This window comes from Fibrella arboris, from assembly GCF_041321095.1.
In the GTDB taxonomy this organism is placed as follows: domain Bacteria; phylum Bacteroidota; class Bacteroidia; order Cytophagales; family Spirosomataceae; genus Fibrella; species Fibrella arboris.
The window spans coordinates 115,343-173,013 of record NZ_JBGGWE010000003.1; the positions used below are offsets into that span (position 1 = coordinate 115,343).

At 52.5% G+C, this 57,671-nt stretch carries 47 protein-coding genes (1 of these 47 cut by a window edge); 29 read left to right on the forward strand and 18 right to left on the reverse strand.

From position 1 onward, the window contains the following. Positions 1-399: 399 nt before the first annotated feature. Positions 400-1,272 (forward strand): lysophospholipid acyltransferase family protein, encoded by an 873-nt coding sequence (locus tag ACAW75_RS05635; protein ID WP_370727709.1) that lies wholly within the window; start codon positions 400-402, stop codon positions 1,270-1,272. An 87-nt stretch (positions 1,273-1,359) separates the two neighbouring features. Here the strand turns inward: ACAW75_RS05635 and ACAW75_RS05640 are convergent, their stop codons facing one another. After that, positions 1,360-2,106 (reverse strand): SDR family NAD(P)-dependent oxidoreductase, encoded by a 747-nt coding sequence (locus ACAW75_RS05640; protein WP_370727710.1) that lies wholly within the window; start codon positions 2,104-2,106, stop codon positions 1,360-1,362. A gap of 85 nt (positions 2,107-2,191) precedes the next feature. Between ACAW75_RS05640 and ACAW75_RS05645 the strand changes: the two genes are divergently transcribed. Further along, positions 2,192-2,602 carry a GNAT family N-acetyltransferase gene (locus ACAW75_RS05645; protein ID WP_370727711.1) on the forward strand — a complete coding sequence of 137 codons (411 nt, stop codon included), beginning with the start codon at positions 2,192-2,194 and terminating at the stop codon, positions 2,600-2,602. Here ACAW75_RS05645 and pheA read toward each other — a convergent pair. After that, positions 2,584-3,657: a prephenate dehydratase gene (gene pheA / locus ACAW75_RS05650; protein ID WP_370727712.1), complete on the reverse strand. Its 1,074-nt coding sequence runs from the start codon at positions 3,655-3,657 to the stop codon at positions 2,584-2,586. The genes ACAW75_RS05645 and pheA overlap by 19 nt on opposite strands. Before the next feature lie 111 nt (positions 3,658-3,768). Beyond that, a complete protein-coding gene (locus ACAW75_RS05655) occupies positions 3,769-5,661 on the reverse strand; it encodes a DNA topoisomerase IV subunit B (protein WP_370727713.1) in 1,893 nt (630 codons plus the stop codon). 525 nt (positions 5,662-6,186) lie between these two features. Between ACAW75_RS05655 and ACAW75_RS05660 the strand changes: the two genes are divergently transcribed. From ACAW75_RS05660 to ACAW75_RS05750, 19 genes are all read left to right on the forward strand, one after another. Beyond that, positions 6,187-8,619 (forward strand): SLBB domain-containing protein, encoded by a 2,433-nt coding sequence (locus ACAW75_RS05660; RefSeq protein ID WP_370727714.1) that lies wholly within the window; start codon positions 6,187-6,189, stop codon positions 8,617-8,619. A gap of 20 nt (positions 8,620-8,639) precedes the next feature. Next, positions 8,640-9,752: a GumC domain-containing protein gene (locus ACAW75_RS05665; RefSeq protein ID WP_370727715.1), complete on the forward strand. Its 1,113-nt coding sequence runs from the start codon at positions 8,640-8,642 to the stop codon at positions 9,750-9,752. Continuing rightward, entirely contained in the window at positions 9,752-10,582 is an 831-nt protein-coding gene (locus ACAW75_RS05670; RefSeq protein ID WP_370727716.1) for an ABC transporter permease, read from the forward strand. Before ACAW75_RS05665 ends, ACAW75_RS05670 begins: the two co-directional genes overlap by 1 nt. 11 nt (positions 10,583-10,593) lie before the next feature. Continuing rightward, positions 10,594-11,853 (forward strand): ABC transporter ATP-binding protein, encoded by a 1,260-nt coding sequence (locus ACAW75_RS05675; RefSeq protein ID WP_370727717.1) that lies wholly within the window; start codon positions 10,594-10,596, stop codon positions 11,851-11,853. 82 nt (positions 11,854-11,935) lie between these two features. Beyond that, the gene (locus ACAW75_RS05680) at positions 11,936-13,027 is read left to right on the forward strand and encodes a DegT/DnrJ/EryC1/StrS family aminotransferase (RefSeq protein WP_370727718.1); all 1,092 of its coding nucleotides are present in this window, start codon (positions 11,936-11,938) and stop codon (positions 13,025-13,027) included. After that, entirely contained in the window at positions 13,028-15,118 is a 2,091-nt protein-coding gene (locus ACAW75_RS05685) for a protein O-mannosyl-transferase family (RefSeq protein ID WP_370727719.1), read from the forward strand. Between the two features lie 62 nt (positions 15,119-15,180). Further along, positions 15,181-15,921 carry a WbqC family protein gene (locus tag ACAW75_RS05690; protein ID WP_370727720.1) on the forward strand — a complete coding sequence of 247 codons (741 nt, stop codon included), beginning with the start codon at positions 15,181-15,183 and terminating at the stop codon, positions 15,919-15,921. An 80-nt stretch (positions 15,922-16,001) separates the two neighbouring features. Next, the gene (locus ACAW75_RS05695; protein WP_370727721.1) at positions 16,002-16,655 is read left to right on the forward strand and encodes an acetyltransferase; all 654 of its coding nucleotides are present in this window, start codon (positions 16,002-16,004) and stop codon (positions 16,653-16,655) included. A gap of 29 nt (positions 16,656-16,684) precedes the next feature. Continuing rightward, positions 16,685-17,902 (forward strand): glycosyltransferase family 4 protein, encoded by a 1,218-nt coding sequence (locus ACAW75_RS05700; RefSeq protein WP_370727722.1) that lies wholly within the window; start codon positions 16,685-16,687, stop codon positions 17,900-17,902. A 22-nt stretch (positions 17,903-17,924) separates the two neighbouring features. Further along, positions 17,925-18,932: a glycosyl transferase gene (locus tag ACAW75_RS05705; RefSeq protein WP_370727723.1), complete on the forward strand. Its 1,008-nt coding sequence runs from the start codon at positions 17,925-17,927 to the stop codon at positions 18,930-18,932. 54 nt (positions 18,933-18,986) lie between these two features. Next, positions 18,987-19,814: a DUF5672 family protein gene (locus ACAW75_RS05710; RefSeq protein WP_370727724.1), complete on the forward strand. Its 828-nt coding sequence runs from the start codon at positions 18,987-18,989 to the stop codon at positions 19,812-19,814. After that, the gene (locus ACAW75_RS05715) at positions 19,798-20,829 is read left to right on the forward strand and encodes a glycosyltransferase family 2 protein (RefSeq protein WP_370727725.1); all 1,032 of its coding nucleotides are present in this window, start codon (positions 19,798-19,800) and stop codon (positions 20,827-20,829) included. Before ACAW75_RS05710 ends, ACAW75_RS05715 begins: the two co-directional genes overlap by 17 nt. Further along, on the forward strand, positions 20,829-21,830 hold the full coding sequence (locus tag ACAW75_RS05720; protein WP_370727726.1) for a hypothetical protein: 1,002 nt from the start codon (positions 20,829-20,831) through the stop codon (positions 21,828-21,830). The genes ACAW75_RS05715 and ACAW75_RS05720 overlap by 1 nt, the downstream gene beginning before the upstream one ends. Positions 21,831-21,950: 120 nt before the next feature. Then, the gene (locus tag ACAW75_RS05725) at positions 21,951-23,051 is read left to right on the forward strand and encodes a glycosyltransferase family 4 protein (protein ID WP_370727727.1); all 1,101 of its coding nucleotides are present in this window, start codon (positions 21,951-21,953) and stop codon (positions 23,049-23,051) included. 38 nt (positions 23,052-23,089) lie between these two features. Continuing rightward, the gene (locus ACAW75_RS05730; RefSeq protein WP_370727728.1) at positions 23,090-24,004 is read left to right on the forward strand and encodes a glycosyltransferase family 2 protein; all 915 of its coding nucleotides are present in this window, start codon (positions 23,090-23,092) and stop codon (positions 24,002-24,004) included. Beyond that, on the forward strand, positions 23,997-25,364 hold the full coding sequence (locus ACAW75_RS05735) for an O-antigen ligase family protein (protein WP_370727729.1): 1,368 nt from the start codon (positions 23,997-23,999) through the stop codon (positions 25,362-25,364). The genes ACAW75_RS05730 and ACAW75_RS05735 overlap by 8 nt, the downstream gene beginning before the upstream one ends. An 8-nt stretch (positions 25,365-25,372) precedes the next feature. Continuing rightward, positions 25,373-26,530 (forward strand): glycosyltransferase family 4 protein, encoded by a 1,158-nt coding sequence (locus tag ACAW75_RS05740; RefSeq protein WP_370727730.1) that lies wholly within the window; start codon positions 25,373-25,375, stop codon positions 26,528-26,530. A 24-nt stretch (positions 26,531-26,554) separates the two neighbouring features. Beyond that, complete coding sequence (locus ACAW75_RS05745) at positions 26,555-27,730, forward strand: glycosyltransferase (protein WP_370727731.1); 1,176 nt, start codon at positions 26,555-26,557, stop codon at positions 27,728-27,730. A 60-nt stretch (positions 27,731-27,790) separates the two neighbouring features. Next, complete coding sequence (locus ACAW75_RS05750) at positions 27,791-28,924, forward strand: acyltransferase family protein (RefSeq protein WP_370727732.1); 1,134 nt, start codon at positions 27,791-27,793, stop codon at positions 28,922-28,924. Between the two features lie 41 nt (positions 28,925-28,965). On the opposite strand, the gene ACAW75_RS05755 is transcribed toward ACAW75_RS05750, so the two are convergent. The 7 genes from ACAW75_RS05755 to ACAW75_RS05785 all read right to left on the reverse strand — a co-directional run bounded on the left by ACAW75_RS05755 (position 28,966) and on the right by ACAW75_RS05785 (position 37,229). Beyond that, positions 28,966-29,442: a DUF2628 domain-containing protein gene (locus ACAW75_RS05755; RefSeq protein WP_370727733.1), complete on the reverse strand. Its 477-nt coding sequence runs from the start codon at positions 29,440-29,442 to the stop codon at positions 28,966-28,968. A gap of 30 nt (positions 29,443-29,472) precedes the next feature. Then, positions 29,473-30,453 carry an N-acetyl-gamma-glutamyl-phosphate reductase gene (gene argC / locus ACAW75_RS05760; RefSeq protein WP_370727734.1) on the reverse strand — a complete coding sequence of 327 codons (981 nt, stop codon included), beginning with the start codon at positions 30,451-30,453 and terminating at the stop codon, positions 29,473-29,475. Continuing rightward, positions 30,450-31,709 (reverse strand): glycosyltransferase family 4 protein, encoded by a 1,260-nt coding sequence (locus ACAW75_RS05765; RefSeq protein ID WP_370727735.1) that lies wholly within the window; start codon positions 31,707-31,709, stop codon positions 30,450-30,452. The genes argC and ACAW75_RS05765 overlap by 4 nt, the downstream gene beginning before the upstream one ends. A gap of 117 nt (positions 31,710-31,826) precedes the next feature. Further along, the gene (locus ACAW75_RS05770) at positions 31,827-33,056 is read right to left on the reverse strand and encodes an argininosuccinate synthase (RefSeq protein ID WP_370727736.1); all 1,230 of its coding nucleotides are present in this window, start codon (positions 33,054-33,056) and stop codon (positions 31,827-31,829) included. Positions 33,057-33,313: 257 nt separating this feature from the next. Beyond that, a complete protein-coding gene (locus ACAW75_RS05775) occupies positions 33,314-34,030 on the reverse strand; it encodes a GNAT family N-acetyltransferase (RefSeq protein WP_370727737.1) in 717 nt (238 codons plus the stop codon). Positions 34,031-34,374: 344 nt separating this feature from the next. Further along, positions 34,375-35,754, reverse strand: coding sequence for a sensor histidine kinase (locus tag ACAW75_RS05780; protein ID WP_370727738.1), 1,380 nt, complete (start codon positions 35,752-35,754; stop codon positions 34,375-34,377). A 101-nt stretch (positions 35,755-35,855) separates the two neighbouring features. Then, complete coding sequence (locus tag ACAW75_RS05785) at positions 35,856-37,229, reverse strand: sigma-54-dependent transcriptional regulator (RefSeq protein ID WP_370727739.1); 1,374 nt, start codon at positions 37,227-37,229, stop codon at positions 35,856-35,858. Between the two features lie 132 nt (positions 37,230-37,361). Between ACAW75_RS05785 and ACAW75_RS05790 the strand changes: the two genes are divergently transcribed. Both ACAW75_RS05790 and ACAW75_RS05795 read left to right on the forward strand, forming a co-directional pair. Continuing rightward, positions 37,362-39,068 (forward strand): ArnT family glycosyltransferase, encoded by a 1,707-nt coding sequence (locus tag ACAW75_RS05790; RefSeq protein ID WP_370727740.1) that lies wholly within the window; start codon positions 37,362-37,364, stop codon positions 39,066-39,068. Positions 39,069-39,150: 82 nt separating this feature from the next. After that, positions 39,151-40,659: a peptide MFS transporter gene (locus tag ACAW75_RS05795; protein WP_370727741.1), complete on the forward strand. Its 1,509-nt coding sequence runs from the start codon at positions 39,151-39,153 to the stop codon at positions 40,657-40,659. A gap of 70 nt (positions 40,660-40,729) precedes the next feature. Here the strand turns inward: ACAW75_RS05795 and ACAW75_RS05800 are convergent, their stop codons facing one another. After that, positions 40,730-41,071 (reverse strand): winged helix-turn-helix transcriptional regulator, encoded by a 342-nt coding sequence (locus ACAW75_RS05800; RefSeq protein WP_370727742.1) that lies wholly within the window; start codon positions 41,069-41,071, stop codon positions 40,730-40,732. 345 nt (positions 41,072-41,416) lie between these two features. Between ACAW75_RS05800 and miaA the strand changes: the two genes are divergently transcribed. Further along, positions 41,417-42,325, forward strand: coding sequence for a tRNA (adenosine(37)-N6)-dimethylallyltransferase MiaA (gene miaA, locus ACAW75_RS05805; protein ID WP_370727743.1), 909 nt, complete (start codon positions 41,417-41,419; stop codon positions 42,323-42,325). Between the two features lie 21 nt (positions 42,326-42,346). On the opposite strand, the gene ACAW75_RS05810 is transcribed toward miaA, so the two are convergent. The 6 genes from ACAW75_RS05810 to ACAW75_RS05835 form a co-directional block, all read right to left on the reverse strand. Continuing rightward, entirely contained in the window at positions 42,347-45,697 is a 3,351-nt protein-coding gene (locus ACAW75_RS05810; RefSeq protein WP_370727744.1) for a sialate O-acetylesterase, read from the reverse strand. 284 nt (positions 45,698-45,981) lie between these two features. Then, positions 45,982-46,272, reverse strand: coding sequence for a rhodanese-like domain-containing protein (locus tag ACAW75_RS05815; RefSeq protein WP_370727745.1), 291 nt, complete (start codon positions 46,270-46,272; stop codon positions 45,982-45,984). A gap of 21 nt (positions 46,273-46,293) precedes the next feature. Further along, the gene (locus tag ACAW75_RS05820; protein WP_370727746.1) at positions 46,294-48,051 is read right to left on the reverse strand and encodes a T9SS type A sorting domain-containing protein; all 1,758 of its coding nucleotides are present in this window, start codon (positions 48,049-48,051) and stop codon (positions 46,294-46,296) included. After that, a complete protein-coding gene (locus ACAW75_RS05825) occupies positions 48,038-48,820 on the reverse strand; it encodes a PASTA domain-containing protein (RefSeq protein ID WP_370727747.1) in 783 nt (260 codons plus the stop codon). The genes ACAW75_RS05820 and ACAW75_RS05825 overlap by 14 nt, the downstream gene beginning before the upstream one ends. Before the next feature lie 115 nt (positions 48,821-48,935). Continuing rightward, entirely contained in the window at positions 48,936-49,526 is a 591-nt protein-coding gene (locus ACAW75_RS05830) for a riboflavin synthase (RefSeq protein ID WP_370727748.1), read from the reverse strand. 81 nt (positions 49,527-49,607) lie between these two features. Continuing rightward, positions 49,608-50,699, reverse strand: a complete 1,092-nt coding sequence (locus tag ACAW75_RS05835; protein ID WP_370728086.1) for a DegT/DnrJ/EryC1/StrS family aminotransferase — start codon at positions 50,697-50,699, stop codon at positions 49,608-49,610. 221 nt (positions 50,700-50,920) lie between these two features. Here ACAW75_RS05835 and ACAW75_RS05840 point away from each other — a divergent pair, with 221 nt between their 5' ends. Then, the gene (locus tag ACAW75_RS05840) at positions 50,921-51,562 is read left to right on the forward strand and encodes a DUF1684 domain-containing protein (RefSeq protein WP_370727749.1); all 642 of its coding nucleotides are present in this window, start codon (positions 50,921-50,923) and stop codon (positions 51,560-51,562) included. 139 nt (positions 51,563-51,701) lie between these two features. Here the strand turns inward: ACAW75_RS05840 and ACAW75_RS05845 are convergent, their stop codons facing one another. Further along, on the reverse strand, positions 51,702-53,117 hold the full coding sequence (locus tag ACAW75_RS05845) for an alpha-amylase family glycosyl hydrolase (RefSeq protein ID WP_370727750.1): 1,416 nt from the start codon (positions 53,115-53,117) through the stop codon (positions 51,702-51,704). A 232-nt stretch (positions 53,118-53,349) separates the two neighbouring features. Here ACAW75_RS05845 and pheT point away from each other — a divergent pair, with 232 nt between their 5' ends. The 4 genes from pheT to rny form a co-directional block, all read left to right on the forward strand. Continuing rightward, on the forward strand, positions 53,350-55,794 hold the full coding sequence (pheT, locus tag ACAW75_RS05850) for a phenylalanine--tRNA ligase subunit beta (RefSeq protein ID WP_370727751.1): 2,445 nt from the start codon (positions 53,350-53,352) through the stop codon (positions 55,792-55,794). A 107-nt stretch (positions 55,795-55,901) separates the two neighbouring features. Further along, positions 55,902-56,240 (forward strand): hypothetical protein, encoded by a 339-nt coding sequence (locus tag ACAW75_RS05855; protein WP_370727752.1) that lies wholly within the window; start codon positions 55,902-55,904, stop codon positions 56,238-56,240. Positions 56,241-56,300: 60 nt separating this feature from the next. Beyond that, positions 56,301-56,588 (forward strand): cell division protein ZapA, encoded by a 288-nt coding sequence (locus ACAW75_RS05860; RefSeq protein ID WP_370727753.1) that lies wholly within the window; start codon positions 56,301-56,303, stop codon positions 56,586-56,588. A gap of 87 nt (positions 56,589-56,675) precedes the next feature. Beyond that, positions 56,676-57,671 carry the 5' portion of a ribonuclease Y gene (gene rny, locus ACAW75_RS05865; protein WP_370727754.1) on the forward strand. Its footprint extends 639 nt past the window's final position, so the window shows 996 of its 1,635 coding nt (coding positions 1-996); the start codon lies at positions 56,676-56,678; the stop codon falls past the right edge of the window.

The window sequence follows — 57,671 nt, forward strand, 5'->3', positions numbered from 1 at the left end:
AAAAATTGTTATGCTAACCAATCACTTTTTCAGAACAAATCAAAGTGAAGCAAAAAGTGGTAGAGTTCAAATTCAACCGAGTAAACGGTATGTATGTAGGTCGGTTAGCCACTTTCTTGGTATTACTGGCATGCATTGGTAAAAAAAGCTACTCAGGATACCTGAATAGCTTTCCGACTATATCCACACCATTTAAGGCTGGCTGACTTACACAGCGTGTAAACAGAAGCAACCTCAGCTTTTAAGAAAAGCAAGCAAAAGTATTTTGTACTCATGCAGTACTTGCCCATCAAAAATTAAATTGTAATTAAATTTTTTAATTCTTATCCAATGGCCATCCAAGCTGGAGTCGTCTTCCAGGTCATTCAGTAGCTTCTCTATCAGTTATCTTTGCGGCTTATGATGTTCCTGAATCTGGTAGCCCGCTTGCCATTCTTTTTCCTGTACGGTTTATCCGATCTACTATTCGTTTTGGTAGCTTACGTTATACGTTACCGGCGAGAGGTCGTTTTAGATAATCTCCGCCATGCATTTCCCGACGCATCGGAGGCCTATATACGTCAGCTCGCACGTGGTTTTTATCGGAACTTCTGCGACCTGATCGTAGAGACCATCAAACTCCCCCGAATGACTCCCGAAGAGATGCGGAAACGGGTGACCGTTGTTAATGGCGAACAAGTGCGGCAATACCTCAGCGAAGGCCAAACCTTACTAGGTGCGGCTGGTCACCAGTGCAACTGGGAATGGGTGCCGGCCGCTACGATTGCCAATGGCATTGCGGTTGATAGCGTGTATAAGCCATTACACAATTTGGCGTCTGAACGGGTGATGCAACAGATTCGAAGCACATTCGGAGCACATCTGATCCCGATGAACCGGTTACCCCGCGAGATGGTCAACCGGCGGGCTATGCCAAGAATTATTGCGCTGGTAGCCGATCAGATGCCAAACATTCCTGAAGCGGCCTACTGGACATCCTTTTTTAATCGCGATACGCCCTTTTTTCCCGGAACCGAACGGCTGGCGCGCAGCCAGCAATTGCCTGTATTCTACCTGGACCTGGTTCGGATCCGGCGCGGTTATTATACAGCTACGTTCATCTTGTTGGCAGCGCCGCCCTACACGAATTTACCTTACGGAACGATTCTGGAACGGTACCGCGACAAGCTGACCGACTCTATTTTAAAGCAGCCCTCAAACTGGCTTTGGTCGCATAAACGCTGGAAACATCAGCGGGAAAAATACCCCAAAATTCACACCAGATTCGAGTAAAAAATTAGGTACGTTGCCCGGCAACGTACCTGGAATAGACCCCAGATTCGGCCTGCAGGCAGTTTGCAGGCCACAAGCAACCCTTCTTTATTTCCGGTGAATGGTGGTAGCAGCAGCTTGAGCAGCAGCCAGAATAGTGATGTCGGCGATGGTTACGTGTGCAGGAGCTGATACAGCATAGGCAACCGTATCGGCGATATCAGCCGCCTGCAGGGCGTCGAAACCGGCATATACCTGGGCGGCCCGGGCCTTGTCGCCTTTGAAGCGAACGGTCGAAAAATCAGTTTCTACGGCGCCCGGGGCAATATTTGTCACTTTTATTCCATATTGAGTAAGGTCTAATCGCATACCGGTGCTGATGGCCTCAACTGCAGCTTTGCTGGCGCAATAAACAGCCCCGTTGGCGTACGTCTGCTTACCGGCTATACTGCTCATGTTCACAATATGCCCCCGTTGCCGGGCCACCATACCGGGAATAACTGCCTTTGAAACGTAAAGCAGCCCCTGCACATTTCCGTCAATCATGGCATCCCAATCGGCAGTGTCGCCTTCCTGGAAGGGGGCCATTCCGTAGGCATTACCGGCATTGTTTACCAGCACATCGATGGCCTGCCATGCGTCGGGTAAGAACCCGATGGCAGCCATGACCGACGCCTGGTCACGGACGTCGAACGTTACAGTATACACGTCGGTCTGCGGAGCAAGCTGTGCCGCTAGTTCGTCGAGTTTTTCCTGACGACGGCCACACAGAATGAGCCGGTAGTTAAGTTTGGCAAGTGCTTCGGCAGTGGCCCAGCCAATGCCCGAAGAGGCACCCGTGATCAGTGCAATCATGTTGACGAGTTAGTTTCCTGAAATATGAGCAGGCAAAAATGACCTGCTCGCTTCTATTTGCCTATAAATTTAACGTACCTGACCTATGACTAGCCATATTTGTTCAATTACAGCGGCTGATACGTACCCACTTCGCCATGCTGTGCTCTGGCCAGACAAACCGCTCGATTATGTACGGATCGACGAGGATGAGCGGGGACACCATTATGGCCTATACCTGAACACGGAGCTGGTGGCGGTTATCTCACTCTTCGTTGACGGCTCATCGGCGCGTTTCCGCAAGTTTGCCACCCGGCCCGATCAGCAAAATAAAGGGCTGGGTACGTTGCTGCTCCACCATGTTTTCAGCGAAGCGAAACGGCTGGGGGCGGCTACTATCTGTTGTGATGCCCGACTCAGCGCCGCCGCCTTTTACCAACGTTTCGGGATGCAGCCTACTGGCGCTATTTTCTATAAAGGCGACATTGCCTACCAGCGCTACGCTACCCGAACATAGCTTCCGAGGCATTTGAGGTCGGCGGCGTGGTTGGTCAGAATTTCTTTGAGGGCGGGTTCCTGGGCGTGCCCTTCACATTCCAGCAAAAACCAGTACTGAAAGGTTGCTCCGTTACGCAGTGGTCGGCTTTCGATCTTGGTAATGTTGATGCTACGCTCGTTGAACTCCTGCAAGAAAGTGGCCAGAACACCCGGTTTCATTGTTTCGGGGAGGCGGGCGATAAGCGTTGTCTTATCCTGTCCGCTTGGCTGATTCTGAAAATTTTTGGCCAGGACCAGGAAGCGGGTCCGATTCAGGTCACTGTCTTCGATGTTATCGAATAACACCGGAACACCAAACAGCTTAGCCGCAATGTGCGAGCAGATGGCCGCGGAGTTGGGTTGCTGCGCGGCCAGCTTAGCCGCTTTCGACGTCGACTCGACCGGAACAAATTCTACTTTCAGCCCATCGAAGGTATCCTGCAAAAATTTACTGCACTGCCGGAAAGCAATGTCTTTCGAGTAAATATATTTGAGTTGCGCGAGGTCTTCCGTTTGCGTGGCAAAGGTAAAATGCACCGGAATCTGCGCTTCGGCGGCAATACTGATCTCCCGCTCATTTAATAGGTCGATGGTTTCATTGACCACCCCTTCCTGATTGTTTTCAATAGGTACCACGCCAAACCGTGCCCGACCAGTTTCTACACTTTCGAACACTGACCGAATGGTGGGCAAGGCGGTGTAGGCGCTCAAAGCACCAAACCGGCTCTCGGCGCACTGATGAGTGAAACTTCCTTCAGGGCCCAGATAAGCCACCCGCTCGGGCAACTCCATATTACGGGCTACGGCAAACACTTCCAGAAAAATAGCCTCAATGGCCAGGTCATTCAACGGTCCCCTATTCTGCGTTACCAGCCGATCAATGATCTGCCGTTCGCGTTCAGGCCGGTAGATAATGGAATTCGTAGAGCGTTTTAGTTCACCAACATGCCGCACCAGCTCCATTCGCTGATTCAATAAAGCCAGCACCTGGTCGTCGAGGGCATCAATGTTAGTACGGAGTGATTCGAGGGTCATAAAAAAAGTCGTAAGTCGGCGCGTCGTCAGTCGTAAGGTCAACTACCTACTTGTAACGATTGGCAAACTTACGACTTACGACTGACGACTGATGACTTGTACGCCTAAAACTTAGACCAGCGCTACATCCTCAACGTCTTTCTCAACACGCAGGTTGTCGATTATAAAGCGCTGACGGTCAGGGGTATTCTTACCCATATAATAACTCAATAGCTTGGGCACTGACGCATCTTTTTCCATGATAACCGGCTCTAGCCGCATGTCTTCCCCGATAAAGAGGCCAAACTCGTCAGGAGAGATTTCGCCCAGGCCCTTGAAGCGGGTAATCTCAACTTTCTTTCCTCCTTTCGTCAACTTATTTGTTGCATTCTGCTTTTCTTCTTCCGAGTAGCAGTAAACGGTCTCCTTGTGGTTTTTAGGGTTACGTACCCGGAACAGTGGGGTTTCCAGGATATACAAGTGGCCATTGCGAACCAGATCCGGGAAGAATTGCAGGAAAAAGGTCAGCATGAGCAGGCGAATATGCATACCATCTACGTCGGCATCGGTGGCAATCACGATACGATTATACCGAAGCGTTTCGAGCCCTTCTTCTATATCCAGCGCATGTTGAAGCAGGTTAAACTCCTCGTTCTCATACACTACTTTTTTAGTCAGGCCGAAACAATTGAGTGGTTTACCACGCAGACTAAAGACGGCCTGTGTCTGCACATTTCGGCTTTTGGTAATCGAACCGCTGGCGGAGTCCCCCTCCGTGATAAACAAGGTAGTGTTCAACCGCTCTTCGGCTTTAGGATCAGACATATGTATGCGGCAGTCGCGCAGCTTTTTATTATGCAGACTGGCCTTTTTAGCCCGCTCATTGGCCAGTTTCTTAATGCCCGCCAGTTCTTTCCGCTCCCGTTCCGACTGCTCAATCCGGCGTTTCAGGGCATCCTTTACCCCCGCGTTCATGTGCAGAAAGTTATCCAGCCGTTCTTTCAGGAAATCCATGACAAACGAACGTACCGAAGGGGCACTCTCGTCGGGGGCCATGTTTAAAGACCCGAGCTTTGTTTTCGTTTGTGACTCAAACACCGGTTCCTGCACCCGAACACTTACGGCCGCCACAATACTGGCCCGAATGTCAGACGCGTCATAATCTTTACCAAAGTGGTCACGAATCGTTTTGACAAAGGCCTCTTTCAGGGCATTCTGGTGCGTGCCCCCCTGGGTTGTATACTGTCCGTTCACGAAAGAGTGGTATTCTTCGCCATACTGACTACCGTGACTTAAGGCTACCTCAATATCATTCCCTTTCAAATGAATGATGGGGTACCGAAGATCATCTTCTTTATGCTTGCTCCGGAGCAGATCGAGCAACCCATTCTGCGAAACGAACTTCTGTCCGTTGAAATTCATGATCAGCCCCGCATTCAGGTAGCAGTAATTCCAGAGCATATCAGAGACGAACTGCCCCCGATAGTGGTAGTTTTTGAAAACGGTATCGTCGGGTTCAAAAACAGAAAGCGTTCCGTTTCGCTGATTGGTCTCTTCCTCGCCCTGCCGCACCAGCACGCCCCGCTCAAACTCGGCCCAAACGGTTTTCCCTTCCCGGAATGACTGAATGCGGAAATAACTCGATAGGGCGTTGACGGCTTTCGTTCCTACACCATTCAGGCCAACCGATTTCTGGAAAGCTCCCGAATCGTACTTACCGCCCGTGTTGATTTTCGACACTACCTCAACGACCTTCCCGAGCGGAATACCCCGGCCGTAGTCACGCACTTCAATGCGGTGGTCGGTCACTTTAATGTCAATGACCTTACCGTTTCCCATCACGTGTTCGTCGATGGAATTGTCGATGGTTTCTTTCAAAAGCACATAGATCCCATCGTCGGCGGCGGCTCCGTCGCCTAATTTACCAATGTACATACCCGGACGTAGCCGGATATGTTCCCGCCAATCAAGTGAGCGGATACTGTCTTCGTTGTACTGTACGGTGGACTGAGTTTGTTCTGCCATAAAAGACGAAATCGGGGGTGTGCTGCAAAAAACGGCCTATATACCCAATCAATAGGATCTATAGAAAATTAGAAAAATTATAACCAAACCATAAGCATGGTCTGTACATCCACTTGCTAGAAAACTATTTAGAATCCGGCAAAAGTTCGTTTACTTTGCCCGCTGATTGTGCTGAAATATCATAAAAACAAGAAACGTCGTTAACTAATTACCATCCAGCTAACCCCGTAACGATGGGGTTGACATCTTAAAAATATGCAAAAATTGCCCAAATTCCAACATTCCCGGGTTTCTTTATTTGCCAGCCTTACCGACCAATCTCTTCGTTCTTCAACTCGCACAATCGCACTCCTCGGGTTATTTTTCGGAACGGTCGCCAGCACATCAGCCCAGATTACGCCATCTGCCGGTAGCAGTGCCCCAACTACCACCGGCCGCCCGGGAGCGGCTACGCCCTCCAGCTCACAAGGGACTATCCAGGTACCAGCTGGCGTTCTACCACCTGGCACCACATTGCCAAATGGCATGCGGGTAAATTCGAACGGTCAAATTCAAACAGGTGGCCAAACGCCAGGCCGTACTACCCAGCAGGGACGTACCTCGCAACAGGGAGCTAATGTGAATCCGAACGCTACACCAGGCACGGGCACTACAGGCCGCCAGCAAAACGGGGCTGTACAGAATGGACAAACAGGACAGCCTGGCCAGAATGGGCAGACTGGCCAGAACGGCCAAGCGACCCTTGATGCCAATGGTAACCCGGTTGAAGGCGACGTTCCGCTGAATGCCAACGAACAAGCCAACGAAAGCACTAAAGATCAGTTATCGGATCGGGAAATTACGCGGCGAAAACTGTTTGGCTACGAGATCTTCAATAATCCGGCTTTAGCCACTACGTTTCAGCCGAATCTGAACATTGCCACGCCAGTCAACTATGTGCTTGGTACGGGCGACCAGCTCGACATCAACATTTACGGCTATTCGCAGGACGCCATCAAGCAAACCATCACGCCAGAGGGTAACATTTACCTGCCTTCAGGTATCGGACCGGTTCATGTATCTGGTTTAAGTATTGAATCAGCCAAAGCCCGGATCACCGAGCGGCTGGCTAAGATATACGTAGGGCTGAAAAATAGCAGCTATGGTCCCAAGAACACCTATATCGAAGTGACGCTGGGAAACATCCGCAGCATTCGGGTATCGGTATTAGGGGAAGCTGTTAAACCAGGTACGTATAGCGTCTCGTCGCTCTCATCGGCTATGAACGTAATCTATGCGTCGGGCGGTCCCAGCGACCTTGGTTCGTTCCGTAATGTACAGCTCATCCGCAATAACAAAGTCATTGCTACCATTGACTTGTATGACCTGCTGCTGCTGGGCGTGTTGCGCAACAATGTTCGGCTACAAGACAACGACAACATTCGGATTCCCGGTTTTATATCGCACGTTGAGTTGCAGGGAAATACTCGTCGAAACAACATTTTCGAAATGTTACCTGGCGAGACCATCGACCGTTTGTTATTCTATGCTGGTGGTTTCACGGCCAATGCCTATAAAAGCCGGCTGAAGGTGACCCGGTTAACAAACCGTGAACTGAAAGTAATTGACGTGCTGGCCGATCAATACAAGACGTTTGCCCTGCAAGATGGTGACCTCGTTGCGGCAGAAGCCGTGCTGAACCGATACGAAAATCAGGTGACTATTGCCGGGGCGATCTATCGCCCAGGTATTTATTCACTCGACCAGAACAAAACGCTTAAGGAGCTGATAGCCAGTGCAGACGGCCCCCGTGGTGAAGCCCTGATGGGCCGGGTAAATATTCAACGTACCCGCGAAGACATGACCACCGAGAACATTACGGTAGACCTGACTAAGATTCTGAATGGAACACAGCCAGACCTACCACTACAGCGGGAAGACCTGATCACGTTGCCTTCGAAATTTGAACTGGCCGAGTTTGGCGATATTTTGATCGAAGGCGAGGTGAACCGGCCCGGCTCCATCGGGTACGTGTCTAACATGACGCTTGAAGATGCCCTGGTTAAAGTGGGTGGCCTACGCGAATCAGCAGCATTGGCGCAGGTTGAAGTGATCCGTCGGAAGAAAGACGTTGATCCTAAATCGACTTCGGGTCAGATTGCGGAAGTGCTTAAGTTTAGTGTAGATCGCAGTCTCGAGTTGAGTAACGAGAGTAAATTTTATCTCCAGCCCTACGACCAGGTGGTGGTGCGCCGGTCGCCCAACTATCAGGTACAGACGTATGCCCGGGTAGAAGGTGAAGTGATCATTCCGGGTCTGTATCCAATTCAGACTAAAGACCAGAAACTATCTGATATGGTTGCTTTAGCCGGCGGCCTTACTCCTCAGGCTTACGTAAAAGGCGCTACGCTGGTTCGCCGCGTAAAACTCAGCCCTGAAGAACTGGCTCAGCGCCAGAAGTCAGTAACCGAGCTGTCTGACGATAACCGAAAAACAGATGTTCAGGTCGAAGAAATTGTTTCTGACAAGGAAGAATCGATTGGTATCAACCTGGAGCGGATTATGGAACGCCCCGGCTCGTCGGAAGATATTTTGGTCCAGGAGAATGATGTGCTTCGGATACCAAAGAGGCTGGAGACCGTTCGAATCCAGGGCGAGGTATTGTTACCAACAACCGTGAAGTACCGCAACAACCAAACCTTTCAGGATTATATCTCACAGGCAGGAGGTTTCACGGAACGCTCACAACGTAAACGGGCCTTCGTTGTGTACGCCAATGGCTCCGTTGACCGGACACGCCGCTTTATGTTCTTCAACGTCTATCCTCGCATTGAACCCGGTGCAGAAGTAATTATTCCTGTTCAGAAGACAAACCCATTAACTCCGCAACAGGTGATTGGCACCGTGAGTGGCATTGCCAGTGGCTTGCTCGGCTTAATCTCAACGCTACTCGCTATATCGGTAATCTCAGGTCGGTAAGTAAGCAAACAACCTAACGTATGAACACGCCGAATCAGGTTAATACACCAGTCGTGTCGACTAACCTTCCGCCCGATCAGCTTTCACCCAAAGAAGTGATTGCCCGGGCTAAAAACTTCCAGCATGTAATCAAGCGAAACTGGCTGGTATTGCTTGGCATGATAGCAATCAGTGGCGTTATCGGCTATATTATAGATGCTACATCCAAAAAGAAGACGCTGTATTCTGCCAAGATCGTCTTCAACCTGGGCGGTGGCAACGGGGGTAATCAAATGGCTGACTTAGGAGCCCTGGCCAGTGCTTTCGGCCTTGGTCAGGCTGCACCAGAAGCGAACATTTTCACCGGCGACAACTTCATGCTGTATACGAAGTCGCGGCCTGTACTCGAAAAGACGCTCATGAAGACGGTAGTCATCAATGATACGTCTTTCCTGCTGGTCAACTATTACATGATGCACAGTGGCATTCGAAACACCGAATGGGAAGAGAGTGACGATCTGCACGATTTCACGTTTAAGGAAGCCAAACAGCGGGAGAAGTTTTCCAAACTAGAAATTGCCGCCATGGCTGATATCGAGTCGCGGCTGGCCGATGAGATCTCCATTAAGGGAGTAGACCGTAAGTCGTCGTTTATGTCCTTGATTGCCGAGATGGAAAATCCAGAGTTGGCAAAAGCGTTTGTTGAAAATCACATTGTAACTGTCGAAGATGATTACAAGTCGAAACAAACCAGAAAAACGCGGGACATGCTCACCTTACTGGAGCACCGGGTTGATTCGCTCTACAGAAAGCTAAGTGGCACAGAAGATAAATTAGCCAGTTACTTAAACCAGAACCAGCAGGTCGTTGTTGCCGAGGGACAATTGAAGGAAAGCCGTCTAAACCGGAGTTCAACCTTCCTGACACAACAGTATTACGGAGCTGTGACGAGTCTAGACAACCTGCGCCTCTCCTTAATCCGGGAACAGCCGCTGTTTACCATCATTGAGCCAGTCATGTTACCGCTCTTCAGAACCGTACCTGCCAAAATTGCCATGCAGGCAGGGTTGGCAATCGGATTGGTGCTTGGCATCGTTGTCGTTTTCATTCGGGAAACGCTGCGTAATATGGCGAGGAACAAAGAAGTCAGCTAATGAAGACCCACGAAGTTATTATTCAGGCGGGCCGACCAGAACGTTATTACTGGCGCGACTTGTGGCAAAGCCGGGAGTTGCTATACATTCTGTCGGTCCGCGATATTTCTGTTCGGTACAAACAAACGGCCTTGGGTGCATCGTGGAGCCTGATTCGGCCGTTGGCCACCATGCTGGTGATGGCATTCGTCTTCAGCGTGGTGGCGAAACTCCGCCCAGATCCCGGTGTACCTTATGCCCTGATGGTGCTGGCTGGTATTACTATCTGGACGTTCTTCTCCAATGCGTTTACACAAATCAGTTCGAGCATAACGACCAATGCTAACCTGGTAACCAAGGTTTATTTCCCCCGGTTACTAATGCCATTGAGTGCGGTTGCTGTTAGCCTGGTCGACTTTTTAATTGCGCTGGTTCTGTTTGTCATTATAGCAGTGTGGTACCAGTTTATACCAGACTGGCATATTCTGTTGATGCCACTCTTTGTGGCTTTAGCCCTGCTAGCCGCTTTTGCTTTCGGGCTGTTTTTTGCGGTCATCAATGTACGGTTCCGCGATGTGGCACAGCTAATTCCCTTTTTGGTGCAGGTCGGTTTTTACGCCTGTCCTATTGCCTACAGCAGTGCACAGGTGTCAGGTACGTGGTATGAGAAATATTACATTATGAACCCTATGGTCGGCATTATCGACGGTTTCCGATGGTCGTTGCTGGGGGGTAAAACGCACCTTAATCCGCAGAGTTTAGTATATTCGGTAGTCATTAGCCTAGTCTGCCTCAGTCTGTCGATTGTTTTTTTCCGAAAGCGGGAAAGTAGCTTTGTCGACGACATTTAACTGTCCGCCTCATGTCCGTTATCACGGTAGAAAACATAAGTAAACACTACATCATTGACCACAAGCGCGGCAAGGGTACGAACAGCCTGCGGGATGCCATAACCGGTACAGTAAAAGGCTGGTTTGGTGGACCTGATAATTCCGACGAGGTAACGCACGAAGAGTTTTGGGCCTTACGGGATGTGAATTTTTCCGTTGAGCAAGGCGATCGGGTCGGCATCGTTGGGCATAACGGAGCCGGAAAGTCTACCCTGCTCAAAATTTTAAGTAAAATCATTGAGCCCACCAGCGGTTCGGTTCGTATCAAAGGGCGTGTGGCCAGCCTGCTCGAAGTTGGCACAGGCTTTCACCCAGAACTGACAGGCCGGGAAAACATCTACCTAAACGGCTCGCTGCTGGGTATGCGGCGCGACGAAATCCGCAAAGCGTTTGATGAGATCGTCTCCTTTGCGGGCGTTGAACGTTTCCTGGATACGCCCGTCAAGCGCTATTCGTCTGGTATGTATGTCCGGCTTGGGTTTGCCATTTCGGCGCACCTGAATCCAGAGATCATGATCGTGGATGAAGTGCTGGCCGTTGGTGACGCCGATTTTCAGAAAAAGAGCCTCGGCAAAATGCGCGACAATTCGGCTAGCGGGCGTACCATCCTGTTTGTCAGCCACAACCTGACTGCCGTACAGGCACTATGCAACAAGACACTGTATTTTGAAAAAGGGCAGTTGATCGAGCAGGGCGAAACCAATCAGGTAGTGGCGTCGTACCTGAGCAAGGTGTCACGTACCAGACTCCGCCGGGAATGGGCCACGCCCGATGAAGCCCCGGGCAATGATTTGGTTAGAGTGCGTCGTATGGAACTGCTTCCAGACTATCCGGCAGGAACCACCCACATTGACGTGCGAACGCCAATGCGCGTTCAGTTTGAGTTCTGGACTATGATGGACCGGGCAAATCTGAACTTGAGTCTTCACCTATATTCCTTAACGGGTGAATGTATTTTCAACGTAGGTAGCGAATCGACCACCTACGGAAAAGGCCTGGTCCAGGGAGAATGTATCATTCCGGGTTATTTCCTCAATGATGGTACATACACCATATCGGTTATGATTGTGAAGGATACGGTAACTCCCCTGTACAACATGGAAGAAGGAATCACTTTCGATGTGGAAGACTTCCGTGAAGGGGTGGCCTGGTATGGCAAATGGCCTGGGTACGTTCGTCCTCAGTTCCCATTCCGCGTGCAGGCTCTGGAACCGATCATTGATATACGGTAAGTATTTTCCGCGGATTGCACTGTAATTTTGGCGACGATACAAGGTTGTTTAACGATGACCTGTTCGTAACCGCCCACTGCACATGATCAACGTCACCAAATCATACCTACCTGACCTTGCCGAATATACTCGCTTGCTAGAGGGAGTTTGGGAGCGAGTTCATCTAACAAACAACGGTCCATTGGTACGTCGGTTAGAAGCCGAAATGCAGGCGTATCTGGGTACCCGGCATCTACAGTATTGTACCAACGGAACCATCGTACTTCAGTTGGCCCTGAAAGCGCTGAATATCACGAAGGAGGTAATTACTACACCGTTCTCCTACTGCGCTACTACTAATGTGCTTCTGTGGGAGGGATGCACACCTGTTTTCGCTGACATTCGGGCCGATGATTTCTGCATCGATGCCGACCTGATCGAGCCGCTCATTACCGAAAATACGCAGGCGATTCTGGCCACGCATGTCTATGGAAATGCCTGCCGGATCGAGCAAATTGAGGCGTTGGCCACTAAATACAACCTTAAAGTTATATATGACGGCGCTCATGCGTTCGGTGCCGAGTATAAGGGTCGTGCGGTTCTCGACTATGGTGATGTGAGCACGTGCAGTTTTCACGCGACAAAAGTTTTCCATACCGTTGAAGGCGGCTGCCTGATCACACCAGATGACGAGTTGGCGAAAAAAATGCAGCACTTCGGTACCTTTGGCCATCATGGTGACGACTATTACAGTATGGGCATCAATGCCAAAGCCTCTGAATTTCATGCGGCAATGGGCCTATGTGTGCTGCCTAAAGTAGACGAGTTGATCGGTGCCCGGCAAACCATTTCAGAACAGTATAACAGCCGCCTCGATTTTACCCGAATTAGCCGTCCGGTACTGGCGCCGGGCATGACACGCTACAACTACGCCTATTACCCGGTGGTGCTGGCCTCTGAACAGGTATTGCATCATGTTGTCGACGCGCTGGCCATTGAAGGTATTGTCCCGCGCCGTTATTTCTACCCGTCGCTGAACACGCTTCCCTTCGTGAAACAGGCCCAGTCGTGCCCTGTTTCAGAAGATATTGCCAGCCGGGTACTGAGCCTGCCATTATATCCGGGTTTAGCCGAAGCCGATGTAGACCGCATTTGTCAGGTTGTAAATGAGGCCATCATGGCCGAGGCGGTATAAATGATCGTCTTTCTACTGCTTTTTGTTGGGTACGTTGGCTGGCTCGCTGCCCGCGTAGCCCGCCCTTCGCTGGTTGAATGGCTGCTTGTATCGTTTCTGCTCTATGCCAGTAGCGTCATTCTCACGGGCTTTGTCCTGTCGGCGCTGTACCAGACCAATCATGAGTGGGTATGGGCATTTTCTGTTTTCATTACCGCTTCGCTGCTTGGTTTCAGCCTACGGGCATTAGCCGGAAAGCCACTCCCTATGGCGCCCTTGTTGCTCATTGGGCAACGGTGGACATTGACACAGCGCTGGTTTAACGGGTTGCCCCCCTATGCCAAAATGCTGTTTTCGGTCCTGTTTCTGACACTGCTTGTGCTCAGCGTGACAAACCTGGCTATCGTGTTGTTCACGGTACCGAATGAGTGGGACAGCATGACCGGACACCTCAACCGGATTGTGCAGTATATGCAGCGGGGAACTATGCGCCATTTTGGTGGTACCAACTGGAACATTGATACATATCCCAAAAGCGTGTGCACCCTCCAGATCTATGGTTACCTGATGACCGGGCGGTTTGAAAACGGGTTCAAAATTATCCATCACCTCGCCTACTGGACCACCATTGTGGCCGTATTTGGCATCGTTCAACGGATTGGGCAGGTACAGGCACGCAGTGCTGTCACTACGCTGTCGGCCAGTTTTCTGGCCGCTTTATGCATGAGCCTGTTACCCGATTTTCTGATGCAGGCCGTTACGACCGAAACCGACATTGTGCTCACAGCTTACCTGAGCGTCTTGCTGTATATGCTGTTTGCCTACCGGGCATCGGAACGTTCAGGCCAGCATCCTGCCCGCGACAATCGGTACCTCTGGCTGGCTGGCATAGCCTTTGGCGTAGCCTACGGCCATAAAGTCACGTTTACGCTGCTCTTGCCATCGGTATTTGTCGTCATGATTTACACCGTATTCTGGTCTGATTCGCTGGCAACGACAGCTGCGCGCACTGGTAGGTTAGCGGCCGCCATGGCCATCGGTGTCTGTCTATGGATGCTGCCGACGGGGTATCTGAAAAACGTGGAAGTGTTTGGTCATCCCATCGGCCCGCCCACCGCCCTGCGTCACCAGTCGGTAGAACGGGCAGGATCGCTTCGAAATTTGGTTGAACAAGGGTCACGAAATGTGATTCGGTATACCTACGATCACATCAATCTCGATGGGCTGCGCAATACCGCCACTGGTGAACAGCTAAACCGGGCCATGCGCAAACCTGTTATCTGGCTGGAGGATAAGCTGCATATGCGCCTCGACGAGGAGACTGACTTCTCGATTGTTCCGTTTACGTTCCAGCGCAAATTTGTCTTTTACAATGCGAACCCATACTGGGGCATCATTGGCTTCGGGCTGATTATTCCGCTGCTCCTCCTGACACTGCTGTTCGTGGTTCGTTCCACGCCGCATGTGTACCTGGGCATTGCCGTTCTGCTCCATCTGCTCGCCCTCTCCTATTCGGCTCCTTATGATCCGTTCAAGGGGCGCTATTTTACAGAAACGGGGCTATTTGGCATCCTTTTCCTGGCGTTGCTTTTTCTGAATCCCCGCTTAAATCTGGCCCTGCCGGGTAAACCGCTGCTGAAAGGCTACGTGGCCCTGGTACTGACAGGCGGCGCGCTTTCGGCGTTTGGCTGTGTCTTCCTGAACATTCGTGCGTTGCCTTTCGCCTGGACAACCCCCGATGGCACTCGGTTTCCCTCCATCTTCGACGCTGACCGCATCCGGGCCATGACCTTCGGAAGGCCCGACACGTACCTGCCCTACAAACGGTTCGATGAGCTGGTCCCCGACTCGGCAACGGTCGCTTTGGGCACCATCAATGATGATTACGAGTACCCACTTTATGGAGCGCACCTTAGTCGCCGGCTGATACCGATCAATCCATTTGAAAAGGGTGTTCAGCCGATTCCGAAAGAAGCCACGTACCTGTTTTTCTCGAAAAACGTGATTCATCCCCGTCCAGGTGATATCAGACTGGGTACCGACACCGCCGCCGCACATTCACCATACGTAGTAGTGCCCGGCGAAGATTATTACCTTCGTAAGCTTAAATAACGGTTGGTACCTGTTCCGGTGCTCAGGTACGTTCCAGGCACCAGTTCGTTTCTACCTCTCCTATGACCCTCGCCATCATGCAGCCTTATGTGCTGCCCTACATCGGGTACATACAATTGATGCATAGCGTTGATACGTTTGTGTTCTACGACGACGTGGCGTTCATTAACCGGGGCTGGGTCAACCGGAACCGCCTACTGGTTCATGGTAAAGAGTATCTGTTCACGATTCCCCTGAAAGAAGCGAGCCAGAATAAATTGATCCGGGAGATTGAACTGGCCAGCGACCCCAAGTGGCGCGGTAAACTGCTGAAAACCATCGAACAAAGCTACCGGAAGGCACCGCAATACACTACCGTGATGCCCATGACAGAGCGTATTGTCAACTTCCAGGCGGGGACGCAATCCAGCGTTTCGGTTGCCGATTATATCTTCCATAGTTTTACTGAATTGACGGCGCACCTGGGCATTACCACCCGTTTGGTAGCTTCCTCGACTATTTACGAAAACAGCCACCTGAAAGCGCAGGAACGAATTGTCGATATTTGTCGGCAGGAAGGTGCCGATCGGTACATCAATCCGATTGGTGGTACTGAACTGTATAACCAGTCGGCCTTTGACCCGATCGGTTGTGAGCTTCGGTTTATTCAACCGCACCGGATAACGTACCCACAAACGGGCGGCACAGCGTTTGTTCCGTGGCTGTCTATCCTGGACCTGCTTATGAACCTGGAGGCCGAAGCGATTCGCCCACTATTATCTAAGTTTGACCTTATTTCAAAGAATGAGAGAGAGAACGAGTGAACGAGCGGCCCGGCGACAAGTTGCTTACGCCGGGCCGCTCGTTCACTCGTTCTCTCTCTCATTCTTTCACTCTTTCACTCATGGCTAACATCATCATCTTCGGCGTACTCGACACGGCTGAGCTAGCGCATTTTTACCTCACCAACGACTCGGAGCACACCGTTGCTGCGTTTACTGTTGATCGGGAATATTTGACAGAGGCGTCGTTTAAAGGGCTGCCCGTGGTGGCGTTTGAAGACGTTGAGACACTGTTCCCCCCATCGGCCTACCAGTTCTTTGCCCCCATGACTGGCCGCAACATGAACCGGAATCGTGAAAAAGTATATATGGCCGCCAAGGCGAAAGGCTACGAATTCATTTCGTACATCAGCTCAAAGGCAACGACATTCGGGAATCAGATTGGCGAAAATTGCTTCATCCTGGAAGATAACACCATTCAGCCTTTCACAACGATTGGTAATAATGTAGTACTCTGGAGTGGCAATCACATCGGTCACCACGGCCGAATTGATGATCACGTCTTTTTCACCTCCCATGTGGTCATGTCGGGGCATTGCCACATTCAGTCGTATTGTTTCTTTGGTGTAAACAGCACCATCCGTGATTACCTGACGGTAGCTGAAGGCACCCTGCTGGGCATGGCCTCGGCCCTCTTCAAGAACTCGGACCCCTGGGGTGTTTACATCGGCAACCCGCCCAAAAAGCTACCGCAACCAAGCTACGATACGTATTAAGCCGGTGAACGTTCAATGACGCGATAGCAATGACAATACTCTTAATCGGGCATGACGCAAACCGGGCCGGGGCTCAGTTGGTGCTGCTTCAGCTGATGCAGCAACTGCGGGCCAGAACTATCACGCTCCACCTGCTACTTGGTGAGGGAGGCCCCCTGCTGGCCGATTATGAGCAGTTGGCAACCGTGACGCTCTGGCCCCAGCCTGCCCCTTACGTGGCTGGCCCAACGGCCGACAAAGTATTGGGGAAACTGGGCTTGTGGCAGCAACAGGCCAACCGGCAACAGCAACGGCAACGCGGGGCGCTCCATGCAGCGCTCCACCTCGATACGGTTGATCTGGTGCTGGTCAATACCGTTACCAGCAGCCGCTACTTTCGGCAGCTGCCCTTGCCCAGTAACGTACCTGTCCTGGCCTTTGTGCACGAGCTGGCTATGTCGGTTCACCTGTATGCCAACCCCGACGAGCTTCGGTATTTACTGGCGCGGGCAACCCGTATTCTGGCGGTGTCGAAGGCAACGGCCAGCTATTACCAAACGGCCTGGCAGGTTGCCCCTGAACGAATTACGCTATTCACACTCATTGACCTGCCGACCATTCAGCAGGCATTAGACGCCGCCCAAGCCCGAACCGGTTTGTTACCCGCACTGGATGATCTGCCCCCCAATGCCCTGGTAGTTGGCGGGTGTGGCAATGCAGAATGGCGTAAAGGCACCGATCTGTTTGTGGCGCTGGCTCGTATGTTCAACAGTCTGCCGCAGCAGACAAGCCAGCCTGTCTATTTCGTTTGGGTGGGTTTGCCCCCAGGTACGTTGCATGACGACCTGACACTCGACGTAGCCAAAGCCGGGCTCACCCATCAGGTACGTTTCGTGGCTCCCACTCCCGACGTGCTTCGCTACATGGCCCGCTTCGATCTGTTTGTGCTTTGCTCCCGCGAAGACCCATACCCACTGGTGATGCTGGAAGCCGGTTTGTCGGGCGTACCGGTTGTCTGTTTCGACGGAGCAGGGGGTGCTGCCGAACTGGTAGAGACTGACGGCGGTGCGGTGGTACCGTATCTGGATTTGCTGGCGATGGCCAATGCCATGCAGCGGCTGGTTGCCAATGAAGAATTGCGGCATGAATTTGGGCAGACGTTACGCCAGAAGATTCAGCAGCGTCATAGCCTTCAACAAAGCAGCAGCCAGTTGTTGTCAATTATTAACCAACTGACCGGCCAGCCAACCCCGGCTCCTCTCGTTTAGTCTTCACGATTACCGTTCACTAATGACACTGGCCTTTACTATTTGCTCGGTGAATTACCTCGCCCAGGCCCGCACCCTCGGCGATTCGTTGAAACAGACCAATCCCGACTGGCAATTTGTGATTGGCCTCGTCGATGATCTGGCAACGGCCAGTTTGCCTGCACACCTGTTGCCGGCCTACCCGATGATAGAAGTAGCTACCCTGGGCATTCCGGATTTCGATGGGATGTGCGCCCGCTACGATATCACCGAGCTGAACACCGCAGTGAAGCCGTTTTTTATCGACTATTTTTTCAACAGCCAGCCCGGACCCGGTACTGCCCGACCAGACGCTGTTGTCTATTTCGACCCCGACATTATTGTTTTTCAGCCGCTTACCCGACTGGATGAGGCCCTGGCAGCAAACAGCCTGGTGTTGACACCGCATACCATTGCGCCAACGCCAGACTGGGAAACGCCCAACGAACAGCATCATCTGAACACCGGTATTTTCAACCTCGGCTTCATTGGTTTGCGCAACGACGATACGGCCCGTGAGTTTGTTCACTGGTGGCAACAGCGGCTAACCTACGAGTGTCGAATTGACCTTTGTGCGGGCCTGTTCGTTGATCAGCATTGGGTAAATTTTGCGCCAATCTATTACCCTGATGTGCTGATCGAAAAGCACAAGGGATACAATGTGGCTTACTGGAACATCCACGAACGTATCCTCGCGCAGCAGAACGGCGTTTGGTGCGTAGAAGACCCTGCTGGCGGCGAAACAGTACCGCTTCAGTTTTTTCATTACAGTGGCTACGGCGTTCAGAAACCCAGCGAGCTATCAAAATACCAGACCCGGTATACCTTTGAGCAACGACCCGATCTGGTCCCTGTTTTTCAGCTTTACCATAGCCGACTGATACAAAACGGAAATGATGCCTATCGGGCCTACCCTTGTAGCTACATCAAAGCTACGCCCGTACTGTATTATCAACGCATTCGGCGATTAGTGAACATACCTGTGCGTAAGCTAACAGAATGGATTGGTTGAGCACCGCTAGTCCGTACCTTTACGGGACAAACCAACCGTACGCGTACTACTAAAATGACCGTCTCCGCAGTAAGCGTTTGCATCGTTATTCCGGTTTATAAAGCGACGTTAACCCAGTATGAATCGATAGCCCTGACACAGTGCATGCGGATTTTGGGGCATTATCCCGTCATTTTTGCCAAACCACATTCGCTTGATTTGTCCCCGGTTCTGCAAACGTTGCCAGCGTCGGTACAGGTACGTTCATTCAACGATGCGTATTTTCAGTCGGTACAGAGCTATAACCGGCTTATGTTGTCGGCCACCTTTTACCAGGCCTTTGCTGATTTTGAGTATATGCTTATTCATCAGCTGGATGCCTTTGTCTTTAGCGACGAACTAGCCAGCTGGTGCACCCGTGGCTATGATTACATTGGTGCGCCCTGGCTACGCGACTGCGATTTTGACGGGCAGTGGTCGGAATACTGGTTTAATACCAAAAAGCAAATAGCGCTCTGGCTGGATCTTCGCAAAGACGATGGCATTACGCCGCGCGAGATCACCACCCTCAACGGCGTGGGCAACGGGGGGCTATCCCTTCGACACATCGCTCACTCGCTGAACGCCCTGCGAAAACTACAGGCACGGCTGGATAAATATGAGTCCGTCAGTGCACATCAGTTCAACGAAGACGTGTTCTGGGGCGTTGAAGTAAACCGGTACTGGCGGCATCTGCACGTACCTGATTTCCGAACGGCGATGCAGTTTGCCGTTGAGTTTTACCCTGAGCGGGCGGTATCTGTCTATAATCGGGGCAAGTTACCATTTGGGTGTCATGCCTGGGACATTCATGGCACTGACTATTGGCGGCCTATCTTTGCACAGTATGGATACACCATCTGACCAGCGACCCAGCCTCTCCATAGCTCTCTGTACGTACAACGGAGCCACGTACCTGCGCGAGCAGTGGGCTAGCTTACTGGCACAGGAATGGCTTCCAGCCGAAGTTGTCATCAGCGATGACGGCTCAACAGACGGAACGCTGACGCTCATCAATGAGCTAGCGTTTTCAGCTCCATTTCGCGTAACCATTCTCGCCAACAAGGCCCCATTGGGCTTCAATGGTAACTTTGAACAAGCTATTGCCGCCTGTACCAGTGAGCTTATCTTCCTTTGCGATCAGGACGATGCCTGGCTGCCCCACAAAACCAGAACGCTCGCCAGTCACCTGTTGGCGCACCCCAACTGCGACGTTGTTTTCGGGAACGCCACTGTAGCCGATACAAGCCTGACCCCCTCTCAGCAACAGTTCTGGGATGTGGTCCGCTTCGGAGCGGCTGACCAGCAGCAATGGCAACAGGGCGGGGCCATGCACGTGTTGCTGAATGGTAACCGGGTTATGGGGTGCGCCATGGCGTTCCGGCAATCGTTTCGGGAGCGTGCCCTCCCCATCCCCCCTACCGTGCCCGGTGGGTACGTATATGACGGCTGGCTGGCCCTGGTAGCTGCAGCTACCGATCAGATTGATTTTGTGGCCGAATCGCTCCAATACTACCGTACCCATCCCACCCAACAAATAGGTGTTCGCCCACCCGAGGCCGGGCCGCCAGTCCGGCTTCGCGACCGGTTCAACCGCGATCGCTCGCTGAAACTAGCCCCATTCCGGGAGCAGCAGACCTGCTGGCAAACCCTATTACTTCTGCTTAGCGAACGAGTAGGTGCCCACGCCTCCGGACTACAGGCCCTGAAGAACAGACTGGCCCATATAACCATGCGCGCCAATTTGCCCACTAACCGATTGGCCCGGCTCTGGCCAGTGAGCCAGGGTTTACTGACTGGTCGTTATCACTCTTATGTCGATGCCGATGCCAATCGGCTTGCACCCTTTATTGCCGCCGCTGGCGACCTTCTCGAATAATGCTGCTTACCGTCTGTACGATCGCCCAACTGCCTCAGGCCTTAACGCTTGGCGCCAGTTTTCTTCAACACAATCCATCAAGGCGGTTTCTTATTGGCCTCGCCGATGACCCCACTCGCCTACCCGCCGACTGGTCGTCGCCCTACCCGATACTGACGTTCGCCAACACAAACCTGTCGGCAAACGAAGTGTTGATCCTGTCGCAGCGGTACACACCAACCGAGTTTCGGGCGGCGTGCAAACCCGCTTTTGTTCAGGCTGCGTATCAGCAGGCAGGGACCGAAGGCCTGCTTTATGCTGATCCATCGGCCTTCGTTTATCATTCACTCGACGCCTTATTTGCGCAGTTAGCCCACCACAGCGTCCTGCTGAATCCACACTGGCTAAAAACGCCCGCCGATGAGCAGCAACCCGATGAGAAGCACCTGCAAAACGTGGGCCTGTACAGTAGCGGGCTACTTGGTTTTGGGCCCCACGCCGATACCGAAACGATGTTACGATGGTGGCAAAGCCGCACAGCCGATCGCGCCCATATCAACTTCTGTGCTGGCGAATGCCTGGACCAGCTCTGGCTCATGCACGTACCTACCCTGTTCAATGCTGCAGGTATCGTAAAAGATCCCGGCGTGCAGGTGGCCCTGTGGAACCTGTCAGAGCGTCCGCTGGCCAATGCCCCCAGTGGCTGGCAGGTGATCACGAATGGCTCGTCGGCACCTTTACTAACCGCTGATTTTTTGGGGTTACTTCACCCGCACGAAGGGCTTTTCCAACGGCAAACGCGACTCCAGATCAACAAGCGGCCTGATGTAGGTACGTTGCTTAGTGCCTACCAGACTGCGCTCAACGCCAATCAGCAGGCGGCCTTGCTGGCTACTCCGCCTGCCTACGGACAACAGCCAGAACCAGTGCTGCTGCGTGGCTGGCAGTATTCAGCCGTTCAACGGCTTCGTCGGCTGAGTTACTGGATCAATAACGTACCTGTGCGGCCCATACACCGCTAATCAGCTTGCGGAGCGAACCGTCTGTGGCTGGTCAGTAGATAGATATTCTAGGAAAAACCGAGTGTTTTTGGCTAATTTGCGCCCGATTTCACAGAAAAATCCAACAGGCGTTAGTAAGCGATGAAAGTACTGTATGATCATCAGGCCTTCACGGGCATGACCTACGGGGGCGTTACCCGGTACTTTTATGAGCTTATGCAGGCCTATGCCGACCGCGACGATATCGATTTTGAGCTGTCGCTTCAGTTTTCCAATAACGAATATCTCGACAAGGCATCATTCAGTACGCACCGCCGCTACGGGTTAGCCCACTGGCGCAACGTAAGCCGTCTGGCGTCGGCGGTGAACCGACTGTATAGCAATCAGCGGGTACGGATGGGCGATTATCAGGTTTTCCATCCAACCTACTACCACAATTATTTCCTGCGTAATCTGGGGAATAGGCCTTTGGTCGTTACCTTCCACGACGCCACCAGTGAGCGCTATGGGAAGCAGTATCCTGAAGTTGGCGAGCATTTGTCGGCAGCCAAAAAGATTCAGCTCGCCCGCGCCGATAAAATCATTGCCGTGTCTGAATTTTCGAAGCAGGAAATTCTCCGGTTTTTTCCGGTCGACGAAAAAAAGATTGACGTCATTCACCTCGGCACGGCATTCAGCAGGCAACGATCGCATGTACCGGCCGTTCCGGGCGCCCATCCCTATCTGCTCTATGTAGGCAAACGAGGGCTATATAAAAATTTCGAGGGGTTCTTCCGGGCCATCCAGCCAGTATTTCGTCAACACGCCAACCTGCACCTCATCTGCGCTGGAGGAGGCTCGTTTACTCATGACGAGAAAGTATGCTTTCAGGCTTCTGGCTTTGGGCAACGGATTCACTACCGGTCCATCACCGATCTGTCGCTGTACGAACTGTACCATCAGGCCGAAGCTTTCGTGTTTCCATCGCTCAACGAAGGTTTCGGTATTCCGGTGCTCGAAGCGTTCAGCGCTGGTTGCCCGGCGATTCTCAGTAACCGGAGTTCATTGCCCGAAGTAGGAGCCGATGCGGCCGTTTATTTCGATCCTGAACAGGACGAGTCTATTGCCTGCGCCGTGGAAAAAGTCTTGACAGACAGTTCGCTTCAGCAGTCTATGCGGCAGAAGGGAACGCAACGGCTCGCCCACTTCTCCTGGGAAAAGACAGCGACGAAAACAGAAAACCTGTACAGGCAACTGAGCTGATTCACAACCGTTATTGACCGATTCAACCTACCGACCCTGTGCCTCTTTCATCGTTCAACGAAAAACACCGTCAACCGCTCCATGAGTTTGTGACAGCCCCTCCGCAGCCTGCTGCTTCGGCACGGCTATTGGGTAAACTTCCTAAACTGACGGTCGTCACGCCTTCGTTCAACCAGGCCGAATTTCTCGAACGAACCATACAAAGCGTACTTAATCAGCAGTATCCCAATCTGGAGTTCTTCGTCATGGATGGCGGCTCGACCGACGGTACGCAGGCTATCCTGGAAAAATATTCGGATCACCTGACCGGTTGGGTCATGGAGAAAGATAATGGGCAGACGGATGCCATCAACAAAGGTTTCCGCCGGGCTACAGGTGACTATGTTGCCTATCAGAATTCCGACGACGTGTTTGCACCCGATGCCCTCTGGCGGGTAGCCGAAGCCTGGCAAAAATCGCCGGATACCGATATTTTCTTCGGTGATATGTACATCATCGATGAGCAGGACGTTATTCTGGAGGAACTACGCGTCCCCTCGTTCAGTGCCGGTTGCCAGGTACACGAAGGCATGCAGGTATTTAATCAATCACTGTTTATTCGCCGGTCGTTGTTGGCCGAATCAGGCTGGCTCGATGAATCATTACGCTTTGTGATGGACTACGAGATCGTTACCCGACTGGGCGTTCGGCCGGGCATTCAGTTCAGGCACGTACCTGGCTTTTGGGGCGGTTTTCGCATTCAGCCCGATGCTAAATCGTCGCAGATAGCGGCTACCGTGGGCCTTGTCGAGCACAAGCAGGTAAGCGAACGGTATCGGCCGCAACTGGCAAGCCGGTTGAGTGGCAAACTCTGGCGACGCTACAGTAAGCTCCGTAAATTACTTTGGTTTTTGGTCCGTGGCCAATTTAGCTATATGTATCACCGATTAACGCTACGTCAATCTAATGCGTAATTTTTTGCACAAGTGGGCTTTGATTCGGATGTGTCTGGGCCTTTTCATCGTACTGGATGGTTATCCGCTGGGCTTTTTCTTTAAAGAAACTGTCGGCATTCCTATTGACTCAGCCATTTTCACAGCCGGCTTCATGTTACTGGGCATGGTGCTTATGGTTCCCACCACCATACTCAGAAAACTATATGCGCCTAATATTCCTGTTTTCAATGCGCTGTTGGCTTTCGTCTTCATGTGTATCCTTTACGCCTTTCTATTCAATGAAATTGCTGTAGGTGAGCGAAGCAAAGACATGGTCTATTATGCGTTCGTCATCATTTTCATGCTTATGCTGGTCAATGTTCCCAATGAAATCACGAAACAACTTATTATCGTAGGTGTAATTTTCACGCTGGTGTCGAATCTGGCTCTCGTATATGCCCTGATGATAGATCCCGACTGGACAATTGGGCAGCGGGCCGCCATTCAGTTTGGGGAGCCGGGTGAAAAGATGGGGAATCCCCACGTATTTTCCCGGAACGCGCAGATTGGTCTTTTATGCTGCCTGATGTGGGGAAACCGGCTAAACCAATCCTTTTTTATCAAAGCGCTGGCCATTGCCCTAGTGCTTTTCAATGTGGTCATTTTGATGCTAACCTTCAGTAAATCAGCTATTTTATCCACATTGATTGCGGCTGTTATTTTCATTGTGGTAAACCTGAAACATACGTCGCCCAAGCAGATATTGAAAATACTGATCAGTCCCTTATCGCTCATTGTCCTATCGCTGCCGTTTCTGGCGCTGATTGGGTTAATCATTGTTAAGCCAGAGATCTGGGATATCATTACCCTTTACGGCGACATGATTTTTGGCCGATTCAGCGAAAACATCTTGGCTCTTCTCGGGGCTGAAAACCAGAAAGGCGATCTGGCCGAGCTAGACGGCTCGTCGGTGAACCGGGTACTGAGCTGGACCTATACGACCTATGCCGTTATGGGCGACCCACTAGGGCTGATTATGGGCTACGGCTATAAATATTTCTTCATGGATATCCCAATGCTCGAGACATTGATCAACCAGGGGATCTTTGGCTTCCTCCTGTATGCGTTCATTTTTTACCAGATGGGCAAATCGTCGTTCATCATCGCCAACAGTAGTGGCCGCACAGAAATAGAAATATGGTGTGCCTATCTCTATTTCTTTTTCATTGTCAGTTACTTCACCAGCGGACGACCGTATGAAATGGCTACGCTTCACCCGCTGTGCCTTTTTGCTCGTTTTCTGGGCGTAACGTACCCACCCCAGTTAACCAGAGGTTATGTGGATGAGCCGTTGCCGACTACCGACAATGCCATACCCGCCACATTACAACCTGCATAAACCAGCCTATGCGGTTGCTGATCATACATAATACGCTTTGGGCCCATTATAAGTCGCTGGTTTTCAGAAAGCTTTACGAGCAGATGAGCGCGGTAGATTCGCTGCTCGTTATTCAGATGGCACTCACCGAAGGCCATCGCAACGGGTTGGGTGTGCCATCGGCTTCGGCAGTTGGCTATCCCTTTGTCTTGTTACACAACGGCCCACTCGAAGAAGTCTCCTTACCTGCCCGTATCCGGGGCTTGCTCAAACACAGTATTGCCTTTAAACCTGACGCCGTACTGCTCACTGGCTATTATGATCCGGCGCAACTGCTGCTGGCTATGCTGCTGAAGATCAGGGGGTGCCGGGTCATTCTGCAAAACGAATCAACGGCTGCTGACAACCAGCGAACGGGCTGGCGTGAACACTTGAAACGGGCTTTCGTGCGCACCTGCGATGGTTTCTTTTGTTTCGGCACCCGGGCGGCCGACTACATGATTCAACTGGGTGCCAGTCCATCCCGTATCCTGATAAAAAACAATGCGGTGGTTGACAACGCCTTGCTGCGGCAGGTGTACGAATCAGCCCTTCCAGCCCGATTGGCGGATCAGGCAGCTCATCAGTTGGCGCCTAAAAACCTAATCTATGTCGGTCGGCTCATCGGTATCAAGAATCTGGCGGTCCTAGTCGACGCCTTTGCCGAAGCCTGTCGACGCACATCAGTGACCGATTGGGGGTTAATTTTACTGGGCGAAGGCAATCAGAAAAGCAGTTTGCAGGCGCAGGTGACCTTGTTGAGTATGGCCGACAAAATACGCTTTCTACCTGGCTGCAACTGGCAGGACGTACCCCGCTTTTTAGCCTTGGCCGACGTACTGGTGCTACCCAGCCAATCTGAACCCTGGGGCCTCGTGGTAAACGAAGCCATGGCCTGCGGCATGCCTGTGCTGGTATCTGACCACTGTGGCTGCGTGGATGATCTGATACAGGACGGGCAAAACGGATACCGATTCGACCCATCACAAACCAGCCAGCTTACCGACCGGATTGGCCAACTGATCAGTGCTCCCGATGCCAGGCTCCAGGAAATGGGGCATGAATCGGCACGAATTATCGAGGCCTTTAATCCAGACACTGTTGGCAAGATGATGTACGATGCACTTGCCACCCTTTTACGCCATTAACCAGTAATTATTGATCCCACTGCCATGCGAATTCTGAATATCTGTGCATATACCTGGGCCATTGGCGGCCCCGCCCGCATCATTTACGACCATGCGGGAGTGGCCGTTCAACGCGGCCATCAGGTCGATATTCTGAGTCCTATGTCGCCCGGCGATGACCTCTATCCGGCGCCGGCGGGGGTGCGCGTGATTCCGGTATTGCGTACACCGCCAATCAGTCGTGTGTTCAGAGAGTATTCGGCCCCGCTTTATCAATTTCTGAAAGCGCATATTCACGAGTATGACATTGTTCATTGCCACGGCATTTGGCACTTCGGCAGTCTGGCTCCGTTCCTGCTCGACAAATCGGTGACAAAAGTAGTGACCATTCACGGGCTGCTCGACAAGTGGGCCATTCGGCATAGCTACTGGAAAAAGAAGCTGCTGACCATAGTTCTTCAGAAACGCATCTTAAACCAGGCCAATCTGATTCAGATAAACAATACCGACGAGCAGGGCGATCTATTGCGTTACCTGGGCCATCAGCACCCCAACGTGGTGATCATCCCGAATGGCATTCCGATGGCCGATTTTGAGGTATTGCCCCTGCCAGGTACGTTTCGAAAACAGCACGGTATTCCAGCAAAACAGCCATTGATTCTGTTTATGAGCCGGTTGAACATCAAGAAAGGCCTGGATCTGTTGCTGCCTGCTTTCAGGCAGTATGCCGAACGACACCCCGATGCGTTGCTGGTGCTGGCTGGACCAGATGATGGCTATCAGGCTGCCACAGAGGCGTTTGTCCGGGACAATAACCTGACCGGCCGGGTCAAGCTGGTGGGTATGCTCATCGACGATGCTAAAAAAGCCGCCCTCGCCGACGCCGACGTGTTTGTGCTTCCTTCGTATTCAGAAGGATTCTCAATGGCCGTCCTGGAAGCCATGGCGTCTGGTACGCCAACGATCGTGTCAGACCGGGTTGGGTTTGGGGAGGTGATCCGCGAAACAGGCGCAGCCTGCCTCACCGACCTGTCTGCAGAGGGGGTGTTGGCCTGCCTCGAGAAAGTACTGCATAACGATGACTACCGCGAACAAATCCGCACGACCGGGCAGGCGCTGGTTCGGGAGCGATACGATATTCAGGTAGTGGCCGATCAATTACTGGCTGCCTATCAAGCAACTATGAAACAGCGTCGGGTTACATCAACAGTCGTAGTTTAGGTACCTCCTTCATCAGCCGAGCACGGCCCAAACCCAGCCGGGTCAATCAGCCAACACCATATGCCTACCCCTTCCAGTCAATCTGCTTCAACGCCCGAACCAATTATTGCAGCTGACATGCCTGCCCGGCAACAGTTGCAAACAATTCAGGCCGTTCGGGGGGTGGCAGCATTGGTGGTGGTCGCCTTTCATCTGACGCAGTTTGTTGACGGTAGATATGGTGAAGCGCTCTGGTTCGGCCTGTTTGAGCGGGGATTCGCCGGTGTCGATCTGTTTTTTGTCATCAGCGGCTTTGTCATCGTCTACACCAGCCAGGCTTACATTGGCAAACCAGCTACCTTACGAACGTACCTGACCAAGCGGGCTATCCGCGTTTACCCGATCTATTGGCTGACCATCCTTATCATGACTACCCTGATGGCAGTCAGCCTCTGGCTCCGGCCAGATGGGATGGGCAAGGTGATTACCGAACGATGGCCGGGTATTGATACGATTCTGCTAACGCCCCACCACCACGCCTTGAATATCGTCAGTTGGAGCCTGAGCCACGAACTCTTTTTTTACCTCCTGTTTGCCTGCCTGATTGTATCCAGAAAGCTGTGGGTCATTCCTGCTTTCTTTCTCGCTGGTACACTCTACATGGCTCTAACGAAGCAGGAATACGTTGATGGTCAGTGTACCATCTGGGAGTATTTCTGGTTTAACCCACTGAACGCTGAGTTCGCCCTGGGAGCGCTGGCAGGCTACGGGTTCACTCACTATAAAGCAAACAAATGGGAAGGTATCAGCGCAGCCCTGCTTGGCACACTCTGGCTCTATAGCTTTGGCGATACGCCCAATGAATTTTTTGGTGAACGCCTGCTGCATTATGGCGTCGCCAGCCTGCTCATGCTGATTGCGGTATTAACCTACGAATATCTACGCCGGCCAACCGTACCGCAGTGGATTATCAGCACCGGCGATGCATCGTATCTGATTTACCTCATTCACACACCGCTGCTGTTACTCTTCACCAGACTACTCACCCGGTTTTTTCCTGCCTATTCGCCAATAGCCATTCCGCTGGCCTGCCTGGCTTTGGTTAGTGTGGTAGCGTACCTGAGCATTGTGACGCACCGTGTTATAGAAAAACCGCTGATGCGCTATTTGTCGGCGCGGCTGCTACCAACGAAAAAACTAAAAGCGGTCAGCTAAGCAGTTAGCGCTCATTCCTGATCAGCCACTCACCCACTGGCCTACATAGTGATGTAGAAGATAAGCGTTGTCAGGCCGATAAACGCCAGCAGCAGCACCAGTGGCCCAACCCAGGACACGCCTCCCTGCCGCCGCAGCACCGCAAGTACGTCCCGCTCAGATGCGGCATCCTGTAGGATTGGGCGTTGTGTAAGCCTGGCGACCTGCCTGCGGGAGAACGTACTGTAGAGCCGGTTACCTGAAAAGCCGATAAGGCTGGCTATCAGCAGATTGGAAACAAGCATGTACGCATATGTTTCGCTCAGCACGGGAATAAGCCAGTCTTCCAGCGCACTCTCGGCCATGATGAGAGCGAACGTAATAGCTGCATTGGCGTACATCTTTCGGTAGGCCATCCAGAACATGCCGAAGAAGAAAGCCCCTTCGTTGAACCGGACTTTTCCCTGCTCCAGATCATCCACCACCTGGCAGTAGTAGTCAGCGCGGGGACCAAAGAAATAGGGCAGGTAATCGGTCATGGCAGGCAGTCTTACTAGCGAGTCGCGGGCCTAGAACGCCACTGGTTTTAAACGGAGACCCGCCTCTTCAGGTAGCCCAAAAACAAGGTTCATGTTCTGCACAGCCTGGCCCGAAGCCCCCTTCGTCAGGTTATCGATCACGCTCGTTATCAGCAATTGACCATCATGAAGGTCCAGGCTCAGCAACGCTTTATTGGTGTTCACCACCTGCTTCAGATCAACAGGAGTGTCACTCACGTGCGTAAATGGGTGCGTCGCGTAATAGGTACGGTAGAGGTCAACGGCTTCAGGCAACGTACCTGAAAACGGCGTATACACATTGGCCATGATGCCCCGGGTGAAGTCGCCCCGGTAAGGCACAAAATTAATTGCTTCGCCAAAACCCGATTGCAGGTACGTCAGGCTCTGCCTGATTTCGGCCAAATGCTGATGCGTAAACGCCTTGTAGACAGACAGGTTATTGTTCCGCCAGGTGAAGCCCGTTGTCGGCACGAGTGCCTGCCCGGCACCTGTACTCCCGGTGACAGCGCTAACGTGTACGGCGTCTAGCAGGCGACCCTCCCTAGCCAGTGGCAGAAGAGTCAGTTGAATAGCCGTTGCGAAGCAGCCAGGGTTGGCGATCCGGTCGGCCTGCTGGATACGTTCGCGTTGAAGTTCAGGCAACCCGTATACGAAGTCATCGGTTTCATCGCGAAAATCGGTGCTCAGATCAATGATCGTTACGTGCTCAGGTACGTCATTATCGGCCAGAAACTTCGCCGACTGCCCGTGGCCCGAGCAGAGAAACAAAACATCAAGATCATCCTGTTGCACCAACGGCTGCGTGTCAGCGCCGCTAAAAGTCAGGTCGGTATCGCCCAGCAAATCGGTATGGGTAGCCCAAACAGGTTTTCCCGCCTGACTTTGGCTATGCACGAAAGCAATAGAGACAAAAGGATGATGAATAAGAATACGAAGCAGTTCGCCACCTGTGTAGCCTGCTCCTCCAAGTATACCTGCCTGAATAGTCATGCGTTTGATAAGTTACGATACACGTCGATGTGCTGTCGTGTAAATTTTTCCCACGAAAAGAGTTTGGCCCGCCGAAGTGCATTTACCCGTAGCTGGTGTTGCAGATCGTCGGAATTAATCACCGTGATAATTGCCTGACAGAGCGCATCGGCATCAGTAGGCGACACCGTAATGGCGGCATCGCCTACCACTTCAGGCAACGACGATACGTTTGACGTGATCACGGGTAAACCACACTGCATCGCCTCGAGCGGGGGCAACCCAAATCCTTCGTAGAGCGAAGGAAACAGAAAAGCGGTAGCACCGCTGTACAAAGCGGCCAAGTCTTCGTCGGGAACGTACCCGGTGAAGATAAGTCGCGCCAATAGTTGTTCACTTGCCCGAATCTCGGTAAGCCATTCATCCATTTTCCAGCCCTTTGTCCCAACCAGCACCAGTTTCAACTCAGTGGGTATGGCATTCTGGGCAACCAGTTGGGCAAAGCACTGAACCAGATGCCGGATGTTTTTACGAGGTTCAAGTGTGGCAATACTCAACAGATAAGGTTCGTCATTCAGGCCATACCGGAGTTGCGTAGCGTGCAGCCGATCGGCATCTGTAACGGGGTAGAATAACCGACGGGAAGCAGCCAGATAAATTGGTGTTACACGTTCAGGGTCGAAGCCAGTGTACTCGCAAAAATCAATCTTGGTAGCCTCCGAAACGGTAAGTATATGCGCATCACTCGACAAAGTCCGAATAGCCTGTTGAACAGCCTGTTCGCCAGACAAAAACCATTCAGGATGATGAATGGGGATCAAATCATTGACTGTCAACACCTTTTGAATTCGTCGGTCACTTCCTATGTAGTTTGGAATAGCGAAGAATGGCGAATGATAGACTGTTTTCGCCGGGTATCGATCAAGCGAAATACGGGATGAGTCGAGGCCAACCGTCCGGCGACCTTTATAGAAAACATGACGAAGGACTCTTGACGTAAAGCTCCGGGTATCCATACCACGCAGCATATTCTTTTCCCACTCAGCCAGCTTCAACTCGCCGGCCCGGTTGGCAAAAGACAGGTTATAGTCGGGCAACACATCTTCAACCCAACGCAATGTTTCGCTAAGATGCGTAGGAGCAGCCAGCGACAACGTTACGTCTGGTGAGTCGGCCAACCCGCGTACCAGATGTTCGGCCACCCGATTGACGCCCGTGCGAGCTTGCGGATGAAAGTGACCGATACCTAACAGGCTGGCATCAAATACGATGTCCAATGTAGTGGATGGATAGTGTATGGAGATAAAAGATACCGGATGTCGACTACCAGTGTCTAGGCTGCCCTATAGGTAGTATCTGAAATCCAGTACCTAATATCCTGATTCTTTCTTCGCTTAATTTCCCGCTTTTACTTTTTCGTAGATCATGACTTGATTCGACGCCACTTTTGAGAAACCCCGCACATCGTCACCAGTCCAGGCATTGTTCATCTCACCATAAGAGCCAAACGTCGATGACATCAGATCGTAGCTCGATTCGATACCCAGTACTGTAAACCGATACGGAGCCAGTTGTACATAGACCTGTCCGGTCACATGGCCCTGCGTATCGGCCAGAAACGTTTCAATGTTCCGCATAACGGGATCCATAAACTGGCCTTCGTGCAGCATAGTACCGTAAAAATTCCCCAACTGCTCTTTCCAGGTCAGCTGGTGCTTCGTGAGCACATGTTTCTCCAGCGTGTGGTGTGCTTTAATCATGATCAACGGAGCAGGGGCTTCAAACCCAACCCGGCCTTTGATGCCGATGATGGTATCGCCGACGTGAATATCACGCCCAACACCGTATGGACCCGCTAACTCCGTAAGGCGTTGGATAGCCCCCACCGGATTGGTGAACGTTTCTGCACCGTACGCGTCACTTTTGATCCCCTTCAGTTCGCCATGGACAAAGGTGAGCGTAAGCATTTCGTCACCCGATTTGGTTACCGGTGTTGGCCAGGCCGACTCGGGCAAATAGCCATTCGATGTGAGTGTTTCTTTTCCGCCTACCGACGTGCCCCATAATCCCTTATTAATGGAATAAGCGGCCTTATGCCACTCCTGATTGACGCCTTTGCTTTTCAGGTACTCGATTTCAGCGTCGCGCGACAGCCGCAGATCACGGATGGGTGTAATGATTTCAGCTTCGGGAATGATGATCCGGAAAGCCATATCGAAACGTACCTGGTCATTCCCCGCCCCGGTTGACCCGTGGGCAATGGCTGAAGCACCAATCTCACGGGCATACTCAGCGGCTGCAATGGCCTGAAAAATACGCTCGGCCGATACGCAAAGTGGATACGTGTTATTTTTCAGTACGTTACCAAAGACCAGGAACTTCAGACATTCCTGATAATAATCATCCGTTTTCGACACGACGGCGTGTGATACTACGCCTAGTGAATAGGCCCGCGCTTCAATGGCAGCGAGTTCATCCGACGAGAAACCACCCGTATCGACCAGCACCGAATAGACATCCATGCCCCGACCGCCCGCGGCCCGGTCTTCTGTCAGGTATTTTACGCAGAAAGAGGTATCCAGACCTCCACTAAATGCTAATACAACTTTTTGTTTGTCAGCCATTTATCAACAAAATTAACACTCAGCACATGCCCTTTACCGCTTTGTGATACTTAGCTGGTTGTGGCTGTTGCTTCAAAGGGTGTACAACGGACGTACCCGTGCCGCCGATCATGCTGCAAATATCGACGCTACAAGGCATACGGCCCAACTATAAGCAAAAAAGCCGGGCTTTTCTGCCACGGCTTATTACTCAGATCTCGATATGGGTACGTTGCCCAAACAGGAGCGTGTTCGGGCAACGTACCTCTACAAAAGCGTTAGGCCGTTTCTAACTCGCGTTCCACTCGTTTTGTGGGTTCAGTAGGCCGTGGACGGTCCTGGAAGCGAAGGAGCACCCGCTCCTTCAATCGCTGCCAGCGTTCATACAGCTTGGAGTCTTTAATAAAATTCCAGGGGGCTTTCTTTTCTTCCTTCTTTTGCTCGTCAGGGTCGTAGAGCATGCCTGTGCAGAGGCAGTGCTTACGTTCTGTCCGGGTCAGAATATCATAATTAACGCAGGTCTGACAGCCTTTCCAGAAAGCTTCATCGCCAGGTAACTGGCTCAATGTCACCGGCTGATAGCCCAGATCGCTGTTGATCTTCATCACGGCTAAGCTCGTGGTGAGGCCAATGATCTTGGCATCCGGGTAGCGCGAGCGCGACAGTTCGAACGCCTTTTGCTTGATGTGTGTTGCCACGCCACTCTTGCGGTGGTCGGGATGCACAATAAGCCCTGAGTTGGCCACGAACTTGCCATGATCCCAGGTTTCGATGTAACAGAAACCGACCCATTCGCCGCCCAGAGTCTGGGCTATTATGGCCTTTCCTTCGAGCATTTTCTGCATCAGGTAGAGCGGCGAACGTTTGGCGATACCGGTTCCCCGGGCTTTCGCACTATTTTCCATCTCTTTACAGATGGTGTCAGCTAAATTAAGGTGAACCTCGCTGGCTACCTGAATAATATACTGGTCGTTGACTACTTCTTGCGTGATCATCGTCATTTATTGAACGCCCGACCTCAACGATCGGCGGCGGCCTCAAACGGAGACGTTTTTATCCGGATGGATGTGAGAAAAGTGTACTGTAAGAAAAGGGGGTGCGAAAGGGGCCTGCTACGTAAGCAGGGCATCGTTATAGGGTCCTCACGGACCTGAACCGATAGGGCGTCATGTGGCAAGTGGCCTGTATGTAGACGATCTGGTTCATGTCTTGGTAAAACGAGGGCAATATTCGGCAAATTACCCTACCTGTGCAATGGATAACAGAATTTTAATAGAATGGTTCGACAGCTAGTATTCCCGTCATACCTACGGTATAGACAATAACCCCGATGTGAGGTTTAAAACGAAAGTCGAAAAATACTGCCCTTGCCTACTTCTGTACTGACAGTGAGCTGACCGTCCATCTGTTGCATCATCTGCCTCGATAGGCTTAATCCAATGCCGGATCCCGTCTTTTTAGTGGTAAAAAAGGGGATAAAGATTTGGTCAAGCGCTTCGGGCTCAATGCCGGGCCCGTTATCCGCTACCTCGATGAGCGTTTTAGCACCGTCTGGCAGGGCTTCAAACCGAATACTGGGATCAACTGTTTTCTCCAGGGCCTCACCCGCATTTTTCAGCAGATTGAGCAAAATCATTTCCACCTGCGCCTCATCGGCCAGAATAGTTATGGATTCAGACGGGTGAAGCACTGTCAGTGTGATGTGGCGGCTTTCAAATTCGGGCCGCACCAGCCCCACCACGCGCTGCATCAGCGCCTGTACTGATACCATACCCACCCTGGGCGCTGGAATAGTGGTGAAATTCCGGTAAGCATCCACAAACCGCATGATGCCTTCACCTCGTTGCGCAATGGTATTCAGGGCATCGCCCAGATCGTTTACGGCTTCATGAACGACCGATGCATTGCGTAGTTCAGTTGGCACGTTGGCCAGTGCGCTTTGGGGCGGCAGGTTGGCTACGATGTCATGCTCCAGGATAGCCTGCATGGTGCCTGTCAGCGACACCAGGGGGGTCACCGAATTCATAATCTCATGGCGTAAAACTTTGGTCAGGTTCTGCCAGGCATCTACTTCTTTCTGCTGCAGTTCCGACCGGATGTTTTGCAGCGATACCAGCGTGACCAATCGGCCACGCAGCCGCACATCGGTGGTTCGGATGGCCAGGTCGTTTCCGCTGGCCGTTGTATAGGCAAAAGCCGCCTGTCGGGAAGGCCCGGTCAGGCGGGCTGGCAAATCAGGATATTGCTCAACGAGGTCGGTCAGTAACCGCAGGCGATAGATATCGAGCAGCCGCAATGCCGCCTGGTTCACCAGTTCAACCTGCCCGGCCGCATCGAAGGCGAGCAGGCCTACGCTGACGTGCTGCACAATGGTGTTCAGGTATTGCAAATTGGCTTCTTTTTCGGCCCGTGCCTGCCTGAACGCCTCCAGTACTTCATTGAATTGCTGGTTCAGTTGAGCAAACGAAGGGCCTAACTTGCTATCGGCATTGAAGCTGATGGCAAAATCAGAGTAGCGAACCGATTCCAGAAAATAGGTCAGCTTGCGATTTATGCCCGTTACATACTGGTACAGATTAACAGCTACCATCAGCAGCAGTATGCTCGTGACGATCAGTAACGGCATAAATCGGCTGGCTGGACCGATGTAGACCATTGTACCGGCCAGTACGCCCAGCAGTGCCATTCGCCAACCTATACCCCACGCGAAACGATTCATTTTTTTGAGTTTTCTATTTACAGTCTTCTGTTGCGTTGCGGTGTTTAGTGTATCCCGATTAGCAACGCAACAGAAGACTGTAAATAGAAAACTGTAAACTGTTAAAGTCCATATTTTTCCATTCGACGATAGAGTGCCTGGCGGGAAAGGCCTAGCTCGCGGGCGATGTCCGTGATGTTACCACCATGTTTCTGCATAGCCTGCTGAATCATGCGCCGTTCCATATCCTCGATTTGCAACGTGTCACTCCCAGGCAAGCTACCACCATTTTGATACGCAGACGGCGACGACCCGAAAAAGAAGTCTTCGGGCGTAAGCGTATTGCCACGAGTCAGGATGACCGCTCGTTCAATGGCGTGTTGCAGTTCACGGACATTACCTGGCCAGGCATACTGCTTAAGGTGTTTCAGCAAGTCCGGGCTGATCTGTCCAACAGGGCGGTTGTACTGTTTACGGTAGATGCGCAGGAAATGCTCGGCTAATGGCCCGATATCGTCTGGCCGCTGACGGAGGGGCGGTATATGCAGCTCAATGGTGTTGATCCGGTAGAGTAAATCCTGACGAAACGAACGATCCATCACGCGGGCATTCAGATCGGCATTGGTGGCACAGATCAACCGTATATCCACATTTCGGGGCTTGTTGCTACCGACCCGGGTTATCTGGCGCTGTTGCAGCACCGTCAGTAAACGTGCCTGTTGTGCCAGACCTACATTACCAATCTCGTCCAGAAAAATGGTTCCTCCCTGCGCATCTTCAAAGCGGCCCGCCCGGTCGTCGCGGGCATCGGTGAAAGCGCCACGAACGTGCCCGAAAAGTTCACTCTCGAACAGGCTATCGGGCAGCGCTCCCAGATCGGCGCAGACGAACGGTTTATCTTTCCGGTTCGACAACCGATGGATTTCCCGGGCCAATACATCTTTACCCGTACCATTTTCGCCCAGAATCAGAATGTTAGCGTCGGTGGGGGCCACCCGTTCAACCGTTTCAATAATTTGCCGCATGGAAGCGCTCTGCGCAATGAACCGGTTCACCGGTGCGGCACCGCCCGACGTGTACTTTCCGGGTACGTTGCTCCCATCGGCCGGGTCCTGTTTACCGGCAATGGCCGTCTTAATTACATCAACGAGTTTGTCGTTTTCCCACGGCTTCAGCACAAAATCAACTGCCCCGGCTTTGATAGCCCGCACGGCCATTTCAACGTCGCCATACGCGGTAAATAGCACCACGCGGGCCGTCGGGTCGGTATCCAGAATACGATCGAGCCAGTCGAATCCTTCTTTCCCTGAGCTAACATCGCGCGTAAAATTCATATCAAGCAGTACAGCATCGTACCGTGTGTTCCCCAGCAAGAAAGGGAGCTTATCGGGATTCTTCTCAATGTCGACCTGACCGATATGCCGTTTCAATAACAGCTTTGCGGCCAGCAGCACATCGGGGTCGTCGTCGACGATAAGGAGTTTAGCGGTTTGCATGAGGTAAAAATAGTCTGGAAAGTCGAGGTGAATGACTAGTACTGAACTTTGATCGTTGTTTTATATCCTATTAACGACTTTCCCGCCTGAACACGATCAACGCTCCTCGACTTTCCAGACTAATTTTGTGGTATGATTTCCCCTGCTCCGCTTTCAAATCGCCTGTTTTATACGCTGCTCACTGCGGTGGTGGCGATCAATTTTACCGCGCTCTGTTTACCCATCATGGAACCCGACAATGGGTTATACGCCACGGTAGCCAAGCGCATGTTCCTGACCGGCGACTACATCAATCTGTATTCCTGCGAAGTGGAATGGCTCGACAAACCGCGCCTGCCCTTTCTGCTGAACGTCTTTTTCATGAAGTTGCTGGGCGTAACCACAGCGGCCTATAAATTACCGGCGCTGTTGTGTTTTTGCGGCAGCCTGTTCTACACGTACCGCTTTGCCCGGCTCAATTACCCGACGCTGGTGGCGCAGCTGGCCACGTTGATTTTTGGCACGGCCTATCACGTGATCCTGTCGAACACCGACGTGCGGGCCGAGCCCTTTCTGACCCTGTTTATTATCGGTCCTGCCTATCACTTCATGCGCGTAGTACAGGGCGGGCGTTGGTACCACCTGGTGCTCGGTTCTCTGTTGACGGCCTGTGCCATGATGACCAAAGGGCCCGTGGTGCCTGTGGCATCGGTAGGCGCCGGGCTGGTGGCACATGGTGCGTTTACGGGCCAATGGCGGGTCTTGTGGCACCCGCGCTGGCTACTGGCGGCTCTGCTCACGGCCCTGTTTGTGTCGCCCGAGTTGTATGCGCTGTATCAACAGTTCGATGCCCATCCCGAAAAGATCGTCTACGGACAAACAGGTACGTCGGGGCTGCGGTTTTTCTTCTGGGATAGTCAGATGGGGCGCTTCCTGAACAATGGCCCGTTGCGGGGCAGTGGCGATCCGTTATTTTTCACGCATACCCTTCTCTGGGCGCTGCTCCCGTGGGCCTTTTTAGTCTACAGCGCCATTGGCCGGGCGGTGGCGGGCCTGTTTCGTCGGCAATACCAGCGTAGCGCCCCTCCCCTGCCCGAGTACCTGTCGCTGGGCGCGGGGGTGTCGTTGTTCATTCTCTTCTCGGCCTCCCGGTTTCAGTTACCCCACTACCTGAACATCGTTTTCCCGTTCTATGCAGTGCTGGCAGCCCATTACCTGAGCCAGCTGTCGGTTACAGGCTTGCGCCGCTGGACCATCGCTCAGACAGTCATGGCCATCCTTGTGGGTACGTTCGTAACGGGCATACTGGTGCTGTATCAACCGGAGCGACTTCTGGCCGGCCTTGTCTGGATCTTTGTGATCGGACTAGTCACAAGTATAGTTTTCTGGCGTAACAAACCCGGTTTCGGGAACCCGGCGGCATTGCTTACCGGCCGTATGGTTGGGGTAATGGTCATTGTTGGCGGCCTGATCAACCTGTTTCTGTATCCGTCTATTATGCAGTATCAGGCGGGAATGGTAGCGGCCGATTACACAAACAGCCGACCTGACCTAAACCGTACCACCTGGTTCTATGGCGGAGCTACCTACGGCGAAAGCTCCTGGTCGTATGAATACTATACCCACCAGCCTACCCATTACGTTTACGCCGACTCAACACTGCGTCGGGCAACCCGGCAAGGCCCTGTTCAGGTACTGACCACGCCCCCCTACGCTGACTCGCTCATGCAGCAGGGCTTCCGGGTACGTCGCCTGGCTACTTTTCCTTATTACCACGTCAGTCAGCTGACTGGTGCCTTCCTGAACCCGTCGACCAGGCCAGGTACCCTCAAGGCTTACATTCTGGCAGAGGTTCAGTAAGGTCTTCTGTGTTATATTTAAGGATTAAAATCAACAGACACTTTCTCACGGATAGCCTAACTGCTACCTTTTTTTAGCCTGCATGAACGTTTCAACACCTGCCCCACCCACCCAAACCGGACATTCCACAGGCCTCTATGTTTTGTTCTTCACCGAGATGTGGGAGCGATTCAGCTATTATGGCATGCGGGCTATCCTGCTGCTGTTCCTGATCGATAACGTCCGGGGTGGCATGGGCCTCAATGAAGTAGAAGGAGCTGCTATCTATGGCCTATATACGTCATCGGTTTATCTACTGTCGCTTCCCGGCGGCTGGATCGCCGATAATTTGCTGGGGCAACGCAAATCAATCTGGTATGGCGGTATCATCATCATGTGCGGCCACATCATCCTGGCCTTTCCGGCGGGTACGGCCCTGTTCTATACGGGCCTTGTGGTAGTGGCCATGGGCACGGGCCTGTTAAAGCCTAACATCAGTTCCATTGTTGGCGAATTGTATCCCGAAGGTGGCGCCCGGCGCGATGCCGCTTTCTCTATCTTCTACATGGGCATCAACCTGGGTTCGCTGCTGGGTATCACTACGGTGGGTTATCTGGGCCAGAAAGTTGGCTGGCACTACGGGTTTGGCGCTGCTGCTGTGGGCATGGCGCTTGGTTTAGTTACCTTCCGCACGCTGGGATACAAGCACTTGGGTCACCTCGGCAACGTACCCAGCGTGGATTCGCATGCCTCGTCAGAAAAAGCAACTACGACAGCGGGCGGTAACCGGCCGCTGATTGCGTTCCTGTTCGTGCTGGTATCTTTGCTGGGTACGTTGCAGCTCACGGGCGTTCTCGACATGACCACGGCCGTGGGGCTGGCTAAAGCCATGGGCACCATTATTTCGCTCATTGCCATCGGCTACTTTCTATTCATTTTATTGGCGGGCGGACTAACAACGGCGGAAAAGAAACGGGTAGCTGTGCTATTCATTTTCTTCATTGCCGCCGCGCTGTTCTGGGCGGGTAATGAACAGCAGGGTTCTTCGCTTCAGATCTTTGCCGACCGCTACACCGACCTGAATTTCTTTGGGTGGCAAATGCCATCGAGCTGGTTCCAGAACTTTAACCCGGCGTTTATCCTGAGCTTCTCCCCCCTTCTGGCTATGCTATGGGTGTTGCTGGCCAACCGAAAAATTGACTACCCAGCTCCCGCTAAACTAGCTACTGGACTGATCCTGTTAGGATTAGCTTACCTGGTGATGGTTATTGCGGCAAAAATCGCACTTACCGGCGTGCGGACCTCTGCCTTGTACCTGACCTTTACCTACCTGTTTTTTACCCTTGGCGAACTGTTTCTAAGTCCGGTTGGGCTAAGTGCTTTCACCAAGCTAGCCCCCAAGCGGTACACGAGTCAGCTCATGGGCATCTGGTTCGTGGGTACGTCGTTGGGCAACCTGATCGCCGGGTTATTTGCTGGCGGTTTCGATGAAGAAAACGTAGCGCAGATGCCCGCCTTGTTCCAGAGCGTCGCCTACTTCGGACTGGGCGCGGGCCTGGTCATGCTGCTTTTCACCAAACCGCTTAAACGCTGGATGGGCGGCATTGTCTAGCGAGAACTCCCAAGTGCCTGAAACACAGAAAACCCGCCAGCTGGCGGGTTTTCTGTGTTTCAGCAGGGTATTATTCAGCAGGCAAAAAATGCCGCCCAATATCTTTGATCTGAAGTAGTATAGGCAATACAGCCAGACCCCGCTCAGATAGTCGGTACTCAACACGGGGCGGCACTTCATTGTACGATTGTTTTTCCAGTACCCCTAGTTGAACAAGTGCCTTCAATTCCTGAATGAGCACCTTTTCACTCACGTCGGGAAGAAGGCGCCGTAATTCACTGTAACGACGAACCTTCTGGCCCAGATGCAACAGAATAAACAATCGCCACTTACCACACACAACCTCCAATGCTTTCTTTACAATAAGCCGCTCTTCTTCGGCCATCAACTCCGATTGTATTCTTTCGTTCATTTTGGTCGCAAAAGTTACTAACATTTTTGTTAGTAACTACCTGATTAGTAAGTATTTAGGTGACTTAGCAAATGTAATGGTTGTTCCCAAACATACACATTCATTAATTAGGAACCACAGCTAGACAACGAATTTTATATTAATATTATAAAATGTATTCATATATACGCTGTCTAGTTAAACTGATACGTTTAAACACGTACATCTATCTTACTGACAACCAGACGGTCTGTAGCCTTACAAAAGCCCGTTAAACCTGGATTATAAATATAGTTTATCAAATAAACGGTCGATCGTTAAACTTTATCCGTTAGCAGGTAGCTTAGTAGTTGTATCTCTTGGTTAATGGTTTCTTCACAAGATAAGACGGTTATTGTCATTGCCGGCCCAACTGCGGTAGGAAAAACAAATTTGTGCGTTCGCCTGGCCAAAACACTCAATACGGTCGTTGTCTCAGCCGACTCCCGGCAACTGTATAAAGAGCTGACCATCGGCACGGCCAAACCGTCGGCAGCCGAATTGGATACTATCCCTCACTACTTCATTGATTCGCACAGTATAACGGCCCCGATCAGCGCTGGCCAATATGAACGGGAAGCGCTTAGTCTGTTCACTGACCTATTTGCTACTCACGACAGAATAATTCTCACCGGCGGCACTGGCCTTTATATCAACGCCGTCCTGAAAGGCCTTGACGATATGCCGGAAGGGGATCCCGACCTACGGAGTCAGTTACAGGTACAGTTTGAAAGTGAGGGCATTACCCCGCTTCAGGAGCGGCTGCTACAGCTCGATCCTGCCTACGCCTCGCTGGCTGACCTGAACAATACACAACGGGTCATGCGCGCGCTGGAAGTATGCCTGACAACCGGCAAACCGTATTCCTGGTTTCGCCAACGGACAACTGTCGAGCGTCCTTTCAATTCCACGCTGATCGCCCTGCAACGTCCCCGCGAAGAACTCTATGACCGGATCGACCAGCGAATAGACACGATGCTGGCCAATGGTCTGGTTGACGAGGTGCGTCGTCTTGTTCCGTTTCGGCATACACCCGCGCTACAGACGGTTGGGTATAAAGAGGTTTTCCCCTACCTCGAGGGCGAGTATGATTACGGCACGATGGTTGACCTGCTAAAGCGTAATTCGCGCCGCTATGCCAAACGTCAACTCACCTGGTTTCGGCATCAAAACCAGTTTCATTGGTTCAGCCCAGCCGACGAAACGGGTATTTTAGCGGCTATCAACACGCGGTAACGCACTAGCCGATCCGCCTGCTCAATTGACCAGCAGTTTTTGAACCAACGTCCCTCCGGTGTGCACAAAACGCAGTAGGTAAATGCCAATTGAGCTGTCTATCAGGGACAGCGGCACTTGCGTCGCACTGCTTACTACCTGTTCGACCTGCACGGTTCCCCGTAAGTCGACCAACTGGATTGTTCCGCTGGCGGGCTGCGAGAAATGAATCGTTGTCTGCCGGTCAACTACGGGATTGGGTCGTACACTAAAGGACAGTACCGGATCAGCAGGTGTAGCCAGTAGTACATGCGTAGTAACAATTACCTGCGCTGCATTCGACTGTGTACGAGGCCCGTAGGCAGTGAGCCGGTACTGATACGCTGTGTTAGGTACCAGCTGCGTATCTGTATAGCCACTCTGTTGCCCATCAATTCGGGCAGGTTCCTGGTAGGCACTGGCACCCGCCAGTTTTCGCTCCAGCAGATAGTATTCGGCTCCGGAAACAGGTTTCCAGAGCAGGTTAAGTCTATCAAAAGAAAGATCTACAATCTGCAAGTCGGGGGTGGTCAGCAAACTGGGCGTTACAGCGCTGGTACTAACGACCGGCGACTCAGTACGATTGCCAAGGGCCGTGATTCGATAGATGTAGAGCGTGCCTGGCGCCAGGCTGGTATCGGTAAACAACGAATCAGTGGCTTTGAACGTACCTATTTCCGTAAATGAGCGATTGGCCTCGCTTCGTTCGATCAGGTAGTCATTGGCATTCGGGACGGGCTTCCAGACCACAGCCAGTGCGTTGTTATACACAATACGTATGGACAGGGCCGGAGCCGGTAAAACAGCAGGTGTTTGCACTGTTGTGCTGGAAAATACCGAAGCAGAATACGGACTGACTGCTTTGACCCGGAACGTGTACGTCGTACCGGGATGTACGGTTGTGTCGGTATAGGAACGTGTTGATGCCTGAAACGTCCCTACTGCCCGAAACACCTGACCTGGATCCTGACGTTCGAGTTGGTAGGCCGATGCATTGGTCACGGCTTCCCAGCTCACGTTGACCCGGTCGTTGAAGAGCACCGTCAGGGCAATGGCGGGCGCATCAAGTACAGCAGGTGTTGTTACACTGGCGCTGGCAACGGGAGAAGCGGTTCGGTCACCCACTGCTTTAACTCGGTAGATATAGCCTGTTCCGGCTATCAGATTGGTATCGGTAACAGCCGTTACGCTGCTGCCGAACGTACCCACCACCTGCACAGGTAATGCGGTTCTCAGCCGATCAACCTGGTAGGACGTGGCACCCGCCACCGGCTTCCAACTGACCTGTACTGCATTGTTGTATAGAACAGTAATTGATACCTGGGAGGCAGCTAGTAGGGCGGGGGTTTGGGCAGTAGCGCTGGCAAATGGGGAATCGGCGTACCGGCCACTGGCTTTTAAACGGTAGATGTACTGACTATTATCCTTGGCCAGGCTGTCTACGTAGCGCAGGCTATTGGCCGGCAGTTTGGCCAGCTGTGTAAAAGTCGCCTCGGTGGTTAGCCGACGTTCAACCACGTACCCAAGCGCATCGGTAGCCGACTGCCAGGTGAGCGTAACCACGGTGGCAAAGGTGGCAGTTGCCTGCAAAACGGGTGTTCCGGGAACCGCAGGGGTTTTACTGTCAACCTGGTACCAGGCCGATTCAATAGCGCCGGCAGTTGCCTTTATTCGGAACGTGTACGGCGTGTTTTCGGAGAGCCCATCGGCCAGGTACGTCAGCGTGCCGGCAGGTAGTTGCTTCAGTGGTCTGAACGTACCTGATGACCCGTCGTTGATCTCCAGTATATAACTGGTTGCGCTCATACTAGCCGCCCAGGTAAGCTGTAGCGAGCCAGCCGACACAATCGATGCAGTTAGCACAGGCGCCGCCAGAGTCACCGAGCCAGGATCACCAATCGGAAGTCCATAAAAGGATAGAGCCCGCAGCCCACGCTTGTTGGTCATGTAGGGGCCACGAAAGGGGAAATCCGGACTGGCCGGGTCTATTTTGGGCGGCAGGTACGTTAGCCGTGTTGCCGACGAGCTGTTTTTTAGCGTCAGAACAATGCTGTTGCCAATGGCTTTTCCGGCCGCTACATTACCCGCTTGCCCGTTCAGGTAGAAGAAATCCGCCAATTGGTTGCCAGCCTGGTCTGTCCAGTTCAGCACCTGCCCGTCGTTGAATTGCAGAATAATTTCTTTCCGATCGCTAGTGGTATAAAACGCACGTCGGCTGTTTGGCGCATCGATATTATCGGTATCCGTGGAACCGTAGAAATCGCGCGCCACGAGCCAGAACAGCTCCTGCGCCGTTTGGATGTACCCTTCGTCGGAATAATGCAGTCCGTCGAAGCCAGTTGTTCCTATTGATCCAAGCACCTGCACATCGGCGTATTTATCGACCAACACGCGCTGAGCCTCGCGCACCACAGGGGCTACTTCTGCCAGCGACGGCTCGATAATATCTATCTGGTACACATAAAACCGCTTGAGCGACGGCAGATCCCGTTTCAGGTTTTTGTAGAAGACATCGAAGTTGCCCGGCCAGTCAACACCTTCTCCGTACGCTTCCGACTCGCCCTGTCGGTAAATGAATGCCTTTACGGCTTTGTCGAGTCCCCCTTTTTGCAGCCTGTAGAGCATACGGCCATACCGGTTGTTCAGGTCGGCGGGGTTGTTGGGGGTTCGGGTGGCATAATGCGCCATCATCGACCAGTGGGCAGCCGCATTGACCAGGCATACCGGCACATTGTACGTGGATGAAATGAGCTGCTGCAACTCGAAGCCAAACGTACCTACGTCCTGCGTTAGCAATGCCTGGTTGGCCAATGCCCAGGTGGTATCAGCAGGGTTATAGGGATCTACTCCGTAGGTGCCGCTAGTTTTTCCAAACGTTCGGCAAAACTCGTTGGTCCGTGTTTCTTTAAAATACGCGGACGCATTCGATTGACCCGCCAGTACATACACATCGCCAGCCACCACATTCCGACGGTTGACAACCAGGGTAGAGTCGGTGCCTTTTACCAGGTAAACCATAAAATCATACTCGGCCCGTTCGGCTCTGATCGTCACCGGGTTAACCGTGAAGCGCCCCGCCCCTCCGTTGTAATCAATGGCTGCCCGCTGATAGCCTATTGCCTGACCGTTGCGAAAAATGGTTACTGATAGGGCCTGCCATCCGGGTTCTTCGACCCGGCCAGAAATGGGTATTTGAGCCTCGTTCTGCCCGTTACGGGGATAGAGCTGATAATCCTGCGGCAGTTTATCGAAAGTAGTGGCGTTGATGCGCTGCGCCCATCCTGATGCGCCAGTCAAACAAAGCAGGATGATCAGAAATAATCTACGAGCAGCTATCAGTAGCTGCCTGATCATAAACTGAAGAAGAATAGTGTAAACAGTTTTTTCATTGTTGAGTAAGTCACGAGACACAAGCCGAAAACTAATCCTGATAGATAGTACCTACGGCAATTAGCTATTGAACGATTTATGCTAAATACGCCAACAATGCGCGTGTGCCTCACACGAACAGTCACTATTTTATTTACTGGCCTTCATCGTCACTTATAGGCAACCAATTCATCAAACGAAAGCGGGCGGCCCTGCGCTTAGGAGGCTCGCCCGCTTTGTCTTGGCAACTGCGTATGTGTAGTTGGTTGTCAGGCCCGATACGCGAGCATACCGCCAGTGAGGTTCCGAACGTTGGTAAAGCCGTTTTCTTCCAGATATTGCTGGGCACGAGCCGACCGGGCACCAGACCGGCAGTGCACGATGACTTCTTCATCCTGCAAGCCATCGAGCTCGTCGATCCGGTAAGGCAGTTCACCTAATGGAATAAGAGTGGCACCGATGTTGTCGGCTTCGTATTCGTTGGGTTCCCGAACGTCGATTAGATTGAGTTTTTCGCCTTTGTCGAGGCGTTCGCGAAGTTCCTGAACGGTAATATCCATACGTAAATTTGCGGCTTGCGTTTAGTGTCTAATGATCAGTTTTGTGGTTCGGGGTCTAGCTTGATCGTCTATAAACCGGAGCAAATAAAATCCGTCGGGCAAGTTACCCAAATCCGTATTGCGTTGGGTCGGCGACAGGGTCATGGTCTGAATGACTCTGCCACTCAGCTCCAGCACATCGAGTTGGACGGCCCCGGCCAATGCGCCCCCCCAATGTAGCGGGCCTGCCGTTGGGTTAGGAAACACCTGGGCGGCTACAGTCGGTTCATTGGCGGTAACAATTGCCGGGCCGTTGTTCATGACGGGCCGTAGCAGCAGCGCACCATCCTGATCGGTGACCCGATCCCAACGGGTGCCCAGATTCACAAAGAGCTTATCGCGAAAGGGACTGTTCCGGTCGAATCCAACGGGAATGGCCGGGTCTTCGAGTTGCGAGAAAGCGACATAGAATACCGTGTCAGGTACGTTCACAGGGTTGGCGAACAGGTATTCGGTGAAGCCGTTCCGCTGGGTAGCATAGGACACCGAAAAGGGTTGCTGCAAAATAGGCTGATCGGTTGGCTGCCCGTTATTGTTACCATACACGCCCAGCAGAATGATCTGCCCCCGCTGATCGCGGCGCGTTGGGGCAATATTCAGCCGTACGCCCCGCACCGCATCGGGCTGGTTGAGCGTAAACTTCACCGCCACCCGTGCCAGTCGTTGATTGACCTGCTTCACCGTTTCGGCCGTTCCGTCGTCGTAGGCGTAGTAGGTATCGAGTACGGTCACGGCCGAGAGCGTATCGTTCAGGGTCAGGTTCAGGCCGGGAACGTCGGGGCTGCTCTCGTCTTTCGTGATCAGGCTGAATGTAGTTTGCAGCACGGCACGCCCTTGTAAACCAGTAGGCTGTTTTGGCCGGAATGCCAGCGGGTTACGCGATAAGCCCAAGGCGTTGATTGGGTTCTGCAGCGTATCCTGCTGAAACAGTTGCCCAGACACCCGATCACGAATGCTGAACCGACTGTTGATGGGAATGAACTCGGTGAACAGGTTCGTGAAATCACTTCGGACAGAGTCAGCCAGTTCGGCAGCGGGTTTGGCCAGAAACTGCCTCAACGGCATGGCGGTGTAGCGGCGTAGCAGCGGCGTAACGGGCTGGCGAATGGCCCGGTCGCGAAGAGGTCGATTGGTGGCGGTTCGGTCGCGATTCAGGTACACGTAATCGATGTGCCACGAGTCGAACATACCTGACTGCCGACCACGGCTGCGGAACCGAAACTGGAAGGCAGAATGAAAATAAACCGGGTTGTTGACCTGGATCAGTTGAAAGGCAAAGTTAGTATCGATAACGCCGCCGCCCTGCGTCCATACCTGCCGCCAAACGGCGTCGCTTCCCAGGAGTTCGAGGCTGAGTGAATCTGTCGCGTCGGGCAATTCACCGAGACCTCGGCGTTGCCAGTAGAAACTCAGGTACACGCCATTGGCAACGGTCAACCCACCCAGATCGATCGGCAGCGAGGTCAACGTATCGGTTCCTCCCTCTGCGTTTTCATCGTTAAGCGCATACGGAAGACCACTTAACCGCAGCCCATCAAACGTAGCCACGTTGACCGACGGCTGATTAATGGTCAGCGTATTGTTGATGTACACGTTGCTTCCCGCTACCCAGCGGGTTGGCGAGGCGGTTTGCTGTGCTGTTGAGAAATCGTCGAAGAAAGGCAGCTTCAGCGATTGCCCCACCGCTTTCTGCCCGACCAGCAAGCCAACAAGAAGAACGAATAACTTACTGATTTTCATCAACATCACTTGAAACCGGGCCCACGACCCACACGTCGACGGTCTGCCCCACACGGATACGTTCACCTGCTTTGGGCTTTTGTTTAATAACCGTACCAACTTCCTGTTCGGGATCGTCGACCGGCACGCGCACTCCTACCCGCAAACCTGACCCCTGAATCACGGTCACGGCTTCGTCGAACGGTTGACCAACTACGTCGGGGGCCGGAAAGAATACATTTCCTTCGCCATCGCCGACAACCAGATCAACTTTCGTGCCTTTGGCAATGGGCGATCCGGCTTTAATTTCCTGGCCATTGGCATACTGCCGCAAGACCTTGTTCTTACCCAGGTCTGGTTCATAGGTCAAATCACCCATAACGAGGCCCATTGATCCCAGCAGCAACTCGGCCGAACGCGACGTCAGATCAACCAGGTTGGGCATAACTACCGTTGGGGCCGTCCGCTTAATGATGGTAAGGTATATTTTACGGCCTTCTTTCACATTGGAACCCGGCGTTGGGTACTGGGCAAAAACGGTCAGTGGAACGCCACCAGCCACAAAGGTGCAGTCACTGACCTCGTAGCGCAGATCACGGTCTTCCAAGTAGTTTTCCAGCTCATCCAGGCTCATGTGCTTCAGATCGGGCACCGTAATGGTCTGACCATGATTGGTCGAGAAGGGCAGGTACACAAAAAAGAAGGTCAATACCAGCACCACGGTGAAGGCAATCACCAGGCCAATATGAATGTAGAGATCGGATCGGGAACGGGTACTCAGTTTCGTCATGCGGTAAAATTAAAACGAGTTTACTGTTTTCTGTCTTCTGTTTTCAGTTGCATTGCTTAGGCACGAATCGTAATGTTAGCAGCGAAACTGAAAACAGAAGACAGAAAACAGTAAACTATCTGTAAGCTGCCAGCATCTTTTTGATGTATTTTCCCACTACGTCGAACTCCAGATTAACGACGTCGCCGGGTTTCAAATTGCGGAAGGTCGTGTGTTCGTATGTATATGGAATGATCGCGACACGAAAACCGTCGTTGTGCGAATCGAACACGGTCAAACTAACGCCATTAATGCAGATCGAGCCTTTTTCGACGGTGATATTGCCAACTGCCGGATCATACTGAAAATCATAAAGCCAGCTCCCATTCAGGTCCTGTACATTCACGCACCTACCCGTCTGGTCAACGTGTCCCTGCACAATATGCCCGTCGAAACGGCCGGTTGCCGGCATACACCGTTCCAGATTCACGGAGTCCCCTACGGAAAGGTGGCCCAGATTGGTCTTTTTCAGGGTTTCGTCCACCGCCGTGACGCTGTAGGTATCGCCCGAAAGGCCAACTACCGTCAGGCAAACACCGTTATGGCTGACACTCTGATCAATTTTCAGTTCGTTGGTGAGCGATGAATCAATATGAAAGGTCAGGTTAGTGCCTTCTGCGTCGATGGCGGTAACCCGGCCGGTTGTTTCTACAATACCCGTAAACATGGGACGATGAATAAGTAAGCGTGATAGACAATTGGGCAACAAGACTGCCTAGGGATTGATTCGACAGCGTACCAGATCACTTCATCGAAACTCGTTCACCGCCGTAATGACCCGACGAACCTCCTCGTCCGTCAAGGTCGGGTTCAGCGGCAGGCTAACCACTTCACGATGCAGTTGATCCGCAATCGGAAAGGAATCGGCGGCCCACTGACCGGCATAAGCAACCTGCCGATGTGGCGGCACCGGGTAATGGACATCCGTACCGATGCCCTGCTGGCGTAGGTATTCACGCAACGCATCACGCTGCGGATGACGAACCACAAACAGGTGCCAGGCATCCTGATCGATGGCGTCTGCTGGCGGTAGAATCAGATCAGGCTGTGTCAGTTCAGCAACGTACCTGCGCGCAATTTGCCGACGACGAGCATTCTCTTGGTCCAGAAAGGGCAGTTTTTCGGTTAGAATGGCCGCCTGTAGTTCGTCGAGGCGGCTGTTGTGGCCAGGTACGTTGTTGTGGTATTTCTGCGCCGACCCGTAGTTCCGCCACATGCGGAGTTGCGCAGCCAGGTCGGCGTCGTTGGTTGTGATAGCCCCGGCATCGCCCAAGGCACCCAGATTTTTGGTTGGGTAAAAACTAAAGCCCGCCGCATGGCCCCAGGCTCCCGCCTGCCGGCCCAGATACGTTGCGCCATGTGCCTGGGCGGCGTCTTCAAGGACACGGAGGCCATGTGTTTCGGCAAAAACCATCAACGGTTCCATTTCGGTAACCCGTCCATACAGATGCACCGGTAAAATCGCCCGCGTGTTGGGTGTTAGCGCTTCTAGTAGCTGGTTTGAATCGAGCGTATACGTGCGTGGGTCAGGCTCAACCAGTACCGGTGTTAGTCCAGCCTGCGTAATGGCCAGCACCGACGCGATGTAGGCGTTCGAGGGGACAATTACTTCACTCCCGGTCGGCAACGCCCAGGCTTTTAGTACCAGCGTCAGCGCTTCGAGCCCATTGGCCACGCCGATGCAATGGTCAACGCCAACATACCTGGCAAACGCCGTTTCAAACGCAACCACTGTCGGCCCCAGCACATACCAGCCCGACACCAGTACACGCTCCAGCGCCGCCCGGATACGTACCTGATGCGGTGCATTTATTCGGCCCAGGTCTAAGAAGGGAATAATAGAGGCTGATGGCACGCAGATTGAACGGATGAAACGGATGTACGCAGATTTTTCGATGTAAGCTGACCGAAAAGCGATACTGACACTGGCCGCTTCGTCCAACCACAGGGCAAAAATCTGCATTTAATCCATACATCCGCGCAAATCCGCTTAATCCGTCCAATCCGCGTACCATCAGTCCTGCCCCGATTGTAGCTTTGCCAGCTCATTCCCGACCTCGTATGACCGCTATTCTGAAAAAACCCATCGTCTGGTTGATCGTTCTTCCACTGCTTGCCGGTGGCATCTGGTTGCTAACGCTTCCCGATCAGGCAAGTACCAATGCTGTTCAGGTCGATCCGGCAATCTATCGGGTTGAGCTTCAAGCGGCACGGTCGAAGAAAGACAACTACATGAAGACCAGTGCCGACTCGCCAATTCCCGACAAAACAACGTTCAACGGCTTGTCCTACTTCGACGCTGACCCCAGCTTTCGGGTGATGGCCAAACTGGAACCGTTCCCGGAGGGGCAAACGGAAAAACTGGTTATCAGAATGACCGATGGGTCTGAAGAAATTTATGAGAAATATGCCCATGCCACATTCACCCTGACTGGTAAAGCCTGCCGTTTGCTGGTGCTGAAATACCAGGGCTCGCTCAGTGTGCTGTTTCAGGATGCCACGTCGGGCCAGGAAACGTATGGCGGCGGGCGCTACATCGACATTGACCTTAATGCGGTAACAAATAGCCAGGTCGTGATCGATTTCAATGAGGCGTATAACCCCTACTGCGCCTACAATCCTACCTACGCCTGCCCGCTCCCACCACCCGAAAACAAGATTCCCGTAGCAGTAAAAGCCGGGGAACGGTATGTGGAGAAATAAGTTTCAGGTTTCAAGTTTCAGGTTTCAAGTTTCAAGTTTCAAGTTTCAAGTTTCAAGTGCGCTGCTGATCCAATCAGATGGTAGATCAGCAGCGCACTTGAAACCTGAAACCTGAAACTTGAAACCTAAAACATAACACTCATTTCCCCTTCACCAGCACCGTATACCCCCAGGGGGCCATGGCGAACCGGTCTTTTCCGGTCAGCACATTTTGCGTCGGCTTGAACAGATTTTGGTACGTACCTGCCTGATTTTTCGATTGAAGTGCCACAATGGTTTGCTTATCGCTCATGTTGGCGATCACCACTACCCGATCGCCTGCTTTTTCGCGGGAAAACGAAATGACCTGATCGGGCTTATCATTGACAATTCGGACCATTTCGCCACCTTCGGCCCCGTTCCAGAGGGCGTGATTTTGGTGTTTCAGCGCGAACAGTTTTTTGTACAGATCGAAGAAGGGGTGCTTCTTCCACTCGATGATGTCTTTCTCAAAAAATTTTAACTGCTTCGGATTACCCGCTTCCTGCCCACTATAGACCAGCGGCATACCGTTGACCGTTCCCGTCAGCACCATGCAGGCTTCCAGTCCTTTACCAAATTGGGTAAACGGCGTGCCCGTCCACGAATTTTTGTCGTGGTTGTCGGTAAACAGCATCCGGTAACCATCCGGCGGGAACGTGCTAACGTCGTGCGCCATGTATTCAACCAGCCCGCCAATGCCTTTTTTGTCCATCGTCGCGTTATGCATCTGGTCGTAGAGACTCCACGAATACGTCATGTCGAAGGCCCGCTTGTGCAGGTCGCGCGACTCCCATTCGGCCAGCATAAACACGGGTTTGATCGCGTCCAGCTCCTTGCGGGCATTTTCCCAGAAATCGACCGGAATAAACCCGGCCACGTCGCAGCGGTAGCCATCGATATCCGTTTCACGTACCCAATACGTCAGGGCGTTGGTCATGTATTGCCGAATGCTGGGTTGGTTGTAATCGAAGTCGATGATGTCTTCCCAGTCATACCAGGGTGTCGGTTGAAAATGACCATCGGCCGTTTTGGTGTACCAGTCCGGGTGCTCGGTCGTCAGCGCGTTGTCCCAGGCCGAATGGTTGGCCACCCAGTCGAGAATGACGTGCATGCCCAGGCTGTGCATTTGGGCCACCAGCGCCTTAAAATCGGCCATTGTGCCTAGTTCCGGATTCACGCCGTAATAATCTTTAACCGAATAGGGACTACCCAGGGTGCCCTTGCGATGCTTCACACCGATCGGATGGATCGGCATTAACCAGATGATATCAACGCCCATATCTTTCAACCGGGGCAAGTGGGCAGCAAACGCCTTGAACGTTCCTTCGGGTGTATATTGACGCAGATTGACCTGGTAGATCGTCGCGTTTTTGCTCCAGTCGGGGTGCTTTAGTTCCACATACGGATGCGGCTGATAGGCCGAAGCATCCGCGGTGTTGGTAGACTGCTCGGCTTTTTTCGCTGATTTATCGCAGCCGGTAATGGTCAGTACCAGCAGGCAGCAGGCAATACTCAGGCGGTCAAGGCGTGTCATATCACAGGAGGTCAAGGCAGTTGCTATCTGTCAAAAATAACGGCTTTTCTGACTGCTGGTATACGCTTTTTCGCTACACTATGCCTGGTAACGTACCTGCAACTGCGCGTGTTATCCATCACTACCTCCTGATTTCCTTTAGCCTGATTCACACCAAACCGTGTAAGCTTGCTTATTTTTGTCCCTGATTGGTTTCGCCCGACTCCTGCCAGTCGGGCTTTTTGATAGACACATGAACATTTCATATAGTTGGCTTACCCAGTTTATCGACGTTGACAAAACGCCCGACGAACTGGATCATATCCTCACCAGCACCGGCCTTGAAGTTGACGGCATCGAACGCGTCGATCTGATTCCCGGCGGCCTGACGGGCGTAGTTATTGGCACCGTCCTGACCTGCGAGCGCCACCCCGACGCCGACAAGCTGAGCATTACGACCGTAGATGTAGGCGGCGAACAACCCCTCAACATCGTCTGCGGTGCGCCCAACGTGGCGGCGGGGCAGCGCGTCGTGGTGGCCACCGTCGGCGCTACGCTTCACCCGAAAAACGGGGAGCCCTTTGCCATTAAAAAGGCAAAAATCCGGGGCGCCGCTTCTGAAGGCATGATCTGCGCCGAAGATGAAATCGGCCTGGGCGAATCTCATGCGGGCATTATGGTGCTCACGACCGACGTACCCAACGGAACGCCCGCTGCGAAATTCTTTGATCTTGAAGCCGATTCGCGCATCGAAATCGGTCTGACGCCCAACCGCGCCGATGCCGCTTCGCACCTTGGCGTAGCCCGCGATCTGCGCGCCGTGCTGGATATCCCCGTGAAATGGCCATCTGTCGATGCGTTCGCTGTGGCCTCCACTGATTTTACGCTCCAGGTACGTGTCGAAGACGCTGAGGCCTGCCCGCGCTACACCGGCCTGACGATGAGTGGCCTCACGGTTGCTGAATCGCCAAAGTGGTTGAAACAACGCCTGCTTAGCATCGGCCTGACGCCCATCAACAACATCGTCGACATCACCAATTTCGTGTGTCACGGCTTGGGTCAACCGATGCATGCCTTCGACGCTGCCGCCATTACAACGGGCGAAGTGGTGGTGAAGACGCTGCCCGCAGGTACGTTGTTCACGACCCTCGATGGCGTTGAGCGGAAACTGTCGGCTACGGACCTGATGATCTGCAATGGCGAATCGGAAGGTATGTGTATTGGCGGTGTGTTCGGCGGAAAAACGTCGGGTGTATCGGAGAAAACGACCCGGATCTTCCTGGAGTGCGCTTATTTCTCCCCCGCTTCGATTCGGAAAACAGCCCAGCATCACGGCCTGAAAACCGATGCCTCCTTCCGCTACGAACGCGGCACGGACCCCAATATGCCCATTTTCGCCTTGACATATGCGGCGCTGCTTATTCAGGAAGTAGCTGGGGGCAGCGTAACATCCAACATTGTCGACCTGTATCCGCAGCCCATCGCTGATTTCCGTATTCCCGTTACCTACCGCAACATCGACCGGCTGATTGGTATTCAGATCGACCGCAAACGCATCATCCAGATTCTGAACGCGCTCGACATTCAGGCAGCTGACCTGACGGAATCAGGTTTCGTGGCGGTGGTTCCCCCCTATCGGGTCGACGTAACGCGCGAAGCCGATATCGTTGAAGAGATTTTGCGCATCTACGGGCTCGATAACGTACCGCTGTCGCCAAGTCTGTCGGCCAACACATTGTCGGAGTTTCCAGCCACGGATGTGAACCAGTTACAGGGCCGTATCGGGCAGGTGCTGGCCGCCAACGGATTCGTGGAAGCCATGTCCTTGTCGATGACCCGTCCGGCTTACCATGATGCCATCCGCGACAGCCTGCCCCTGGCCGATGTGCGTCTGCTTAATCCGTTGAGCGATGAGTTGTCGGTGATGCGCCAGACCATGCTGTTCTCGGTGCTGGAAGCACTGGTGTATAACCTTAACCGCCGTCAGCGCGATTTGAAGCTATTTGAATTTGGCAAGGTCTATGGCAGCAGCCAGGTCGAGAACGAATCAGGTACGTCATCAAAGAAATACCACGAGTCGCCCCGGCTGGCCTTGGCGATGGTGGGCGACAAAGCCGCCGAAAGCTGGGAGCAGAAGGGCCAGTCGGTCGCTTTCCATGATCTGAAGGCGGCCGTTCATACAGTACTGGCTTCACTTCGCATTCAGCCAACCGACCAGCAGCCCGCTGACCCGGCGCAGTTTCAGTATGGCCTGACCTATACGGTTAATAAAAAACCGATTGTTACGTTCGGGTTAGTACAGCCAAAGCTGGCTAAATTAGCCGACGCAAAACAAGCTGTTTATTATGCCGATTTCGATTGGGCCTTATTGACTAAACGATACAGCGGCAAAACCAGTTACGTAGACGTTCCGCGATTCCCGGAGGTACGTCGGGATTTGTCGCTTGTCATCGATAAGACGGTCTCCTTCGAGCAGATTCAGAAACTGGCCACACAAACGGAACGAAAATTGTTACGGGGTATCAACGTGTTCGACGTGTATGAGGGCGACAGCCTGGGCAGCGGCAAAAAAGCCTATGCGGTAAGCTTTACGCTTCAGGACGCCACGCAAACCCTCACCGACGCCGTGATCGACAAAACAATGCAACGACTAATGAATCAATTTGAAAAGGAATTAGGAGCAGTCATTAGAAAATAAGTTTACTGTTTTCAGTTTACTGTCTTCTGTTGCGCTGCTGAGGCACGAATTGCCGAATTAGCGGAGCAACAGAAGACTGTAAACTGAAAACAGAAGACAAAAAAAAGATGGTTTCCGAATCAAGGCTTTTTGTACTGCTGGAAGACTTTGAACATAAAGTCTTCGATCTGACTGAGCGCATGGCTCAGCAGCGGCAGCGCATTGAGCAGTTGGAACGCGAAAATACAGAACACCAAAACGCGATCCGGGACCTTCAAAATCAACTAAAACAGCAGCAGAAAAAAGCGGCGGATAGTCCTCCGGCGTTTACAAAGTCGAAAGATTTAAGTAAACTTGTAAGCAGCAACCTGCCCGACGCGGTTGCCCGTGAAGAAGTAAAGCAGAAACTCGATGAGTATATCCGGGATCTTGACCGGTGCATTGCCCATCTGAGTACCTTGTCATAATACACCAATAGCGTACCCAGTCTAAGCAGTTTAGGCTGGTCAGCCAGTGCCACACATACAATGGAAGAACGGCTAGCGATCCATATCAAAATTGCAGACCGCGACTATCGCTTCAAGTCGTTGCCCGAGGAAGAAGTCTTCCTGCGCGACGCTGGCAAGCTTATTCGCGAGCGCATGGAGGTACACCGGAGCCGGGGCGTGCGCGACACGCAGGACATTTTGGCCCTGGTGGCCCTTGATTGTTTGGTATCGAGCCTGAAATCTGATGATCAGGCGCGACAGATGCAGAACCGCATCTATGACAGGATTGCCCAATTAAACCAGACCATCACGCCGAGCCTGGCATAGGTGGCGCGTTAGTCTCCTTCTCCCCACGGGAACCGGTGTTGTAGCGGGTGCATAATGAACTATGTTCAACCCAAACGATACCTATTAATGACAACGACTAGTATAATACTGATCATCCTGTGCAGCGTCATTGCCGCAGGAATCGGTGTTTTTATGGGGCGCAAATCGCTCCAGGGCGCTATCGCCGATAAACAACAGGAAGCCGAAGCCAAAGCCGCCGACATTCTGAAAACAGCCGAACTTCAGGCCGAAACGATCAAGAAAGATCGCATGCTGGAAGCCAAAGAGAAATTTCTCCGCCTGAAAGCTGAATTTGAAGAACAGACCAACGAAAAGCGGGGCTTACTCCAACAAAACGAAGCGAAACTGAAACAGCGCGAACAGCAGCTAGCTCAACAGGCCGATCAGCAACGTACCCGCGAAGGTGAACTGAACCAGCTTAAGAATGAGATCAACTTACTTAAAAACGAAGTAGCCCAGCAACGGAACGCCCTTGGCCAACAGACAGAAGCCCTGAACCGCCGCAACGAAGACGTTGATCGCCGCCAGGCCGAAGCTGATAAGATGCTGGCCGAGCAGGTGTCGCAACTCGAAAAAATCGCTGGTCTTTCGGCCGAGCAGGCGCTGGAACGCATGGTTGACACGCTGAAGGCTGAAGCCGATACACGCGCATCAGCTTATGTGAAGAACATGCTGGAAGAAGCCAAGCTGACCGCTACCAAAGAAGCCAAGAAAGTAGTCATTGACACCATTCAACGGACGGCCACCGAGCACGCCATCGAGAACTGCGTTTCTGTCTTCAACATCGAATCAGACGATATAAAAGGCAAGGTTATTGGTCGCGAAGGGCGCAACATCCGGGCGCTGGAAGCCGCTACCGGCGTTGAAATCATCGTCGACGATACACCCGAAGCCATCATTATTTCCGGCTTCGATCCGGTTCGTCGTGAAGTGGCCCGGCTTTCGCTGCATCGCCTGGTGCAGGATGGCCGTATTCACCCGGCCCGTATTGAAGAGATCGTGGCCAAAACCCGCAAAAATATCGAAGACGAGATCGTGGAAATTGGTGAGCGGACGGTGATT

Excerpts from the sequence above, each read along its gene's own strand:
- ACAW75_RS05705 (WP_370727723.1), top strand. The coding sequence starts at position 17,925 with ATGACACTGGCCTTTACTATTTGCTCGGTGAATTACCTCGCCCAGGCC.
- ACAW75_RS05655 (WP_370727713.1), bottom strand. The coding sequence starts at position 5,661 with ATGGCAGAACAAACTCAGTCCACCGTACAGTACAACGAAGACAGTATC.
- ACAW75_RS05745 (WP_370727731.1), top strand. The coding sequence starts at position 26,555 with ATGCGAATTCTGAATATCTGTGCATATACCTGGGCCATTGGCGGCCCC.
- ACAW75_RS05800 (WP_370727742.1), bottom strand. The coding sequence starts at position 41,071 with ATGAACGAAAGAATACAATCGGAGTTGATGGCCGAAGAAGAGCGGCTT.
- ACAW75_RS05645 (WP_370727711.1), top strand. The coding sequence starts at position 2,192 with ATGACTAGCCATATTTGTTCAATTACAGCGGCTGATACGTACCCACTT.
- ACAW75_RS05795 (WP_370727741.1), top strand. The coding sequence starts at position 39,151 with ATGAACGTTTCAACACCTGCCCCACCCACCCAAACCGGACATTCCACA.
- ACAW75_RS05755 (WP_370727733.1), bottom strand. The coding sequence starts at position 29,442 with ATGACCGATTACCTGCCCTATTTCTTTGGTCCCCGCGCTGACTACTAC.
- ACAW75_RS05830 (WP_370727748.1), bottom strand. The coding sequence starts at position 49,526 with ATGTTTACGGGTATTGTAGAAACAACCGGCCGGGTTACCGCCATCGAC.
- ACAW75_RS05810 (WP_370727744.1), bottom strand. The coding sequence starts at position 45,697 with ATGATCAGGCAGCTACTGATAGCTGCTCGTAGATTATTTCTGATCATC.
- ACAW75_RS05665 (WP_370727715.1), top strand. The coding sequence starts at position 8,640 with ATGAACACGCCGAATCAGGTTAATACACCAGTCGTGTCGACTAACCTT.
- ACAW75_RS05780 (WP_370727738.1), bottom strand. The coding sequence starts at position 35,754 with ATGAATCGTTTCGCGTGGGGTATAGGTTGGCGAATGGCACTGCTGGGC.
- miaA (WP_370727743.1), top strand. The coding sequence starts at position 41,417 with ATGGTTTCTTCACAAGATAAGACGGTTATTGTCATTGCCGGCCCAACT.
- ACAW75_RS05675 (WP_370727717.1), top strand. The coding sequence starts at position 10,594 with ATGTCCGTTATCACGGTAGAAAACATAAGTAAACACTACATCATTGAC.
- ACAW75_RS05680 (WP_370727718.1), top strand. The coding sequence starts at position 11,936 with ATGATCAACGTCACCAAATCATACCTACCTGACCTTGCCGAATATACT.
- ACAW75_RS05660 (WP_370727714.1), top strand. The coding sequence starts at position 6,187 with ATGCGGGTAAATTCGAACGGTCAAATTCAAACAGGTGGCCAAACGCCA.
- ACAW75_RS05855 (WP_370727752.1), top strand. The coding sequence starts at position 55,902 with ATGGTTTCCGAATCAAGGCTTTTTGTACTGCTGGAAGACTTTGAACAT.
- ACAW75_RS05685 (WP_370727719.1), top strand. The coding sequence starts at position 13,028 with ATGATCGTCTTTCTACTGCTTTTTGTTGGGTACGTTGGCTGGCTCGCT.
- ACAW75_RS05840 (WP_370727749.1), top strand. The coding sequence starts at position 50,921 with ATGACCGCTATTCTGAAAAAACCCATCGTCTGGTTGATCGTTCTTCCA.
- ACAW75_RS05695 (WP_370727721.1), top strand. The coding sequence starts at position 16,002 with ATGGCTAACATCATCATCTTCGGCGTACTCGACACGGCTGAGCTAGCG.
- ACAW75_RS05815 (WP_370727745.1), bottom strand. The coding sequence starts at position 46,272 with ATGGATATTACCGTTCAGGAACTTCGCGAACGCCTCGACAAAGGCGAA.
- pheT (WP_370727751.1), top strand. The coding sequence starts at position 53,350 with ATGAACATTTCATATAGTTGGCTTACCCAGTTTATCGACGTTGACAAA.
- ACAW75_RS05720 (WP_370727726.1), top strand. The coding sequence starts at position 20,829 with ATGCTGCTTACCGTCTGTACGATCGCCCAACTGCCTCAGGCCTTAACG.
- ACAW75_RS05845 (WP_370727750.1), bottom strand. The coding sequence starts at position 53,117 with ATGACACGCCTTGACCGCCTGAGTATTGCCTGCTGCCTGCTGGTACTG.
- argC (WP_370727734.1), bottom strand. The coding sequence starts at position 30,453 with ATGACTATTCAGGCAGGTATACTTGGAGGAGCAGGCTACACAGGTGGC.
- ACAW75_RS05775 (WP_370727737.1), bottom strand. The coding sequence starts at position 34,030 with ATGATCACGCAAGAAGTAGTCAACGACCAGTATATTATTCAGGTAGCC.
- ACAW75_RS05820 (WP_370727746.1), bottom strand. The coding sequence starts at position 48,051 with ATGAAAATCAGTAAGTTATTCGTTCTTCTTGTTGGCTTGCTGGTCGGG.
- ACAW75_RS05710 (WP_370727724.1), top strand. The coding sequence starts at position 18,987 with ATGACCGTCTCCGCAGTAAGCGTTTGCATCGTTATTCCGGTTTATAAA.
- pheA (WP_370727712.1), bottom strand. The coding sequence starts at position 3,657 with ATGACCCTCGAATCACTCCGTACTAACATTGATGCCCTCGACGACCAG.
- ACAW75_RS05700 (WP_370727722.1), top strand. The coding sequence starts at position 16,685 with ATGACAATACTCTTAATCGGGCATGACGCAAACCGGGCCGGGGCTCAG.
- ACAW75_RS05640 (WP_370727710.1), bottom strand. The coding sequence starts at position 2,106 with ATGATTGCACTGATCACGGGTGCCTCTTCGGGCATTGGCTGGGCCACT.
- ACAW75_RS05790 (WP_370727740.1), top strand. The coding sequence starts at position 37,362 with ATGATTTCCCCTGCTCCGCTTTCAAATCGCCTGTTTTATACGCTGCTC.
- ACAW75_RS05750 (WP_370727732.1), top strand. The coding sequence starts at position 27,791 with ATGCCTACCCCTTCCAGTCAATCTGCTTCAACGCCCGAACCAATTATT.
- ACAW75_RS05825 (WP_370727747.1), bottom strand. The coding sequence starts at position 48,820 with ATGACGAAACTGAGTACCCGTTCCCGATCCGATCTCTACATTCATATT.
- ACAW75_RS05690 (WP_370727720.1), top strand. The coding sequence starts at position 15,181 with ATGACCCTCGCCATCATGCAGCCTTATGTGCTGCCCTACATCGGGTAC.
- ACAW75_RS05670 (WP_370727716.1), top strand. The coding sequence starts at position 9,752 with ATGAAGACCCACGAAGTTATTATTCAGGCGGGCCGACCAGAACGTTAT.
- ACAW75_RS05715 (WP_370727725.1), top strand. The coding sequence starts at position 19,798 with ATGGATACACCATCTGACCAGCGACCCAGCCTCTCCATAGCTCTCTGT.
- ACAW75_RS05725 (WP_370727727.1), top strand. The coding sequence starts at position 21,951 with ATGAAAGTACTGTATGATCATCAGGCCTTCACGGGCATGACCTACGGG.
- ACAW75_RS05735 (WP_370727729.1), top strand. The coding sequence starts at position 23,997 with ATGCGTAATTTTTTGCACAAGTGGGCTTTGATTCGGATGTGTCTGGGC.
- ACAW75_RS05635 (WP_370727709.1), top strand. The coding sequence starts at position 400 with ATGATGTTCCTGAATCTGGTAGCCCGCTTGCCATTCTTTTTCCTGTAC.
- ACAW75_RS05860 (WP_370727753.1), top strand. The coding sequence starts at position 56,301 with ATGGAAGAACGGCTAGCGATCCATATCAAAATTGCAGACCGCGACTAT.
- ACAW75_RS05770 (WP_370727736.1), bottom strand. The coding sequence starts at position 33,056 with ATGGCTGACAAACAAAAAGTTGTATTAGCATTTAGTGGAGGTCTGGAT.
- ACAW75_RS05785 (WP_370727739.1), bottom strand. The coding sequence starts at position 37,229 with ATGCAAACCGCTAAACTCCTTATCGTCGACGACGACCCCGATGTGCTG.
- ACAW75_RS05740 (WP_370727730.1), top strand. The coding sequence starts at position 25,373 with ATGCGGTTGCTGATCATACATAATACGCTTTGGGCCCATTATAAGTCG.